Source organism: Bradyrhizobium sp. 190 (assembly GCF_023073415.1).
In the GTDB taxonomy this organism is placed as follows: domain Bacteria; phylum Pseudomonadota; class Alphaproteobacteria; order Rhizobiales; family Xanthobacteraceae; genus Bradyrhizobium.
In genome coordinates this window covers 1-48,645 of record NZ_JADPJL010000044.1, presented here as the reverse complement: position 1 = coordinate 48,645, position 48,645 = coordinate 1, and the positions used below count along the sequence as shown (strand labels likewise).

Genomic DNA, 48,645 nt, shown 5'->3' with positions numbered 1-48,645 from the left:
GTGCCAGACACAGAATCACAGCAATTCGTCACCATGGAAGACCAAATCAACATAGCGAGTCATTCCGTCGCAGCCACGATGTGTGCATCTGCTAGTGCGTTCGCAGGGACGACGATAGATCTTTTTTCCGTCACGGCTCGTTGACACTCCCGGCTCAGTCGAGGAGAAAGCGCCGTGACGATCGCCAAGCCCGATAAAAGCCATGCCAGTTCCGCCGCGCCGTGGTTTGACGTGCCATGGCTTGCCGTTGCGCTGCTGATCGCCGCAATGACGGCGATGCGGCTGGTCTATGCCGGCGTGCTCGATCTGCGCACTGACGAGGCCTATTACTGGACCTGGTCGAAGGAGAGCACGCTTTCCTTTCTCGATCATCCGCCCGGTATCGCATGGCTGATCCGGTTCGGCACCGCGATCTTCGGCGACACCAGTCTCGGCGTACGGTTCGGTGGCATCGTCGCGATGCTGGTCACGCAGCTTCTGCTCGCCGACATCGTCCGGCGCGTGACGCATGATGTTCGCGCCGTCATTCTCGCGGTGCTGTTGCCGGAAGCCGCGTTGTACTACGGGCTGCTGATGGCGAAGGTCGCGCCCGACACGGCGATGATCCCCTGCGCGGTTGCGATGCTGTGGTCGCTGGTACGGCTGCACGAGAGCGGCAATCCGCGCTGGTGGCTGGCGGCGGGCCTGTTCGCGGGGCTGGCGCTGCTGTCGAAGTTCACCGCGATCATGCTGCTGCCGGCGGTGCTCGCGTTCGCGCTGGTGCCGGACTGGCGGCGGCGCTGGCTGTTCAGCCCCTGGCCATGGCTGGCGGCGCTGCTTGCGGCGGTGGTGTTTTCGCCAGTGCTGATCTGGAATGCGCAGCACGACTGGGCGTCGTTCCGCTTCCAGTTCGTGCGCGCGGTCGCGACCCATCCGTTTTCGTTCCGCACCATCGGCGAATTCATCGGGCTTCAATTCGGTCTCGTCGGCTTCGTGCTGCTGCCGGTGGTGTTGTCCGGCGTGACGCTGACCGCCTGGCGCGGCTATCGCAGCCGCGAGCCGGTCGGGATCCTGTTGTCGACCGCCGTGCTGGTGCCCTTCCTCTATTTTCTCTGGAAGTCGCTGACGCTCCGCGTCGGCGACACTTGGCCGATGTTCCTGTGGCCCGCCGGCTTTGCCGCGACCGCCATCAATCTCGTGATGCTGCCGCGCGAAGGTTTTTCGGACCGGCTCGTGAAATCGACATTCTGGTGGGCGAGAGTGGCTGTCATCTCCGGCATCGCCTTTGTGGTCGGCGTGTTCTTCTATTACGTCGCGGCGCCATGGAATTTGATCGGCAGGACCGATCCCGTCGGCGGCGAAGCCGGCTTTGAACAGGTCGCGGCGCGCGCGCGCGAGCAGTTGCGAGCGACCGGCGCGACCTGGATCGCGACGTCGGATTATCGCACCTACGCGATGCTGCGCTGGCATTTCAACGGCCAGGTGCCAGTCATCCAGATCAACGAACGCGGCAGGTTCCAGGGGTTTGGCGATCCCGGCATGAACCATATCAAGGATCATCCCGGCCTCTATGTCGCGCGCGAGCCGGACCATCGCCTGCCGCTGTGGGATCTCACGACCGCCAAGCGGCAGCCGCTGGCGCGGGTCGAGCGCGTCTGGCGCGGGATGGTGATGGATACCTACGCGCTGGAAAAATTGACGGGCTGGACGCCCGAGCTGTCGCCACCGCCGGATTCGCCGTTGTTCCGCTGGCGCGTGCTGGCGGGGGTGATGCGATTTGATGCCGCTTCGGTCGCAATGACGTGGCTCCTGTAGGATGGGTGGAGCGAAGCGATACCCATCAACGCCGGTGCGTGCGGCGATGGGTATCGCTTCGCGCCACCCATCCTACGATAGACACACATTCGCCTTCTCGCGACGCATTGCGTCCGAGGTTTGCTATCAACTTCCCGCCCTCCAATCAGAGGGCGCAGGGAAGACCGGGTGCTTGCTGCACCCGCGGTCTCGCGTGCGATTTGCGCTAAAGAAAATGCACACGAGCATACAGGGCAGCGGGAGCATTCCGGCCTTCCCTGCGCAATGGCTTTACGGCTTACTTCGTGCTCTTCCCGGAGAACGGCTCTTTTGCCTCCGTCACCCCCGAGAAGCTTCGCTTCTCTAGGACTTAGCGCCAGCACCGCGGCGCCCGAACCACACGACTTCGCCGTACGCTTCCGGCGCGTACGTCTATCGCGCCATCTGCGTCCATCGCATCTCACCGCGCGTTCGTGACGATGGCCAACGCCCCTCATCCGCCGTGAGACGGGCGGAGTTATGGAGCTGATTTGGCCTGCAAGTTAAGCGAAATATTTTTGCGCGAATGGCTGGACAGCTTTTGACTGATTTGCCCGTCGTGTTGATTTGTCGCAGGAGCACTTCGAGATTGCACTTGCGCGCAAAGCAAATCAGTTCGCAGTCCGTAGGGTGAGCAAAGCCACCGGGTCGCGCGAATGCGCGCCCGATGACAGGCTCAGCGTGCCCACCATCAGGGGCGTAACGTGAATGGCGGGCACGTCGCTAACGCTCCTTTGCCCACCCTACGAGATCTTCCGTTCCGTTTCATCCAGGTCGCGGTGCTCACCGAGGAAGTTACATCGAAGACAACGACCTAAACCTTCGTATAGGCGCTGCATCCGTTCGTATCTGCGCCGCTTACCTACGGACAATTGAGCGCTCATGTCGCGCGCCTTAGCGTCACGGCATCGGGTTCGGCCGTCGCAGAGAAAATTTCACGGCGAAAACGATCGGGTACAGCAACAGTATTTGAGCTGTCCATGGCGACGAGTCCTGCTCTCTTCTACGAGTTGACGGTGAGTGCGGCCTGAGATGCCCGCAGGCGAATCTGTTGTGCCGCGCATTCAGTAACCTGAAGTGACGTCCTTGTTTCCCTGCTATCCAATTTTGGGGTCATTGCCAGAATGTCATCCTCCCTCGGCAAGATCGCGGTCCTGATCGATGGCGCCAATCTCTATGCGACCAGCAAGACGCTTGGTTTCGATATCGATTACAAGAAGCTGCTGAAGGAATTCCAGAGCAGAGGCACGTTGCTTCGTGCGGTGTACTACACCGCGATCATCGAGGATCAGGAATATTCGTCGATCCGGCCCTTGATCGACTGGCTCGATTACAATGGCTACACCGTGGTCACCAAGGCGACCAAGGAGTACATCGACGCCAGCGGCCGTCGCAAGGTGAGGGGCAACATGGATATCGAACTCGCGGTCGATGCCCTGGAACTCGCGGAGCACGTCGACCAGATCGTGCTGTTCTCCGGTGACGGCGATTTCCGCCCCCTGGTCGAGGCATTGCAGCGTCGCGGGGTCCGGGTGACCGTCGTTTCGACGATTTCGACTCAACCGCCGTTGATTGCCGACGATTTGCGGCGCCAGGCCGACGTCTTCACTGATCTGATGGAACTGAAATCGAAGGTTGGCCGCGATCCGTCCGAGCGGCCGCTCCCGCGCGAGCTGCGCCAGCACATGCCGGAGTTCTTGCACCGCGATACTAATTTGTAATTCAACGCTTGCCCAGATTGTCGCTTTGTCCATCGCCCGTAGGGTGGGCAAAGCGATAGCGTGCCCACCATCTGCAGCATGAATCCGGACAGCAGATGGTGGGCACGGCGCAAGGGCGCCTTTGCCCACCCTACACATTCCTACAGGAAGGGCTTGCCGCCGGTGACGGCGATGGTCGCGCCGGATACGTAGCTCGAAAGCGGATCGGCCAGCATGACGTAAGCCGTGGCCAGCTCGACCGGCTGACCGGGACGCTTCATCGGGACCTGTTTGCCGAAATTCTTTACGGAATCCTCGGGCAAGGTCGAGGGAATGAGCGGTGTCCAGATCGGTCCCGGGGCGACCGCGTTGGCGCGAATGCCCTTTTCGGCCAGCATCTGCGCCAGACCCGCCGTGAAATTATGAATCGCGCCCTTGGTCGTTGCATAGGCCAGCAGCGTCGGGTTGGGCACATCCGAATTGATCGAGGCCGTGTTGATGATGCAGCTGCCCGGCTTCATGTGTCCGACCGCAGCCTTGGTGAGATAGAACATCGCATGGATGTTCACCTTGAACGTCAGTTCCCATTCCTCGTCGCTGATCTCGTCGATTGATTTGAAGCTGGCCTGATGGGCCGCGTTGTTGACGAGGATATCGATTCCGCCCAGCTCCGATACGGCCTTGGCGATGACCGCGCGGCATTGGCCCGGCTCCTGGATATCGCCGGGCAACAGAACGGCCTTTCTGCCGGCTTCTTTCACCAGCCGCTCGGTCTCCCGGGCATCCTCGTGCTCGTCAAGATAGGATATCAAAACGTCAGCGCCCTCCCTGGCATAGGCGATGGCAACCGCGCGGCCGATTCCGCTATCGCCACCGGTGATGACGGCCTTCTTGCCGTTGAGGCGACCGCTGCCCTTGTACGATGTTTCGCCGTGATCGGGCGCCGGCTTCATCGCGGCAGTCTTACCGGGCATCGGCTGGTGCTGGCTCGGGAAGGGAGGACGGGGATAATGCAGCATGGCGGTTCTCCAAGAGAGCACGGAGTTGGTCGAACGTCGCGGGTGGTGTGTGCCGTAATCTGGTTTGAGGCGATTCAGGTTTCCGAATGGAGTGAAGTCTGCCGTTTGCCGTCTTGATCTTCGCCTGCGTAATCCCCGGAGCGCGTCTCGATATCAGCCTCGGCCAGAGGTCCGATGGCGGGAGCATTGAGCGGTGTCCCATCGATTGCAAAGTGAGATCCGTGACAGGGGCAATCCCAGCACGTCTCAAAGGAATTCCAGTGCAGGTGGCAGCCGATATGCGTGCAGGCGGCAGAGCGCGCATATAGCTCGCCGGAAGGATCACGATAGGCCGCGATCTTGCGCATGCCTTGCCGGATGATGGCGCCGTGTCCGGCTTTCAGCTCGCCGACATCGGCCAGTTCGCCGGGCGCGAGATACTCGGCAAAGTTCTTCACCGCGGTGACATTCTCTCTCAGGAAGTTGCCTATTGCGGCGGGCGTCTTGCGCGAGGGCTCATAGACTTCGGCCCATTTGGTGTCTCGCCCCAGGATCAGCGCCGAATTGATCATCGCGCCCACAACGCCGTGGGTCATGCCCTGGCCGGAATCGCCGGTATGCACGTAGATATTCTTGCTTCCAGGATTCCTGCCGATGAAGCCGGCGTAATCGATGGTGTCGAGCACCTGTCCCGACCAACGATGGGTGACCTCTTTCGCGGCTGGAATGAGATTGCGCGTCCAGGCTTCGAGGGCCTGAAAGCGAACTTCTGCGTCGTCGGCTTCGCCACTCTTGTGGTCGCCGCCGCCGACGATGAGAGAGTCGGTTCGACCATCGCCCGGCTGCAGCCGCACATAGTGGTAGGGGTCGAGCGTGTCCCAGTACAGGGCGTCCGGAATGGCTCCCTTCGGAATCGAAAAGGCCATCGCGTAGGTGCGATAGGGAGCCATCTTGGTGTGCAAGGCAAATCGATCGACGATCGGAGCATTGGTGGCCACGACCGCGGCCCGGGCCGTTATCGTTCCGCAGCCGGCCGTGACGGCGACCTTGCCGTCGTCGCGCTCTTCGAAGCGCTCGACGACCGTGTCGCAGTGGAAGCTGCCGTCCCTTGCCTCGATGGCGGCGACGAGACCCTTGAGATATTTGAGAGGATGAAACGTCGCCTGGCGCGGATAGCGCAGCACGTGCTGCTGCTCGCAATGGGCGAGGGGAACGCCGACCAGCCGATGGACGGGGGCGCCGACCTTCCGGACGGCATCCAGCTCGTCCTCGATGATTTGCGAGTCGGTGTTGAGCGCCTGAAACAGGTAACCGTCGAGGCGACGAAAATCGCAGTCGATGGATTCCCGCTTCTGGATTTCCTCGATGCGATCCACCGCTGCGGCCTGGCTCTCGTAGAACAGGCGGGATATCTCCTCGCCGCGCAGGCCTATCATCTCAGACGTCAGGTCATCGCATAGCGGCGCCAGATGCGCGCTGGTGCGCGCCGTTATGCCGCCCGCGATCTTCCCGCGATCAACGACGATGACGCGCGAACCCGCCGCGGCAAGTTCGTAGGCGGTGGATATCCCTGCAATACCCGCGCCGATGATCGCGACATCGCATTCCCTGTTGCCCTGAAGCGGAGTGGCGCGCGGGGCAACCGCTACGTCCATCCAAAGCGATTTGCTGCGCCGGTCGACGAAACGATCCATCTGGAAATCCAGCCGGTCGAGAACGAGGTTGAGAGTCCAACGGCCGATCGGGTGACTCGTTCCTGGCGATCTTTGGGGTTGTCAGGCCTGACCCGCCCCGCGCCCGGTACTGGCGAACGGGGGCTCGCGCGAGGGCGAGCGCTGCTTTGGAACAATGGCGCGGGCGAGACGTTCAGCGGCATTCAATCAGGAGGATGCGTAGGGTGGGCAAAGCGAAGCGTGCCCACCATGCAAGGCAGTTATTGCGGATAGATGGTGGGCTACGTTAGAGCCTCATCATCGCGCTTGCGCAGCAAATCCTTGGCGAGATCGCCGAGCGCAGGTCGCGGCAGCGCCGTAAACGGCAGCGGGCGCGTCACGTCGATCGCGGCCAGCCCGAGCCGCGCGGTGAGCAGGCCGTTGAGCACGCCTTCGCCGAGCCGCTGCGAGAGTTTGGCGGCGATGCCGTGGCCGAGCATTTGTTGCACGAGACTGTCACCGACGGCCATGCCGCCGGTGATGGCGAGATGGCCGATCACGTGGCGCAGCAGGCTGATCATGCCGAGCGTGCCCGGCCGGCCGCCATAGAGCCGGGCCAATTGCCGGATCAACCGCATCGCGGCGACGAACACGAACAGCACGTCGATCAGCGCGCGCGGGCTCACCGCGGTGACGACCGAGACGCGCTGCGCGGCTATCGAGACCAGCCTGCGCGCCTCTTCATCTAGCGGCGCCATCAGTTCGCGCTCGGCGAGCTTGATCATGTCGGCGCCGTCGATGATGTCGTCGGCGTGGCTCACCAGGGCTGCGCGGGCGCGGGCCAGTTGCGGGTTCTGATGTGCGAGCTTCAGCAAATCGTTGACGACGGCGCGGCTCTCGGCGCGGTCGTCGCTGCGCAGCACCTCAGTGGCGCGTTGATGCAGCTTCTCGATCGCCGCCAGCCGCGCCAGGCCGAAAGCTTCGCGCCCGATGACGACCGCCAGCGCCAGCGCGGCGGCGGCGGCGAAGGCCAGCGCGACGTAGCCCAGGGTTTCGCTGCGCGCGAACAGGTCCTCGATCAGGTTGACGACGCCAAGCCCGAGGCCGAGCAGCACCAGCCCGCCGGCCGCGGACCAGAACAGGGTGCCCCAGCGAAAGCCGCGGCGCGCCGCCACGAGTGGCGCATCGATCGGTACGGGCAGGGTGGCAGGATCGGCTTCGGGCGTGATGTGTACGGTGCCGCGGGCAGGGCGTCCGGTTTCATCCGGACCCATCACGATCACGCCGGGATCGCCGAGCTTGAACGTCGCCGGCCGCCGATGCGGCGTCTTCTCGCTCATTGCAGTCGGTCTCCGATCAGGAACTGGAGGGCGCGGTCGAGGCGGATGTGAGGCAGCGCGGGCTCGTCGTTGGCCGTGCGCTCCAGCAGCGGCGGCCGGAACCGCAGGAAACGGAAATCGGCCTGTTCGGAAGCCGTGCTGGAAAGGCCGCGAAAGCCGCCGTTGAACAGTTCCTCAGGGTCCGCGGGCAGGTCGCCCGGAAAGGTCGCGACTTCGGTCTCGCCATCGAAGGCTTCGCCATTGGCGGTCTCGCCGGGCGCGGGCGTGCCGATGATGGACGGCAGCTTCTCCCGGCCGCGCGCGACCTGCGCCTCGCGCGTGGCGCGCACCGCCGATAGCGCGACCACATCGATTGTCGCGCCGGCATATTCGGCACGGTTGGCCGCCTTGGCGACCGCGCGCCGCAGCACCGCTTCCAGCCGGTCGTGGCTCTGATGGTGCAAATGATCGGCCTTGGTGGCGGCAAACAGAATGCGATCGATCCGGGGACGAAAGAGCGTACTCAGTATCGTGCTGCGGCCGATGCGGAAGCAATCGAGAATGCCCGATAGCGCGGCTTCGAGATCGTGCAGCGCTTCCGGCCCGGCATTGAACGCCGCGAGTGCATCGACCAGCACGATCTGCCGGTCGAGCCGCGCAAAATGATCGCGGAAGAACGGGCGCACCACGACATCCTTGTAGGCCTCGTAACGTCGCCGCATCATCGCCCACAGCGAACCATCGGGCGCGCTGCCGTCGGCCGCGACATCGAGCGGCGCAAAGGTCAGCGCCGGTGTATCAGCGAGATTGCCCGGCATCAGGAAGCGTCCGGGCGGCAGCAGGCTCATCGCAAAACGTTCGTCACGGCAGGCGCGCAGATAATCCGTGAACAGCTTTGCCGCCATGCGCGTCGCCTGTTCGTCCTCACGGCCCTCGGGGTGAAGCGTTTTCAGATGTTCGTGCCATGGCGCGGCGAGTTTTGCGCGGGGGCCCTCGCGCGACAATGCCAGGCTCTCCGTCGACCATTGCTCGTAGCTTTTGTCGAGCAGCGGAAGATCCAGCAGCCACTCGCCGGGGTAATCGACGATGTCGATGGTGAGCGTGCGATCGGCGCCGTTCTGCCGCTGGTAGTCGATGACGAGGCGCAGTTCGCTGATGTCGACGGTGGAGCTTGGCCAGCGCCGCTCCTCGATCAGGGTGCGGACGTGGTTCTCATAGTCGAAGCGCGGCACCGCATCGTCCGGCTGCGGCTCGAGCCGGGCGCGGGCGATCCGGCCCGTGGCATACGGTTCGAACACCGGAAACCTTCCGCCGCGGGTGAGGCCGTGGATCAGCGCCGTGATGAACACGGTCTTGCCGGCGCGCGACAGGCCTGTGACGCCGAGCCGCACCGTGGGATTGAAGAAGCTGTCGCCGTAATCCAAAAGCGCCCGCGCCGACAAGCGCGCTTCCTCGACGATATCTGAAAAACTGGGGGCCATGCGGGCGTGGGAGGCTCGAAAGAAGCGTTGGTGGGCGATGTCAGGAAAGTGGCGATTGGCGGACCAAAATCAAGCGTCCGTGATAGGCTGGCCACGGGCTTCTACGGATATCGCCTTGTGACCGGCGGCACGAAAATGCCACTGCTGTGGAGTACTCCTAATCGCCCTCTCACCAGCTGCTGTGGACCTGCATGACCATCTTCAGACTGAAACAATTCGCCTCGACATCGTTCCACGCGGCGGCCGACGCCATGCACTGGAACTACGACCGCGCCGAACTGATCGCCGACGGCGTCGTGCATATCGTCGGCGTCTGTCTGGGGCTTGTCGCCGCCACGGCGTTGATCGTGTTGACCGCGGTCTATGCCAGCGCGTTCGAGGTCGCGGTGGTGTCGGTTTACGTCGCGGGCCTGCTGGCGATGCTGACATTTTCGGCGGTCTATAATCTCTGGCCGGTGTCGCGCGCCAAATGGGTGCTGCGCCGCTTCGATCATTCCGCGATCTATCTCTTGATCGCGGCCACCTATACGCCGTTCATCGTGGCGCTGCGGGAAAGCTATCTCGCGGTCGCGCTGCTGATCGGGGTGTGGTGCGTCGCGATCGCCGGTGTGGTGCTGAAGCTGGCGCGCCCGGGGCGATACGATCGTCTGGCCGTGGGACTCTATCTCGCGCTGGGCTGGAGCGGCGTCATGATTTACGACTCGGTGGTGAAGGCGGTGCCGCCGCTGGCGCTGGGCTTGGTGGTGGCGGGCGGCGTGCTCTATAGCCTGGGCGTGATCTTCCATGCCTGGCAGCGGCTGCGCTTCCAGAACGCGATCTGGCACGGCTTCGTCTTGCTCGGCGCCGCCTGCCATTATACGGCTATTCTCGATATGATGATCCTGACGTAAACGATATCAGAGGGGAGAGCGGCCATGCAGGTGACCGGCAAAGTCGTGGTTGTCACCGGTGGTGGCAACGGCATCGGCCGGGCGATGTGCGAGGCTTTCCATCGCGCAGGCGCAGCCAAGGTCGTGGTCGCCGATATCGATCCCGATGGCGCGCGAACCGTCGCCACTCCGATCGGCGGGGCGGCCTTCAAATGCGATGTCGGAAAGGAGAAGGATATCCTTCACGTCATCGAGGAGACCGAACATCAATTCGGCCCGATCGCGCTGTTCTGCTCCAATGCCGGCATCGGCGGCGGTTTCGATCCACTGTCGGTGAATGCCGGCGGAAACTCCGACGAACCGTGGCAGCGAAGCTGGGCCGTTCATGTCATGGCCCATGTCTATGCGGCGCGGCACCTGATCCCGCGCATGAAGGCGCGCGGCGGCGGCTATTTCCTCAACACGATTTCGGCGGCGGGGTTGCTGTCACAGGTCGGCAGCCCGGCCTATTCGACCACCAAGCATGCTGCGGTGGGGTTTGCCGAAAACCTCGCGATCTCGCACAAGGCCGACAACATCAAGGTTTCGATCCTGTGCCCGCAGGGCGTCGATACCAACATGCTGCGCTCGATACCGAAGGGTCCGCAATCCGGCGACGGCGACCTGTCGCCTGAGCAGGTGGCGCAGGACGTGCTGAAGGGACTGGAAGAGGAAACCTTTGTGATCCTGCCGCACCCGCAGGTGCTGGGCTACATGCGCAAGAAAACCGAGAATTACGACCGCTGGATATCAGGCATGGCGAAGATCCAGGCGAAGATGCGCGAGAGTTACGGGAAGTGAGAACGTAGCCCGGATGCAGCGAAGCGAAATCCGGGATAATTCCATCCGTGGATAGACCTATCCCGGATTGCGCTCCATCCGGGCTACGAATTTTCTCGATAGGGTTGCGAGCGAGAAGGGCGGTCCTTCGGCCGCCGTTCCCGACAATCTCGCTTACTGGCAGCGGTGCATCAGGCCGTCGTCGAGGCGGACCAATGTGCCGGGCTGGCAGATGATGCCATTGCGCGCCGCGTAGTCCTGGCTCCATACGCCGGGGCCGCCGTAATAGGCGGGGCCGCCGTATACGCCCGGGCCGCCGTAATAGGCATAGGGGCCGCCGCCGTAGTAGGGGGCGGTCGCTCCGGCTGCGACAGCTCCGGCTACGACAGCACCGGCTGCAACAGCACCGGCGCCCACCGCGGCCGCACCGGCCGCGGTCCGCCGCGCCTGCCGCCGGGCAACGCCCGGGGTATATGGGTCAACCATCTGTGCCTGCGCACGCTCGATAGACAGCGAAGCGCCCTTTTGTTCGCTCCAGTCAAACGACAGCATGGTCGCGCATGTGAAGACGGAGACCGCGAGGGCAGCTTTTCCGAGACTTGTCTTACTCATGACATTCACTCCACGGTTGCCCCATGCCGAATTTTCGTGCGAGCGTAGAGGGCCGTCAAGTAAACGCCGCGTGCGCAACTGGCAGGCGAACTGGTAAGCCTTTGAATCAAATGGGGTCCCATGAGTTGGCGTGCCTGGCCATTTGGAAAAGTTCCGGCGACGCCGCCGGATGCCCCGCATGCGCTGCTGGCGGATATCGAGAAGCGGGGCAGGCAATATCTCGACGAGGCCGACATTGGGAAATGGGTCTATCCCGCCTGCAAGCGGACCGCCTCGGATGCAGGAGCCGACAAGGAGCAGGTCTGCAACCATACGCGGCTGGAAGCCATGCGCTATCTGCTGACGGTGCCGAGGGGTGAATTCAGGCTGCTCGCCGAGCCGAATTCACAAGCAGCGATACTGGACGCGTATCTTCGCCAGTTGCCGCACGATGAAACGGTGATCGAATTCACCGGCAACACGATGAGCGATCTGGCGATTGCCGTCATTGCCGGATTCAACTGGCTCACGCATTGCGCTGGCCTTGCCGGGGCCGATCGCAAGACATTTTCGGGAACGCTCAACCGCTTCCGAAGAGTTGCGATGTCGGCGCAGAAATGGTGGGAGATGGAGGGAGCGAAAGAGCGTTACGCGCAGATGCTGCAGGCGCAGCAGGAGCCACCGCTGTTTCTGAATTTGGTCTGGGCGGATTATGGCCGGCTTGCGAACGAAATCGCTGCTGCCCGCAGAGCAACGTAGCCCGGATGGAGCCAACGGGTCGCGCGAATGCGCGCCCGATGACAGGCTCCGCAAAATCCGGGACAATTCCATCCGCGGATAGACCTATCCCGGATTGCGCTGCGCTCCATCCGGGCTACAGAGTCACTTACCCCTTCTGCGCGTAAAGCAGCGGCACGGCCGAATCCACCATCACTTCGATCAGGCTGGTGCCGTCATGCGACAGCCCGTAGCTGAGCGCGCCCGCGAGTTCGGATGATTTCGTCACCCGCACGGCGTGGCAGCCCATGCCTTCGGCGAGCTTGACGAAATCGATGCCGGGCAGTTCGAGGCCCGGGACATTGCGCACCTGCATCACCTGGCTGAACGAGCGCATCGCGCCATAGCCGGCGTTGTTGATGACGACGACCGTGAGCGGCAGGTTGCGCCGGGCCGCGGTCCACAGCGCTTGGATCGAATACATCGCCGAGCCGTCGCCGATCAGGCAGACGGTGCGGACGCCGGGACGTCCGAGCGCCATGCCGACGGCGGCGGGCAGGCCGTAGCCGAGGCCGCCGCTCGCCATGGTGTAAAAACTGTCCTGGCCGCGCATCGGCATGAACTTTTGCATCGCCGGGCGATGCGAGGGCGCTTCCTCCACCAGCACCGCATTGGCGGGCATGGCTTCAGACAGCGAGTGGAGCAAGAATTCGACCGGAAGCGGATCGGCGGCCGACGGCGCCGGCGGCAACGTGCGGCCCGAAGGCATGGCCCGCTTTGCTTCCGGAAGCAGGTCAAGCAGCATTGCCAGCGCCGGCTTCATGGTCGCGATGATGCTGGCGCCCGAGGGCGTGACAGCGGCGGCGTCCGGGTCGTCGGTAATCTGGAAGATCGTGGTGGCGCCGTCGAAGATCGCGGCATGGCCTTCGACATGGAAGGTGAACACGGGCGCGCCGATCACGACCACCAGGTCATGATCGCGCAGCGCATCCGATAGCTGGCCCGGCGAAGCGTGCAGGAAGCCTGAAAACTGCGGATGACGTTCGGGGAACGAGCAGCGCGCCGAGAACGGGCTGACCCAAACGGCTGCCTTCGTCTTCTCCGCGACCCGGACCATCAGGTCGACGGCCCCGGCGCGGTCGACGGCGGGGCCGACGACGAGGGCAGGGCGCTTGCTCGCCGACAGCGCGGCGATCAGCGCCTTCATCGCCTCGGCGTCGGGGCCGAGTTCGCGGCTGACGTGGCGGGCTTCGACCGGCTGTGTGGGGCGCGTCCAGTCGTCGATCGGGATCGAGACGAAGGTCGGCCCGCAGGGCGGCTGCATCGCGACGTAATAGGCCCGCGCGATTGCCGCCGGCACGTCTTCGGCGCGTGCCGGCTCGACGCTGTATTTGACATAGGGCCGCGGAAATTCCGAGGCGCGCTCGGCGTAGAGAAAGGCCTGCAGCGGCAGGATCGAGCGCGCCTGCTGGCCGGCGGTGATGACCAGCGGCGTCTGGTTGCGGTGGGCGGTGTAGATATTGCCGAGCGCATTGCCGACGCCGGCGCCGGAATGCAAATTGACGAAGCCGGCGTTGCGGGTCGCCTGCGCATAACCGTCGGCCATGCCGACGACGGAGGCTTCCTGCAGGCCGAGCACGTAATCGATGTCGTCGGGCCAGTCGCTGAGGAAGGGCAGCTCGGTCGAGCCGGGATTGCCGAACACGCGCTTGATTCCGAACGCGCGCAGCAGGCCGAAGGTGGCGTCCTTGACCGTGAGCGAGGCGCTCGCGGTTTTGGCTGGTTTGCGGGACGACATCGGGCGGCTCCCATCTGGATTTCTTGGGGTTCGCGATTTTCTTAAGCTTCGCCATGGCTGCTGGGCGAAGGCGGAAGCGATCCACCTCTCGATGGATTACCTTACGAAGTCAAGCCATTGGCGCGCGATGACGGCCTGGGATCGGACAGAACTCCGGGACGCCACGGCCAAGGGCTCGCTCAGGCCATCTTCTCCCACAGCTGGGGTACCAACGTTCCCGCCCGCTTCTCGATTGCCGCCGCCGCGTCCAGTGCGAGGTCCTCGCGATAGCGTCCTGCAATCAACTGCACGCCGATCGGTTGGCCTTCATGCAGCGTAACCGGCACGACGGCGCCAGGCAGACCAAGCACATTGATCGCGGAAATGAAACGCAGGTCGTTCCAGAAGAGTTCACGCGTGCGCTCCGGGCTGATTGCATCCTCGCGCGGGCCAGGCGTCGGCTTCACCGTCGTCGGGGCGAGTACGACAGGGAAATCCTCAAGGAACAACTGCCAGGCCCGGATATGGGTGTTGCGCGCAGCCGTGGCGCGCATCCAGCCCAACAAGTCGAGCGTGTTTGCCTTCGCCTTGATGCCGTTGTAGGCGGCATGGAAATCGGGCGAAGTCACTTTCAGCATCGCGGCTTCCTGCAGCATCGCGGTTTCGTTGGCGATGATGTCGCACCAGGTCTGCCAGACACCGTTGATGTCGGGAACTTCGATTTCGCTGACGCGATAGCCCGAACGCTCGAGATGGTCCGCGGCCTGCCTGAGCGCAGCACGCACCGAGGGAGCAACGTCCATGTCGTCAGGCAGCTTCGCGAGCGCGACCTTGATCGGGCCTTTCGGTTTTGGCCCGACCAGAGGTGCTGCGACCCACCAGGGATCCCGCGGATCGCGCTGGCTCATGACTTCGAGCGCCATCCTGACGTCACCGACGCTGCGCGCCAGCGGTCCTTGCGCGGACATCAGATGAGCGAGCATCGGCCGCTCGGCCGCGGCGCTCTCGTTATAGGCCGGGACGCGGCCTTGCGTCGGCTTGATCGTGACGACACCATTGCAGTGCGCTGGCCAGCGTAACGAACCGCCGATGTCGTTGCCGTGCGCGACCGTGCCGATGCCGGCCGCCACCGCGGCACCGGCGCCGCCCGACGAACCGCCGCAGGTGATATCGGGATCCCACGGGTTCAGCGTAAGCCCGTGCAGCGGGTTTTCCGTAAAGCCGCGGAGCGAGAATTCGGGCGTATTGGTCAGGCCGACCACAATTGCGCCGGCCTTCTTGAGATTGCGCACGACCGGCGCGTCGGAGGGGGCGATAATATTCATCTGCGCGGCCACACCGTTGGGGTTGGGCCGCCCCTCATAGTCGACGTTTTCCTTGATCGTGATCGGTACGCCGTGTAGCGGGCCAAGCTCTGTCTTTCTTGTCCGGGCGTTGTCCGCAGCTTTTGCCGCCTTCAGCGCTTCGTCCGACAGATCGACAACGACCGCGTTGAGCTTTGGATTAACTTCGCGCATTCGCGCGATATGCGCTTCGACAACCTCAATCGAGGAAATCGCACCTGAGCGGATGGCGGCTGCCGTCTGCAGCGCCGACCATTGCCAAACCGGACCCTTGGGCGGGCGCGCCTTGGCGGGTTTTTGTGAGACCGCTTTCTTCTGTGTTTTTGCGGCTGCGCGGCCGGCGGACTTTTTCGTTGATTTCTTCGGCGCTGTCTTTGCCGCGCCGTTCTTCCGCTTGATCACGGTTTTCTTTGCCATTTCTTGCCCCGTTGCTGTGGCAGGATACGTTAAAGACGCCGGGGCCGCGAGTCGAGACGGCGGGGACTTTTGTGGGGATGCTACCCCGACGATGGTTGGTTTGATGACGATGAACCGGGGGAGGCAGGCTATGGGCCAAGGGGTCAGGTCGAATGCAGTGCGCCTGATCTTTGGTCAACGTCCTCAATCACGCCTGAATTGTCGGGTTGCTTCGCAAACTTCATCGAGGCGCAATTCCTTGCGGCTTGGCCTTTGGAGAGACGAGCGTGGCCAAGAAAAAGGCAACCTTACCGAAATCAGCCACGGACGTGGCACCCCGGATAAAGAAAGCAACAGGGACGAGCAGGACTTCGGATCGATTTCAGCTCCGTCTGCCAGAGGGGATACGAGACAAACTCGTCGAAGCGGCGAATGGGCGCTCGCTCAACGACGAGATCATTCAGCGGCTCACGCAGTCACTTGAGCGCGACGAGATGCAGAAGCTATCCGACCGCCTCAAGGCACAGGGCGACCGCCTTGCGAAGTTCGAGGGAGAAATAGCGTCCATGGTCGAGCAACTCAGGCTACGCGACGACTAGCGCCCATGCGGCGGCCGCGTAACCGAGCCTCCGAACTACACGCTGACCAGCATGCGGCCGTTGTTAGCCGAAATGACATTGGAATCCCTCCTGTTGTGATGGTTGCAATTATCTTTCAGCCCTGATTATGCCGCGTTGCGCCCCAGCGCGGTTCGGGCGTCGAGCAGCCCTGCCTCGATCAGCGCGTCCCGGATCCGTGCAATTTCCGCGTCTGATATCTTGACCAACGGCGGACGCACCACTGCGCGCGGCAGTTTGCCGAGCAGCACCAGCGCTTCCTTCATGCGGTTGTGCATATCGACGAAGGGATCGGCGTAGAACACGCGCGCTATCGGATAAATCAGGTCGTTCAGCCGGCGGGCTTCCGCGAGATCGTTGGCCTTCACGGCGCGATAGAGCCTGGCTTGAAGGTCAGCGATGACGCTGCCGCTGCCTGACAGCAGGCCATTGCAGCCGAGCACCAGCGAGCTCAAGAGCCATGCGCTGTTGGTGGACAGCACGTTGATGGGACGTGCGCGCCCCTGCAAGGCGCGAATCTGGCTCTCGTGCTGCGGCACTGTCTGCGTCCAGTCCTTGATGGCGCGGATGGTCGGCACTTCGTCGAACAGCCGCTCCAGCGTCGCCGCGGGATAGCCCTGGCCTGTGGCCAGGGGATATTGAAATACGATCAGTGGCAGATCGGTCGCATCGCTGATGGTCTTGAAATGGGCCAGCGCCATCTCGGCCGACTGGCCAAGGGTAAAGGGAGCCGGCGGGAACACCAGCAGCGCCGAAGCTCCGCCGGCTTGTGCCTGGCGAGCGATCCGCGCCGCCTCCAGGCTGCCGTCCGCCCAGACGCCGTGAATGATCGGCAATGTGCCGCCGACTTCCTCGTCCGCGATCTCCATGACGCGACGTTGTTCATCGCGCGTGCACGAGGCGACTTCGGTCGAGTGAGCGTTGACCGTGACGGCAGACAGTTCCTGCACCGCGGCGACATCGCGCAAGTGAGCCCGGAAGCTCTGCTCGTCGATCGAGAAATCGTCGTGGAACGGCAGCAGAACCGCCGGGATCACGCCTTGGGGTACGAAATCACGATGGCGGCTCATGTCTCGTCTCCTTCAGCGTTGTTCTCGTTGCTGCGTTGATCGCGCCGACGGTCGCGCCTCTCTTGACGCGGTGACGAGAGTAGGGCCACTGCACTGAGATCGGCAAGCGGCACCCGGGCCGTGAATGGCACCTATGCTGCGCGAGCGTCTGACGACCGCTTCTCAATGGTCAGGGAATATTGCGCTGCGAAAAAATCGCCGAGCCCGCGAAAAAACTGCGCGACGTCCTGATGGAGCGCTACCACGTCGCTGTGCCCTTCATGGTCGGCTGGCCCTCGGCATTCGCGATCCACAATTCCATGCCGGCGCTGGTTTCGCTGGCGTTGATCGAGAACTCGCTGCCTTCGAACAGCGGCTGCACGCCGCGATAGCTGAACTTTTCCGGCGCGCTGTCGCCGTGAAGTTTTGCGGCGAATTCGACGATCAGCGCCGCCTGCAAGGGACCGTGGAAGATCAGGCCCGGATAGCCCTCGACCTTGGTGACGTAATCGCGGTCGTAGTGGATGCGGTGGCCGTTGAAAGTCAGCGCCGAGTAGCGAAACAGCAGCACGGGATCGCTGACATGGCTTTCGCGATGCTTTGCGACGGGCGGCGGCGGGGGCGCCTTCGGCGGCGAAGAGGGCGCCGCGCCGCCCATGTCGCGATAGACGATGTCCTGCCGTTCGCGGATGGCTGTGCCGCGCGGTGTCGTAATCGTGTGTTCGACGGAGACGAAGCAGAGCACGCCGGTCGAGCCGGTCTTCATCGTCACGTCTGATATCCGCGAGGTTCGTGTGGCTTCATCGCCGACGCGCAAGGGCCCGACAAATTCGATTTCGCCGCCGGCCCACATCCGGCGCGGCAGCGGCACCGGCGGCAGGAAGCCGCCGCGGGTGGGGTGACCGTCGGGGCCGAGCTGCGACATAGGAAACACCGGCTGTGCCAGGCACCAATGGGTGGTCCATGGCGCGGCGTCGCCTGTCGTGGGTTCGCCGATGTTCTGAAACAGAGTTGCGCGCAGGCCCTTCACCAGTTGGGCGGTGACGATATCGGTCGCTTCGGTCGTGTTGCCGATCCATTGGCGCAGATGGTCGAGGTTGATAGCTTCCGTCATGACTGGCGGCTCCTGATACGAGGAGCTTTGGGAAGTTCGACATGGTCGCCGATGGCGGGCACGGCGCCATAGTGCCTGTCCTCACCGACGAAGATCGCAGCGGGCGCGGCGTAGCTCACCTTGCCGTTTGGCGTATCGACCTCGATTCTACGAAGATGCGGGTGCACCGCGAGGTCGGCCATGGTGTTCACCTCGGCGAACGCGATATCGGCGTCGGCGAGGCGTTTCAACAGATCGACGCGCATCATGGTCGCAAAACTGTCGGCCACCGTCTTGTCGGTGAGCAGGCGGTTGCGCACGCGCTCGGCCATGTTGGCGAATCTGGGATCGTTCGGCAGATCAGGCTGATCCAGCACCTCGGCGCAAAGCTTCTTCCATTCGCGCTCGCTCTGGATCGAGATCAAAATGCCCTTGCCGTCCATTGAATTGAACACGCCATAGGGCGCGATCGAGGGATGGGCCAGCGCCATCCGCTTCGGCGGATTGCCGGCTTCCGAATTGATCAGCGGCACCGCCATCCAGTCGGCCATCACGTCGAACATCGAAATCCTGATGTCGGCGCCCTTGCCGGTGCGTCCGCGCGCGATCAGCGCCTCGAGGATCGACGCATGTGCGGTGGCGCCAGTCGCGATATCGACGACGGAGATGCCGACGCGCGAGGGCCCCTCGGGCCCGCCGGTGATCGAGGCAAGACCGCTCTCGGCCTGGATCAAGAGATCGTAGGCCTTGCGGTCGGCATAGGGGCCGTCATCGCCATAGCCCGAAATGGTGCAGCAGATCAGCGCCGGATAATCGTTTCGCAGGCGCTCCAGCGAGAAGCCGAGCTTGTCCATCGAGCCCGGCTTGAGGTTCTGCAACAGCACATCGGCGCTCGCGATCAGCTCTTCGAGCGCGGCGCGGCCCTCCTTGGTGGCGAGATCGATCACCACGGAATTCTTGCCGCGGTTCAGCCAGACGAAATAGCTGCTCTGGCCTTTTGCGGCGGCATCATAACCGCGGGCGAAATCGCCCTCGGGGCGTTCGACCTTGACGACATGCGCGCCGGCGTCCGCCAGCCGCGAGCTGCAGAACGGTGCGGCGACCGCCTGTTCGACGGAGACGACGATCAATCCCTCTAACGGCAACATCTGATGTTCTCAGTAGGAGCGGGGCAGGCCGAGCACATGTTCGGCGACGTACGACAAGATCAGATTGGTCGAGATCGGCGCGACTTGATAGAGCCGCGTTTCGCGGAACTTGCGCTCGACGTCGTATTCTTCCGCAAAGCCAAAGCCGCCATGGGTCTGCACGCAGGCATTGGCCGCTTCCCAGGAGGCGTCCGCCGCCAGCATCTTGGCCATGTTGGCCTCGGCGCCGCAATCGAGTCCCGCCTCATATTTGCGCGTGGCTTCCTTCACCATCAGCTCGGCCGCGCGCATCGCGGCGTAGGCCTTTGCGATCGGGAACTGAATGCCCTGGTTCTGGCCGATCGGGCGGCCGAACACGGCGCGCTCCTTGGCGTAGTTGGTGGCCTTTGCGATGAACCATTTGGCGTCGCCGATGCATTCGGCCGCAATCAAGATACGCTCGGCATTCATGCCGGAGAGGATGTAGCGAAAGCCCTTGCCTTCGTCGCCGATCAGGTTTTCGGCCGGAACCCGCATGTCCGTGAAGAACACTTCGGTGGTGGCGTGGTTCATCATGGTGCGGATCGGGCGGATTTCGAGGCCGTTGCCCTTGGCCTCACGCATGTCGACGATGAACACCGAAAGGCCATCGGTGCGCTTCTTCGCCTGCTCCTTCGGCGTGGTGCGCGCCAGCAGGATCATCAGGTCGGAATGCTCGGCGCGGCTGGTCCAGATCTTCTGGCCGTTGACGATGTAGTGGTCGCCGTCGCGCTTGGCGACGGTCTTCAGCGAGGAGGTGTCGGTGCCGCTGGTCGGCTCGGTGACGCCGAACGCCTGCAGCCGCAGTTTGCCGCTGGCGATCCCGGGCAGGTATTTCGCCTTCTGGGCGTCGTTGCCGTGCCGCAGCACGGTGCCCATCGTGTACATCTGGGCGTGGCAGCCGCCGCCGTTGCACCCCGCCCGCTGGATCTCTTCCAGGATCGCGGCCGCGGCCGAGAGCCTCAGCCCGGAGCCGCCAAATTCCTCGGGGATCAGCACCGAGAGGTAACCGGCCTCCGTCAGCGCGTCGACGAACTCCTTCGGGTACGCCATCTGGCGGTCGAGCTTGCGCCAGTATTCGCCGGGGAACTGGGCGCAGAGCTTTGCGACGGCGTCGCGGATGTCGTGGAATTCGTCTTGTTGTTCTTGTGCGGTCATTGGTTTTTCTGGCGATGGATGGTGGGGGATGTCAATTGCCGGATGGCCGGCGGTTGTGAAACCACAGCCGGTCTCCTATGCTGAATTGTTATAGCGTATGAACCTGCCTTCGAAGATTGGCAAGCAATGGATATCAGGCAGCTCAGGACCTTCAGTTGTGTGGCGGAGCTCGGCAGCCTCAGCAAAGCCTCCGACACGCTGCGGGTGGCGCAGCCGGCGCTGAGCCGCCAGATCAAGCTGCTCGAGCATGAATTGCGCGCCGAGCTGTTTACGCGGAACGGCCGCGGCATGGTGCTGACCGACGCCGGCCGGCTTCTGCTCGCAAGGACGGCGGGCATCGTCCGACAGATCGACCAGGTGCGCGACGAAATCCAGTCCGCCGGCGGCCCGCCGTCGGGCCGCGTGGTGCTCGGGCTGGTGCCGACCGTGAGCTGCGTGATTTCGGCGCGGCTCGCCCGACGCACTGTCGACAGATATCCGGGCATTTCGCTCTGCATCGTCGAAAGCTACAGCGGCCATCTGATGGAATGGCTGCACCGCGGCGAAATGGACCTTGCGCTGATCTACGGGCCGTCGAGCGACCTGCATCTGACCGTGCAGAGCCTCGGCCGCGATCCGATCGTCGCGGTAGGACCGCGCGGCAGCGGACTGGCGCAGAGGAAACAAGTCGATATCGGCTGGCTGCTGAAACAGACACTCGTGCTGCCCAGTCATTCGCACGGCCTCCGGGCGCTGATCGAGCAGGCGGCGGCGAAGAAGAAGCTGAAGCTCGACGTCAAGCTGGAGGCGGATTCGTTTCGGGTGCTGACCAGCCTCGTCGAGGAAGGGTTGGGATACACGCTGTTGCCGCCTTCCTCGGTGCGCCACGAAGTAGCCTCCGGCCGGCTGGAAACGGCCGTGATCGCAAAACCGTCGCCGATGCGCGAACTGACCCTTGCTTCTCCCATCGACCATCCCGGCTCGACTGCCATCACGCTCGTGACCGAGCTGCTTCGCGACGAGCTCACGGCTTGCCGCGAAGAGGGCCTCTGGGACATCAGGCTCGCCTGAGCCGATGTGAGGGCCTTGCGGATTGGCATAGAACAAAACGGTTTAGCCGGGCATTCTCATCTGGCTACAGCAGTCATGCCGCAATTGTATAGGGCGGCACAGACTTGCCGGAACGATGGCTGTTCGCCCGAAACTGCCGATACGCGATGTCTGCTATCCGGTCCCTAGCAGGGGTAAGCCGGACATCGGGCGCAAAGTTAAGTTACGAATGACCCGTCGTGAACATTGAGGTCTGGTGTGTGCGACCTATCAGCCGCCGCACACCGACCCCAAGGCTGGTCGACCAGTTCTTCAATGACTGAACTGGCACGATTGAGAATCTCAGATGCGCTGCCTGGCGCTATAGGCCACGTCGCGCGTCGTCCCAGTACGTAGGCGTCCCGTAATACTGATGGGTGCGCGCTTCCCAGTCTCTATCCTGCCAGGAGTCATCACTGAACTCAGGCGCATCCTTCAGCTGTTGCTCGGTGATACTGGTTCGAAAACCACCAAGCGACGTATCATATGTCAGAGCGCCCCAGGGGATCGGGTAATGGCTGTGGCCTAACCCAACAAACCCGCCAAAGCTCATGACGGCATAGGCCACGCGACCCGACACCTTGTCGATAATGAGGTGATCAATCTCACCGATATTCTTTCCACCTGCTTCATAAACCTCGGTTCCATGAATGTCTTCGCTTGAGATGCATTGATGATCCGGATGGGCTGTTGCGCGTGCCATGTTTCGTCTCCCTCACTGGTGAGTTTTGTCGACTTAACTCGGCCACTACGGGGTCGTTCCTGGACAACATTTCAAAAAGTAATTCGAGAGCCTCCGGTTTCTACGCCGGGGCTCTCATGGATTCTAATTTCGATCTCTCTAATTTCAGACCTATCCAATCAACAATACAGCCATAGAATTCGTTCTCCGGCTCAATCACCCCGTCTGGCAGAAGCCAGCACAACCTCTATGTCCCTCGGCTCAATGCCGAGAGCGTCAAAACCGGGATGCCTACCAGAGGCGACGTTGTCCTTGGTCATAAGCTCGACCTGGTTCGATGTGACAGGAGAAGCAGGTAAGAATTCAGCGGCAAAAGCGAGCATCTTCCACACGCTAATGGGCATTGGCGCGAGGACGCGCCGGATATGCAAGTAATTGCACATCGTCTGAAGCAATTCCTTGTAAGTATAGGTGTTGGGACCGGCTAACTCGTACGTCATTCCCGGCTCTGGGGCGTCCAAACAGCGCACAATCGCCTCCCCAGCGTCTTCCACATACGAGGGCTGAAGTGCAGTCTGACCGCGTCCGAACATCGGAAAGACTGGAAACATCCGCAGCATCTTCATGAGCGGGATTAGAAATGCGTCATCCGGCCCAAACATTACTGCAGGACGGATAATCGTCGCCTCGGAGAACGCAGTCCGTATTGCGGACTCGCCCTCGCCTCGGCTTCGAATGTAGGACGAGTGCGACTGCGCATCGGCGCCAATTCCGGAAACATGGACCAAGCGCTGCACATCTGATCCACGTGAACATTTTGCCACTCTCGCGGCAGCTTCGACATGCACGGAACGAAACGTGTCGCTACCGCGCTCGACATAGAGACTTACGGCGTTGACGACAGCGAAAGCGCCAGCCACAGCGCTAATCACCGATCTATCGTCGCTGACATCGGCTCTAACAATCTCCAGTTTCGATGACCTATCGCGAAAGACCTGAGCTCTCCGCTCTGGATGCCGTGACGCAGCCCTGACCTCGAAACCGTGGTCCAAAAGGTGCTGGACGATGCGCCGGCCCAAAAAACCGGTAGCACCGAAGACAGTCACTGTTCGGCTAGTCATCCTGGTTCAACCCGACCGCAACTCGACTGGATGGTCCGCACCGCCTCGGCCTCACGCCCGCGCGAAAGGTTTCCTCCTTGGCTTCATGAGCGATCGCGAAGATCGGTCACACCTTCTTTTTGAGCGCAGTGGTCGCAGCAATAATAGGTGCCAGCCTTTTCCAAGCCGTGTCCGACGATGCGCGTTCCACAATGCTGGCATGTCGGCGCCAAGGCATGAATTGCGCACTCGAAACTATCGAACGTGTGCGCTTTGCCGTTCATCACAACCTGAAACGCCTTGTCGTAGTCATTGCCGCAGGTTTCGCATGTCGCCATTTTTTCCTCCTTCACGCCGCGCGGGGGTGCGAGCTCGAACAGCCCTTGCCCAACCTGGAGCGTTGAACTGCCGGCGGCGAGATTTCCTCCTGCAATCGTCGGGGGACTTACGAATGTTGGCAGCGCTTTCTTTGTTACTCATGACTGTCTCCTCGCGCTGAAAACGGCCGAGTTCACTAATTGTTCCTGGGCGAGCGTTACAGCAGTCATGTCGCAATTGTATAGGACGGCGCAGGCTTGCTCGAATGAGTTCGCGCCCTTGGGGGCGGCCCGGCACCCAGCGACAGCATCGGCATTCAGCCGTGATACGCGAACAGCTCGATTGGGTCGTTGAAGCCGCGCACCGGATATTCGCCGACGTGTTCGAGATCGAAATCGGTTTCGACGAAGTCGGCGAACGCGCGGGACAGCAGCACGGTTCTTCCCAATTGTTTGGTGAGGGTTTCGAGGCGCGAAGCCATGTTGACCGCAGGACCGATGACGGTGAAGTCGAGCCGGCTGCGCGAGCCGATATTGCCGTACATGACGTCTCCGACGTGGACGCCGATGCCGTAATTCAGTGGCGCACGGCCGGTTTCGCTGTTCTTTTCGTTCAGGGCAACCATGGCCTGACGGGCCTCCGTCACGGCACGCAGCAGATTGGCGCAGGCTTGAGGATGGCTGAGCGGAAAAATGGCGAGAAGGCCGTCGCCGATGAACTTCAGTATTTCCCCGCCATGCCGCGCAATCGGCTCCGACATCGCGTCGAAATAGCCGTTGAGAAGATCGATGACGTCATCGCGCGGCCAGTTGTCGGAAATCCCAGTGAAATCACGCAGATCGCAGATCATGATGGCGGCGCGTACCGTCGTCCCGCTTCCGCGCCTGGTGGCGCCGGCCAGAATCAGCTCGCCGGCATGCGACCCGACATAGGTTTCCAGCAGCGTTCGCGCCAGCCGGTTCTTCATGCGGATTTCGCTGACCAGCGCCAGAACCGGCAACAGCTTCGACAGGCGGGCGATATGCGCGTCGTCGAAACCACCTGGCCGGTCGGTTGCGAAGGTCACGATATGGCGCTTGCCGAGCGTATGGTACAGCGGCCACGCCACATAGTCGGTCAGGCCTTTCGCCCGCATTTCGTCATAGATGGCGTGCTTGCGGCCCAGCGACGGATCGCGTTCGAGATTCTCGCGCACCTCGGTGGCACCATCAAGGATTTCGTTCGCGGGACTGCCGATGTATTCGGATCGCTCCCTGACATCGTAGTCGACCCTGGCAAGCTCGGCCTCGCGCATCCCGTCGGCCCACATGATCCGGGCGCCGAGCCACTGCGGATGGTAGATCAGGAGATGAAGCGACGCCCGCTTGACGGGAATGCCCGCTCGCTGGAGCCGGAGACACAGCTCCGCGAAAATATTGTCAATGAAGCGCTCGTCGCGCGTGTCGTTTGTCAGCCAGTGCACAACGTCATTGTCAGAATGCGCGGCGGCGGGATTGATGCTTGGCGGCGCGTTCATATCTTGCTCCCGGGCAGTGACCTGGATCGACGGTACTGGATATGTCGTGTCTCCGCTCGACGGCGTCAATGGAGTCCGCTGCAATCTGCTTGTGCGCACCGGTTCTGAAAAGGGAGGCGGGCCTATCTTGAACCAACCAAGGTCAAAACGTTTCCGGCAGGGTCTTCGAAATGCGCGAGCGTGCCACCCCATTCCTGCTTTTCAGGTCGAGCAGTAAAATGCACGCCCTTCGCCACAAGTTCGGAATACGTGGCTTGAATATCCTCAACTTCTATCGAACATCCGACGTAGCGGCCTGCAAGGTCTCGCTCCTCAATGTCTTCCTCTGAAGACACGTCTTCGACAATCAACACGGCACCAAGATCAAATCCGATCGCCTTGTTCTCGTATTCCCACAGTATATTCAATCCCAGAATTTGAGCGTAGAACTTCCTGGCGGCTGCCAGATCGGTCACGAGCACCCTGACATAACGTATGCGCATCGACGCCTCCAATCACGGTTCGCTTGAAGCGGACACTCTTCGGCCGCCAAAAGTAACGCGCGGCCGCAAACACTAAATCGCGAATATAAATTGCTAGCTATGGCCATTGGCAACCGTAATTTGCCAGATATCGCTTTCTCAACCATTACGGACACGTTATACGTGGCACCTGAAGTACAATCAAAGGTAGTTTCAGTGTCCCTTACGCTAACTCACCTCCGCTCTATCGTTCCGGCTGTCGGCGCAATGTGGTTTATGTGCTTCTTGATCGCCTATACGTTAACAGGCAGACAAGCCTCACTTTGGCTTGTAATCGGCACTGGTATATTGGCTATTGCCTTGGTGTGGCTTGTGAAGACGCGCGGCTCCAATGCCTGAAGTGCCACCGCGCGCGCAAACAACGGCTTGATTCGATCGCAGACAAATTGCGCGCGGAAGGGAGTAAACCAGTATTGAAGCTTCTACCGTCCCTCGACCATTTCGACGAGCTGGATGAGATTGCCGCATGTATCGTCAAAGACGGCCATTCTGACCGTGCCTGCATCCATCGGCTCTACTGTGAATTCGACACCAAGCTGGCGCAGTCGCTCGAACTCCTTGTTGAGATCATCCACCTTGAAGGACACGGCAGGAATCCCGTCGTTCACGAGCGCAGATTTAAATGGCCCGGCGGCAGGGTGCTCACTCGGCTCAAGCAGGAGTTCGGTTCCTTCCGGTGCCTCCTTCGACACGACGGTCAACCAGCGGTGCGCGCCCATCGGGATATCGTGCTTGACGATGAAGCCCAGCTTCTCCGTGTAGAAATCCAGGGCTTTGGCCTGATCGTCGACCAAAACGCTCATGACGTAGATCCTCATGTCGCACTCCCTTTTTTCAGATGCTTGTTGAACCAGGCCGCGGCTGCCTTCCGCAGGGGCGCATTGTCGAACGTATGCATTTTGGTGCGGCCGCTCCAATGCGTCTGAACAAGCCCAGCCCTCTCCAGCATGTCGAGGTGCTGCGAGATCGTTTGTCGCGACAGGCTCCTGCCATCCTCCGCAAACGACGAAGCGCAGATCTCAAACAACGACTGCCCGGGACGCTTTGCCAGGCGATCAAGGATGCGCCGGCGCAAGGGATCACCGAGCGCCTTGAAGACATTGTCGAGCTGGTCGTCATCCACGCCAAATAACATGCAGTAATTTTACTGCATGTCAAGCTGCGCGGGAAAACCTGTGCGACTACGCCGCGGCAGGCTGTCCGAACCAGATGGTGAGCGCGTCAGCGAGTCCCAACTGGGCTGAATTACCCACCCAAGCCACATATCCATCGGGCCGGATCAACACGGCGTCGGGAGCAGGGACTGCGCCAAGCTCCGGAAGCTCCCACTGACCAACGTATTTGGCGTCGACAACCTGAACCCGATCCGCCCATGGCGTGATGTCGAGGCCGCCGGGCTCACCGAGATTGAGCAGCACCGGCCGGGCATCGTGCAGCAGTGTGAAGACTCGCAGCGGGCCGTTGGCAGTGACGAGGTCGAGATCGGGCATGCGGCGTCCGAGCAGCGGATGTCCGTCGCCGATCTCGTAATGAATGCCGAGACCAGACATGTCAGCGGCCAATCGTTTGCGAGGCTCGTCCATGACGAGAAGCCCGGAGATGGTCTCGCGCAGGGCGTTGGTACGGTCGTCCGTGCGGAGCAGCGCGACTTGCGCCATCGTGTTGCGCAACACGATGGCAGCGATCGGGTGCCGCTCGGCATGGTACGTATCAAGGAGGCTTTCCGGCGACGTCTTGTTGACGACCTGGGCCAGCTTCCACCCCAGGTTCACCGCGTCCTGCACACCGAGGTTGAGGCCCTGTCCGCCCGCCGGGTAATGCACGTGTGCGGCGTCGCCGGCCAGCACCACGCGTCCCTTGCGGTAGGAAGCTGCCTGCCGAGCCATATCGGTGAATCTCGAAATCCACGTCGGACTGTGGATCCCGTAATCGGTCCCGTAGACGACGATGAGCGCCTCGCTGAGATCGCGCAGGGTCGGTTCGCCGGCGGGCCCGACGTGCCGTTCGGTCACCATGACCCGTATCGGGCCTCGATCCATGTAGACCACTTCGCCGTCGCGGATCTCGTACTCCACCCGGCCGAAGCCATGGACGCCAAAGGCATTGCGGTGCATGCCCCATTTCGGCTCCTCGGCCACCTCGACTTCGGCGATCAGGTTGCTGACGGTCGGATCCCATCCCGGAAACTCGATGCTGGCTGCCTTGCGGATCAGGCTGCGTCCTCCGTCGCAACCGACGACATAATCCGCCCGCAGCTTCTCTCCGTCGGACAGCTCGACATCCACGCCGGTGTCGTCCTGCGCGATACCGGTCACCTCACGTTCGCGATGGATCGTGACCGCCAGCTCCCCGACCCAGCCGGCCAGGATACGTTCGATGTGGTTCTGCCACAGCCCGAGCCCGTAATTGTGCCTGGTGGGAAAGTCGCTGATGTCCAAAGCGACCCCGGCAAACGCCGCCACCTGCGCCACCTGTCCCTTCGAGAGGAACCGCTCGGCGATGCCACGCTGATCGAGCACCTCGATCGTGCGCGCGTGCAGGCCGCCGGCGCGCGAGCCGGCGAGTTCCTGGCTGGCGCGCCGCTCGACAATGGCGGCGTCGACGCCCGCCAACGCGAGTTCGCCGGCCAGCATCATTCCCGTCGGACCTCCGCCGACGATAACCACCGCGTGTTTGATCTTTGCCGCACCCATTTCGTCCCTCCGTAGCAATTGGCTTCGGCCGGCGTTTTACGGGATGCCCGGGGTCTTGAAGCAAGCCCCTTGCGCGCTACATATCAGTGTGGGGAGATTGGTATTCTGCTTTCTTTCCGCGGAGCGTTGCAAGAGCACTGGCGCGCGCATCTATCACACACCGGGACAAGAGTATTACGCCGAAACCCGGATCGATTGGCTTTCAGGCGAGCGATGGTTTTGCTCTGAGGCGGATGCCCATGCGGCAGGATGGCGGAAGTCCCGAAGCTAGGGCGTGCATAGGCCTGGATTAGAGAGCCGCTCTCGGAGCGGCTTTTCTTTTTGGGTTCGCACAGTCCATTCGGGATTTGCGGGTTCACGCCCGGAGCTGCAGCAACTCGCCCGGTAAATCCATTGCGCGCATCGTGGAGGTGCCGAACGCGCACAGCGTCTCGGAGGTCTCGCTTCTGGAAAAGACCTCGACGGTGGCAACGCCGATCGACCCCGACATCTTCAGGGTTTTGGCGCGGGCGATGAGTTCGATGCCGTCGGCGGGGCTGAGGAAGTTGACCTTGAGCTCGATGGTGACGCCGATCTTGCCCCTGGGCAGGCTCGAAGTGATGGCTATCCCGGCGGCGTGATCGGCCAAGGCTGTGATCATGCCGCCGTGAAAATGGCCAAAGAACTGCAAGAGGTCGTCCCGGCGCGCCAAGGCGATTTCGGCATGCCCGGGCTTGATGGCCACGATGCGGAAACCCGCCGCGGCCATGAAGCCCTTGGCGTTGATGGCTTCCGCAAGCTCGGGCGGATTAAGTTCGCCGCCACTCATGCCGGAATGCGCACCGGCAGCTGCTCGATGCCGCGCACGAAGCTCGAATAGACCCGCTTCGGCTCGCCCACCACTTCGATGCGGTCGAAGCGCTTCAGCATTTCCTGCCACACGATCTTGAGCTGCAACTCGGCGAGCCGCATGCCGACGCAGCGGTGGATGCCGAAGCCGAAAGAAAGATGGGTGCGGGGCCGGGCGCGGTCGATGATGAATTCGTCGGGACGCTCGATGCCTTCCTCGTCGCGGTTGCCCGAGACGTACCACATCACGACGCGGTCGCCCTTTTTGATCTTCTTGCCGCCGATCTCGGTATCGACCAGTGCGGTTCGGCGCATATGGGCGAGCGGCGTCTGCCAGCGGATCACTTCCGGCACCATGGTGTCGATCAGCGCAGGATTTTCACGCAGCTTCTGATATTGATCCGGGTGCTCATTCAGCGCCAGCACCGAGCCGCTCATGGTGTTGCGGGTGGTGTCGTTGCCGCCGACGATCAACAGGATGATGTTGCCCATCAGGTTGTCGGGATCCATGTGCCGTGTCGCGTCGCTATGCGCCATCATCGACAGCAAATCGTTGCGCGGCGGCGCATTGACGCGCTCGTTCCAGAGTTTGGAGAAATAGGCGTAGCATTCGTCCATCTCCTGGCGCCGCTGTTCGGGCGATTCCACGACGCCGCTCTTGGGCAGCGCGGTCGAGACGTCGGACCAGCGCGTCAGCTTGCGGCGCTCCTCCCAGGGGAAATCGAACAACGTCGCCAGCATCTGCGTGGTCAATTCGATCGAGACGCGCTCGACGAAGTTGAAGGTCTCGTTGCGCGGCAGGTCATCCAGCACCTTTTGCGAACGCTCGCGGATCAGTTTCGCCAGCTCATCCAGATGTGTCGGCGTGAACATCGGCGACACCGTCTTACGCTGCGCCGAGTGCCGCGGCTGATCCATGGCGATGAAGCTCGGATAGTCATAGCCGGGCGGCACGTCACGGATCGAGATGCCGCCGAGCGTCGAGTCGGAAGAGAACATGCCGTGGTTGGTATCGACATGCATGATGTCGTTGTACTTGGTGACCGACCAATAGGGCTCGATCGGCGAGTTGGTGCAGTAATGCACCGGCTCTTCCTTGCGCAGCCGCTCGAACCACGGCCACAGCGTGTCGTTCTGGAACAGCCTTGGCGCACCGGGATGAAAGTCCCTGAGCGGCGTCGAATAGGCCTCCTCGCGCGCGGCGCGCAGAAGCTCTTTCTTGTCGGCTCTGACGGCGGTCTGGACGTTCATTTTCGATCATCCCAGGTGATAGGGCTGGCTGCCAAGGCTTAGCCGGCGATCCGGACCGGCAGGGTCTCGTAGCCTTTGACAAAACTCGAATACACCCGCTTGGGTTCGCCGACCACCTCAATATTCTCGAATCGCTTGAGGATTTCTTCCCATATAATCTTTAGTTGTAGCTCGGCCAGCCGGATTCCGACGCAACGGTGGATGCCAAAACCGAAGGAAACGTGGGTGCGCGGCCGAGCGCGGTCAATGATGAAGTCGTAGGGACGTTCGATCACGTCCTCGTCGCGGTTGCCCGAAACGTACCACATCACGACCTTGTCACCCTTCTTGATCTGTTTGCCGCGGAACTCGATGTCTTCGAGCGCGGTGCGGCGCATATGCGCCAGCGGCGTCTGCCAGCGGATTACTTCCGGCACGAAACTGTCGATCAGCTCGTGATTGTCGCGCAACTTGCGATATTGATCCGGATTCTTGTTCAGCGCGTAGATGCTGCCCGACAGCGTGTTGCGGGTGGTGTCGTTGCCGCCCACGATCAGCAGGATCAGATTGCCGAGAAAATTCTTCGGGTCCATGTCGCGGGTGGCGTCGCTATGCGCCATCATCGACAGCAGGTCGCTCTTCGGCGGCTGGCTGATGCGCTCTTTCCAGAGCCTGGCAAAGTAGGTCGCGCATTCCATCAGTTCGGCCTGGCGTTCTTCCTCCGTGGCGACGAGGCCGCCGGAGCCGGGAAGGGTGGTCGCGACATCGGACCAGCGCGTCAGCTTGCGGCGGTCTTCCCAGGGGAAGTCGAACAGCACCGCGAGCATCTGCGTGGTGAGCTCGATCGAGACCTGGTCGACCCAGTCGAACACGTCGTTCTTCGGAAGGTTGTCGAGGCATTCGGCCGAACGCTTGCGGATGTTGATCGCGAGCTGATCCAGATGCGTCGGCGTGAACATCGGCGCCACGGTCTTGCGCTGCGCGGAGTGGCGCGGCTGGTCCATGGCGATGAAACTCTCGCGGCGCAGGTCCGGCGCGACGTCGCGGATGGTGATGCCGCCGAGCGACGCCGCCGACGAGAACACCGCGTGGTTGGTCTCGATGTCCATGATGTCGTTGTACTTGGTCACCGACCAATACGGCCCGAACATGCTGTCCTTGCAGTAGTGGACCGGTTCTTCCCGGCGCAGCCGGTCGAAATACGGCCAGAACGAATCGGTCTTGAACAGTTCGGGATGGCTGACGTCGAAATCACCGAGCGGAATCGACTGAGCCCTTTCGCGCGCGAGGCGCAGATGAGAATCTCCGGCGAGATCGACGGTTCCGTGCATGGGCACCTCCCTGACTGTTCCCCACCGAAGCATGCCGGAGGGGCGATGTTTTACCCTATTACATCCCGAGCCGTGCGCCGGCGCAAGGACGAGTTGGGTTCATTTGGCCGCATCGACACCGGCCGCCAGACTTGGACAAACAGGTGCATTTCGCCGCGTGACAAGCCCATTTCCGGAGACTAAGTCTGTTTGAAACAACGTTTAATTCGCCGGGAGGCGACCATGATCCCCAACGCCCATCGGATGTTCAACTTCGATCTCGGCGAGACCGCGGATGCGATCCGCGAGACGGTGTATTCGTTTTCGCAGAACGAAATCGCGCCGCGCGCCGCCGAAATCGACCGCAGCAATCAGTTTCCGCGCGACCTCTGGCCGAAGATCGGCGCGCTCGGCCTGCACGGCATCACCGTCGAGGAGGAGTATGGCGGAACGGGCCTGGGCTATCTCGAGCACTGCATTGCGGTGGAAGAGATGTCGCGGGCATCGGCCGCGGTCGGCCTCTCGTATGGGGCGCATTCCAACCTCTGCGTCAACCAGATCCGCCGCAACGGCAATGAAACGCAGAAGCGCAAATACCTGCCGAAATTGATCTCGGGCGAGCATGTCGGTTCGCTCGCGATGTCGGAGCCAGGCGCCGGAAGCGACGTGGTCTCTATGAAGACCCGCGCCGACAAGATGGGCGACCGCTTCGTGCTCAACGGCAACAAGATGTGGATCACCAACGGCCCCGTGGCCGATACGCTGGTGGTCTACGCCAAGACCGATCTCAACGCCGGTCCGCGCGGCATGACCGCCTTCATCATCGAAAAGGGCATGAAGGGATTTTCCACCGCGCAGAAACTGGACAAGCTCGGCATGCGCGGCTCCGACACCTGCGAACTGGTGTTCGAAGACTGCGAAGTGCCGGAGGAGAACGTGCTCAGCGAGGTCGGCCGCGGCGTCAACGTGTTGATGTCGGGCCTCGATTACGAGCGCGCGGTGCTGGCGGCGGGGCCGATCGGCATCATGCAGGCCTGCATGGACGTGGTGCTGCCTTATGTCCACGAGCGCAAGCAGTTCGGCGAGCCGATCGGCACCTTCCAGTTGGTGCAGGGCAAGATCGCCGACATGTACACCACGATGAACGCCTCGCGCGCCTATGTGTACGCGGTGGCAAAAGCCTGCGACCGCGGCGAGACCACGCGCGAGGATGCGGCCGGCGCGATTCTTTATGCGGCCGAGAAAGCGACCCAATGCGCGCTCGACGCCATCCAGTTGCTCGGCGGCAACGGCTACATCAACGACTATCCGACCGGGCGGCTGCTGCGCGACGCAAAACTCTATGAGATCGGCGCCGGCACCAGCGAAATCCGCCGCATGCTGATCGGCCGGGAGCTGTTCGAAAAATCGGCGTAGAGCGTCCGTTCTGATTGAATCAGAACCGAGGCTCCGGATTCTTGCTATCCACTTCGATCGAATACGCTTCACGTGTGGGACCTGGGTCACACAATGGCCGACAAATTTGTGGTTTGATCGGCCGCCCTCGCGCTGGAGTTGAACCGTGAATCAGATGAGTTGGACCCCGCTGGGGCCGCCCGTGCCGCCGCCTACGCCTGTCCCGCCGCCGATGCCGGTGGCATTTTCCGGCAGCCGCGGCGAATTCTTTGATCTGGCCAAGCGCGGCGCCGCGCTGGAGCTCGTCACCCTCGGCTTCTATCGATTCTGGCTCCTCACCGACATCCGCCGCCATCTCTGGTCCAACACATTGGTCGATGGCGATGCGGCCGAATATACCGGCCGTGGCAAGGAGTTGCTGATCGGATTCCTGGTCGCGCTCGCGATCCTGGTGCCGATCTATCTCGGCTATTTTCTCATCGGTCTCGAGGCCGAGCATTATCAGGCGTTCGCCAGCATTCCGCTGATCGCCTTCTTCTATCTGTTCGGGCAGTTCGCCATCTACCGCGCGCGGCGCTACCGCCTGACGCGTACGGTATGGCGCGGCGTGCGCTTCTGGATGACCGGCTCGGGCTGGATCTATGCCTTGCAGGCCTCGCTGTGGGGCCTTTTGATGATACTCACGCTCGGGCTGATCCTGCCATGGCGGGCCGCGGCGCTCGAACGCTACAAGATGCGCCATTCCCATTTTGGCGACCTGCAGGGCAGCTTCGACGGACTCGGCTGGGAGTTCTTCAAGCGCGGCTGGTGGCTGTGGCTGCTCACGCCGATCGCGCTCTATATAATGCCAATCGCCCCTTTCATTTACGCAGGCTACAAGGCCATCGAATGGCGCTGGTGGCTGTCCGGCATCCGGTTCGGTGGCGTGCGTCTGGAATCGTCGCTGCCGAAGAGCGCATTGATCGGGCTGTACTGGAAAGTGATCGGCTGGATGGCCCTGCTTGGGCTTGTCTTCGCGGTCTATCTGGCCCTGTGCGCGGTGCTGGTCGCCAGCATGAGCGGCGCGGGATTGACGGAGTTCTTCAAGACGCCGGAATTGATGAGGAGCATTCCGCTGCTGGTGCTGACTGGTCTGGGCTATCTGGTATTGGCGCTGGCGCTCAACGTCGTGATCCGGGTCTATCTGACGCGCGATCTCTGGGTGATCGTGCTAGGCTCGGTCAACATCAGCGGCCTCGAGGCTGCCGCCAACGTCGCGGCGCGGGGCGATCTGGCCAACGCGCTCGGCGAAGGGTTTGCGGACGGTCTCGATGTCGGCGGATTCTAGCGGCAAGACGTGATGGCCATGGATAGCGACGCGCCAGAGATTCCGAAAACACCGCCGGCCAATGCGGCGACCTATTTCGACGGGGCGTCGAGCCGGCGCCGCGCGGTTACGCTCCATTTTTCCGACCGCCTCGAAATCGTCGAACACGAACAGACGCTCGCGGCATGGGACTATGCCGACATCCGCCGCGCCGACAGCCCTTCGGGCATGCTGCGCCTCGGCTGTCTGAGCGCGTTTGCGCTGGCGCGGCTGGAGGTTCGCGACGACGCGCTTGCGGCCGAACTGGTCGCACGCTGCACCAAACTGGATGAAAACACGCCCGGCCGCCGCGGCGTTGCCGTCATTGTCGGCTGGTCGCTCGCGGCCGCGGTTTCGATCGTTGCCGTGGTGCTGTTCGGACTTCCGCTGATCGCCGATCGCCTCACGCCGCTGGTGCCCGAAGCGTTCGAACGGCGGCTCGGCGAGGTCGCCGACAGCCAGATCAAGACGATGTTCAATGCCAAGGTTTGCGACAATGCTGCCGGGCAGAAGGCCTTCGTCAAGCTCGTCACTTCAATTCGCGAATCCGCCGGCCTCGACACCTCGGTGCAGTCGGGCGTGCTGTCGAGTCCGATTCCCAATGCCTTCGCGCTGCCGGGCGGCAAGGTCTATCTGTTCGACGGATTGCTGGCGAAGGCCGAGAACGCCGACGAAATCGCGGGCGTGCTGGCCCACGAACTCGGCCATCTCAAGCATCGCGACAGCATGCGCGGACTGATCCGCGACGGCAGCACGTCGTTCCTGATCGGCCTCTTGTTCGGCGACATCACCGGCTCCAGCGCGCTGATCTTCGGCTCGCGCACGCTGGTGACGTCGTCCCATTCGCGCGAGGCCGAGACCAATGCCGACGGTTTTGCCATCGACGTCATGCACCGGCTGGGCCGCCCGGCGAAGCCGACCGGAGAATTGCTGCTTCGGGTCACCGGAAAGGAGGCCAAGGGCCTCTCCATCATCTCCACCCATCCCCTGAGCGAGGACCGGCTGGCGCGGATGAGCCGGGAAGACCGGCAGCCCGGCGGGCCGCCGCTGCTGACATCAGAGGAATGGCGATCGCTGAAATCGATCTGCGATGGCAAGTCTGAGCCGGGCAAGTCTGTGCCGGGCAAATCTGAGCCGGGCAAGTCTAATCCGGGCAAGTCTGACCCGACCAAAATCTGAGCCGATCAGGCTACCTGCGGGCGCTTTTCCGCGATCTCGCCGCTTCGATCGGCGCGGGCGCTGCGTCGCCCGGCTTCAGTTCCCATACCGCCTGCATGGCCGAGAAGGCCTGCGAGATGATCGGCTCGCGGCGCCGCGACGTCAGGCAGGCGAAACTGAGGTCGCAGGTCAGCGCCACCTTGTCGGCAATCACGAAATTCCGTTTGCGCGTGATGCGGTCGAGCACGCAGTCGCGGGCGAGGCTGAGGCCGTTGCCGGCTTCGACGAACTCGATCATGGCGTCTTCCTGCTCGGCGAAGGCGATGCGTTTCGGCAATGACCCCATTGGCCGGAAGACGTCGTCGATCAGCCTCCGATGCGCCGAGGCATGCGGCGTCGCAATCCAGGGCAGGTCGGTGAGGTCGGCCCAATCCTTTCCCAGCACCCTGTCGCTCCATTCGCGCGGGGCGATCACGCGGTAGTCGTAGCGCATCAGTGCCGTGAGCTGGAACTTTCCATCGTCGATGGTGCGTTCGGGCAGCATCCCCGACGCAAGGCATTCGGGGGGCGTGGCATCGATATAGTATCCGACGTCGAGTTCGCCCTTGCCGATCTGCGCCAGCACGTCGTCGCTGAAGCCGTAGCGGAGGAAGACTTCGGTCTTCTTCGAGGAAGTGGCGAGGCTTCGCACGAACGGGCCCAGCCGGATCGATTCGGGGTCCAGGATCGTGCCGACACGCAGCGTTGCCCGCAGCGACTCTCGCAAGGAATCTGCCGCCGTCCTGAAATCCGCCGAGGCCGATACCGTCCGGTGCGCCAGCGGCAGCAGGGCGGCGCCCGCTTCGGTCAGGGTAAAGCCGCCCGGCGTCCGGTTGAAAAGCTGCAGGCCGGTGCTTTCCTCGAGGCCCTTCAATTGCAGGCTGACGGCAGGCTGGGTCAGATGCAGCAAGGTGGCCGCGCGCGACACCGTGCCTTCACGAGCCACGGTGATGAAGCAGCGCAAGGCCTGGATGCGTGGCAGGTCGTTCATTTGGAAAACTTATAGGAAGCGCCCATAGACCTCATTAGACAGGATTTGCTCTTGGAAGTCACAATCTTTCGTCAATAAAACTTTGCGTTGTCACTGGAAAAAGGTGGATTGCGGGGGTCGCCAGGAACTTCAGCGACCGCGTGAGGGAGGCATTCGCAGAGCGTGACGAAGGGTTTCAGCCGGGACTGCCGCCAGTGGGGAATTGCCCGAATTCTCCACCGTCATTGCGAGCGAAGCGAAACAATCCATCTCCCCGCGTGCGCTGAACCATGGATTGCTTCGCTTCGCTCGCAATGACGGGTGAGGGTGGCGCGTCGTCACTTACGGCAGGTTGTTGACCTTGCGCACCCAGGTGCGCACGTCGGCCAGCACGTCCGGCAGCAACGCCTTGACCTCCTGCACGGTCATGCCGGGCTTGATCCGGGGATCATAGAGAAGGTTCAGGAGATACTGGTCGTAGACGTCGAAATAGCCCATCGAGACGTTGTCATTGAACATGGTCCAGGGCACGCTCGCGGTATCGTTGATCGGTCCCAGCGATTGCAGCAATTCCTCATAGGCGCAGTCGAAGAATACGAAGTCGCCATTGTCGACGGTGAGGATCACGTCGGAATGCTCGATTTCGAACTTCTCGTTCTTGCGAAAGCCCGACAAGCATTGCGGGTCGAGCGAAGTGCGAATCTCTTTGGCCCGTTCGCTGCCGTAGAAGGTCGCGATGGTGCGGCCGAGGTCGCGGTCGCGCACCAGCTTGACCTGCACATTGGCGTCTTCGAGGCTGCCGGCCATGGCGATGTCGAGGTGCTGAACGCGCGACGCGATGTCGGCCACGATTTTCGCAAGCTGCGTCTTGCGGTCGGCCCGGGTGCCGTCGGCAAACACCCGCACCGGCCCGTCATATTTGCGGATGCGGTCGACGCGGCCGGCGAGATGATATTCGGCGCCGAACGCGGTCTTCAGAAAGCCTTCGATGATCTCGTTGTCGGTGAATATCTTTTTCTCGGTGCGCTGGCGCTGCGCGATGGCGGGAATGTCGGCGAAAGCCGTGCACGGCAGGAAGATTTCGCCGAGCGGGACGGCGCAAAGGGCCGCCGCGAGCGTCCGCAGGTACAGCAATCGGCGAGGCGTGCGCATTGAAACGACGCTGCAGCAATCGGCACGTGCGTGCAAGGGTTGAAAGCCTCGATCACGCGCCTGCGTGCATGGTCACGCCGGTTCCGGCCTAATTCCTGACGATGACCGGCGTGCCGACGCGGACGCGGCTGTAGAGATCGGTCACGTCCTCATTGGTCATGCGGAAACATCCGGACGACACCGCCTGTCCGATCGTCTCGGGCTCGTTGGAGCCGTGGATGCGATAGAGCGTCGATCCCAGATACATTGCGCGCGCGCCGAGCGGATTGTCGATGCCGCCCGACATGTGGCGCGGCAGGTCCGGCCGCCGCCGCAGCATCTGGGCAGGCGGTGTCCAGCTCGGCCATTCCTTCTTCGCGGAAATGCGGTGGGTTCCACCCCAGCGGAAGCCGTCCCGGCCGACACCGATGCCATAGCGAATTGCCTGGCCGTTACCGAGCACGAGATAGAGCCTGCGCTCGGCGGTGCTGATGTAAATCGTACCGGGCGCGTAATTGCCGTTAAACATCACGGTGGTGCGCGGAATAGGGCTCGATCCGCCGGGCATGCCGGGTCGGAAGAAACCGGGGCCGCCGCCCATGATGTCGCGGGAGTCGTCAAAGAAGAAGAATTGCTGGGCCTGTGCGTGGCCGGCTCCCGCCAGCACCACCACCGCCGCAAACAGAAAAGCAAAAGCCCGGGTCATTTTCTTCCTCGTGAAAAAATCTCAATATGCTGGAGACAGGCCATAATTGCGGCGATCGTGCAAGCAACGAGGCCGTGACTACAGCCATTTTCAAGCACCGCGGTTAAAAAAGACAACACCCCCCAAGCGATGGCTGCATTGTTCCCTAAACCTTTGACGAAACGTGCGAACAATGATTGATCGTCAGCGGCTCTTAAGAACAAGCGCGACGGGGAACGGGACCATGAATGGTGCGGAAAGTCTGGTGCGGACATTGGTCGCAGGCGGCGTGGATGTCTGCTTTACCAATCCCGGCACCTCGGAGATGCATTTCGTCGCCGCACTGGACCGGGTCGAGGGGATGCGCTGCGTGCTCGGCCTGTTCGAAGGCGTGGTAACGGGGGCCGCCGACGGCTATTACCGCATGAAGGGCACGCCGGCGTCGACCTTGCTTCATCTCGGCCCCGGCCTCGCCAATGGCTTGGCCAATCTGCACAACGCCAAGAAGGCCAATTCCGGCATCGTCAACATCGTCGGCCAGCATGCGACCTATCACATCGGCTACAACGCCCCGCTGACCTCCGACATCGAGGGGCTGGCGCGGCCGATGTCATCCTGGGTTCGGACCTCGCCGGATGCAAAATCCGTTTCCGCCGATGGCGCTGCCGCGATTGCCGCGGCGAAAAGCGCGCCGGCGCAGATCGCAACCCTGATCCTGCCCGCCGATACCGCCTGGAACGAGGCCGACGGCATCGCGCAGGTTCCGGCGGAAACTCAGCGCGCCAATTATTCCGCGCAGGCCGTGGACCATGCCGCCAAGCTGTTGCGCAACGGCGGCGCGTCGACGCTGCTGCTGATGACCGGCAGCGCGCTCACCGAGCACGGGCTGGCGCTGGCCGCCCAGATCGCGGGCAAGACCGGCTGCAAGGTGATGGGCCAGACCTACAATCCGCGCATGGCGCGCGGCAAGGGCCGCTTCGCGATCGACCGCATCCCTTACGTGATCGAGCAGGCGCTGCCGATCCTGAAAGATTTTAAGAACATCGTGCTGGTCGAGGCCAACGATCCCGTCGCGTTCTTCGCCTATCCGAACAAGCCGAGCATGCTCAAGCCCCAGGGCTGCGAGGTGCATCGCATGACCTCCGGCGCCGAAAATTCCGTAGCTGCGCTGGAAGCGTTGGCCGGCGCGCTTCACGCGCAGCCGTCCGACCGGCAGCCGCAGAAGCTGGTCGAACTCGCAAAACCGACCGGCGCGCTGACGCATGCCTCGATCGCGCAGGCGATTGCGATGGCGATCCCGGAAAACGCCATCATGGTCGATGAATCCGTCACCACCGGCCGCGGCTTCTTTCCGCCGACGGCGGCCGCCGCCCCGCACGACTGGCTGCAGAACATGGGCGGCTCGATTGGCTTCTCGACACCGGTCGCGACGGGCGCCGCGGTGGCGTGCCCCGACCGCAAGGTGATCTGCATGGTCGGCGATGGCAGCGCGATGTACACGCTGCAATCGCTGTGGACGCAGGCGCGCGAAGGCCTCAACGTCGTCACGATTGTATTTGCAAACAAGATCTACCAGATATTGCGTGGAGAGTTCGACGGCGTCGGCGCCGGCGAGCCGGGACAGCGCGCGCTCGACATGCTCAAGATCGACCGCCCCGACCTCGACTTCGTAGCCCTTGCCAAGGGCATGGGCGTGCCGGGCCGCGCGGTTGCCAATGCCGACGATTTCGTCAAGGCGCTGGCGGAAGCGATCGCCGAACCGGGCCCGCGGCTGATCGAAGTGCAGATGTAAGGCGACGGCTACCCGCTCGCCTTCGTGGGAGGCGTCATGCAGACCGAACTGAACAAGGTCATCACCGCACTTCACGAGTTCTATGCGTGCGAAGCCTTTCTGCTCGAAAGGGAGGCCGGCGAGCGCGCGTTGACGCACCGGCTGGCTGTTCAGTTCGAAAAGCAGTTCCCGGGCTGGGAGATCGATTGCGAATACGACCGGCTGGGCGATCGCACGCTGCGGCTGCCGCACGGAACGATCGTCTCGACCGACGATCACCTCGCCAAATCCATCTATCCCGATATCGTGGTGCACCAGCGCGCCATTCCCAATAACCTGCTCGCGGTCGAGGTGCGGAAATCGGCCAATCATCAGCCGCTCGACCATGACCAGCACAAGCTGCGGGCGCTGACCGATCCGCATTTATGGTTCGCCTACTGGATCGGCGTGCTCCTGACGCTCGGCAAGACGCAGGTCACGACGTCGGAAGTCTATACCAGCGGCGTTCACGACCAGGCTTTGTCCGGCTGGTTCGCGGCGCGGCTGAAGGATGCGGGCTTAAGCGCAGGATAGCGAACGGAGATCTACTGATGACACTCACTCGATCGATCCTGGCCATCGCCCTTGTCGCCTTCGCGCAGCACACGCTGGTGCACGAGGTTCGCGCGCAGGCGGCTTCCGCGCCCGACTTCGAGGCCATCCTCGCCCATCCCAAGATCGTCAAGGCGCTCGACGACATCAAGGCCGACGACGAGCGGACCTTTGCCGAGCAGAAGCGCATTACCGAAATCCCCGCGCCGCCGTTCAAGGAAAAAATCCGCGCCGAATATTATCAGAAGCGGATGCAGGAACTCGGCTTCAAGGATGCTTCGATCGATGCCGAAGGCAATGTGATCGCGTTGCGCAAAGGGACCGGCGGCGGCAGGCCGAAGCTCGTGGTGTCGGCGCATCTGGACACGGTGTTTCCCGAAGGCACCGACGTCACCGTGAAGGAGAAGGACGGCGCCATCGTAGCTCCAGGCATCGGCGACGATTCACGCGGGCTTGCGGCGATGCTGTCGCTGATCAAGGTGATGAATGAAAACCAGATCGCGACCGTCGGCGACATCATGTTCGTCGGCACGGTTGGCGAGGAGGAACTGGGCAATCTCCGCGGCGTGAAGGCGCTGTTCCGCGATCACGCCGATATCGACGGTTTCATTTCGATCGACGGGCTCGGCATTACCCGCGTTGTCAACCAGGCGACCGGCAGCCATCGCTACGAGTTCACCTTCAAGGGCCCCGGCGGGCACTCGTTCCAGGAGTTCGGCTTGCCGAGCGCGATCCATGCTATGGGCCGGGCGATTGCGAAAATCGGGGAGTTGCAACCGCCATCCGATCCCAAGACCACGTTCACCGTCGGCACCGTGAACGGCGGCACCTCGGTCAACGCCATCGCCGCGGAAGCGCGGATGACCGTCGACATGCGCTCGAACGCGACCGACGAACTGCTCAAGCTCGAGGCGCGGCTGCTCGACCTCGTCAAGGAGGCGGTGGCGGATGAAAACGCGCGCTGGAAATCGGACAAGATGACGGTGGAAGCCAGGCTGATCGGCGACCGGCCGGCGGGCATCGTCGCGATGGATTCACCGATCGTGCAGGCCACCCAGCGCGCGGTTTCGGCCGTCACCCGCGGTCCGCGGCCGACCTTTGCCGGCTCCTCGACCGATTCCAACATCGCGATGTCGCTCGGCATCCCGGCCGTCACCATCGGCGGCGGCGGGGAGGGCGGCAACTGGCACTCGCGCAACGAATGGTACAAGCCGGTCAACGCCTGGTACGGCCCGCAGAACGCGCTTTTGACGGTCTTGATCCTGACCGGGCTGGATGGGGTGACAAAACCGGCGCTTCTGGTGCGAAAAGCCGCCAAATAGGGCCTGAAGGCCGTTAACCATGCCCCCGATTGGACAAATTGTCGGCCCATTGCGGCCAAAGCGGTAGCGGAACATCGTTCCCCAGTAGTTCTACGTGCGTAGGGGGTGTGGCATGGCGTACAGGATCGTGGCGGAACGCAAGGACGAGACCGTCAGGATGGACCGAAGCAGCATGCTGGTGGCGGTTGCCAAGGCGCGGGTCTGGGCCAGCGAGGGGTGGAAAGTCACCATCATCGTCGGCGACGAAAACGAAATCGCACCGGCCGACGCGCGGCGGCTTTCCTTCGTGTGACGACCGGCGTGTGAAGACCGATCTGGCGGCCTCTGCTGACTGGCTGCCAAATTAGAACGGAACCGGGAACCCGGACCGACGTTATCCCTGCAGGCAGGCTTTCTGGAGCAATGCCATGCAGTGGCGGTCAGCAAGCACCGGCCCCGACGCGATGCGCGGCACCGGCGACGACGAAATCTCCTACGCAACCGGATGGACGATCAGCGGCCTTGCGACGCTAGGCACCATCGTCGCGATCTGGGTGCTGGGGATCTGACCTGAACTTTATCTCTGCGCGACCCGCTTGCCGCCGGTCACGACAGGTCACCTTTGCGAACAAGGCTCACCATCTATTGGCGGTCCACTCACAAAGAAGCCGCGCTCGTTTCACAAGTTTGCGCTGAAATCGTCTTTTTACGCTCATATCGATCTGCGATCAGGCCCGATGGCGATTGCGCGCCTTCGAGATTTTCCCGTGAACGATATTGATCCAGAAATTTCAGAGCTGCTTGAGCTGCTCAATGCCCGCGAACAGTTTGACGAGATAGCCCAGCTGTTTGAGCACTCGTTACGACCATGGGATCAATATTCGGAGGAAGAGCGAAAGTGGCTCATTGCCAAAGCGGCCTCCATGATGTCCCAGCGACCGTCCTGATTGGGCGCTTCTAGCGCTTCGCATGGCGTTATCGATGATCGCGGCAACTTGGCGGTTTATCGTGCGGCGGGATCGCAGCGCGCTGAACGCCTTGCCTAAGGGCGAAGGGGTCCGGGTAACTCTGGTGGTCCTTTGGCGTAGGAACTCGGTCAACGTTGGCGCGTTCAAGCGTTCATGACAAACGACGACATTCCCATTCCCACTCCCGTGCCGACCGCCGACGCCGAGCAAAGGATAGACAACGCCGTGGATGCCATTCGCAGCATGTCTCAGGACCTCGCGGATGAAGTCACGCCTCGTCCGAGGTGGCTCGACAGTTTGATCTCGGCTACGCGCGAGGCGCCCATCCACTCATTGGCAATTGCATTCCTGATCGGTGTCATCCTGGCGCGCCGATAATGCGGTCGGCGCTCACCCCGCCAGGCGAACGGGGCGGTTGGGGGTCGCCGAATGCGCACCTACCGCGATCAGACATTCGACGAGATGCCGTTCACAGATTTTCGCTGATTGCTATCGCGATCTGGTCAAGCCCTTCTGCCAAAATGCAAAAGCCCCGCATTGCGGGGCTTTGAATGGTGGACGCACAAGGGATCGAACCTTGGACCTCTCCCGTGTGAAGGGAACGCTCTCCCGCTGAGCTATGCGTCCGGGATTTTGGGCGAACAATAAGCCCGTCAGAGCCCGCGATTTACGAAGTACGGGCCCCTGGTGTCAAGCGATCAGTCGGGCCGCAACGTCGCGATTTCGCGCGAGGCTGGGAGAACTACGCCCCTTGCTGGCGGGCCCGCGAAGCGTGCGACTGGAGCGCGCGGATGCGTTCGGCGAGCGTCCCGCCGCCTTCCGAGACGGCTGCGGCGCCCGTGACGTCGTTGGCGGGCTTGGCCGGGGTTTTCGGCACGTCCGGTTCCGCCGCCAGCATCGCCTCGATCGCCGAATTCGGGCCCTCGAGCTGCATGGCCAGCTTGGCGACCTCGGCGGCGATGTCGTTGATGCGCTCGCGCAGCAGCGCGTTTTCCATCCGCTCGGTCGCCCAGGAGCTTTCGGCCTGCTGCTGGATGGCGTTGATGTCACGCTGCAGCTTGGCGCGCTCGCCGCGGGCGATACGAAGCTGCTCCTCGACAGCGGCTTTCTCGGTGCGCAATTTCTCGATCGCCGCCGAACTGCCGCCGCCCGACAGCGTCGCGACTTCGTTGCGCAAATCCGTCATGATGCGCTCGGCGGCCGTAGTGGTCTGCCTGAGCTGATTGTTTTCGTATTCGCGTTCGGCGAGCAGCTTGCCTTGCGTCGCCAGCCGCGCTTCGAGGTCGTTGACGCGGCTGCCGAGCATCTCGGCTTCCTTGACCTGGACGATCAATTGTCGGTCGAGATCGGTGACGCGCTGGCTCAAATTTTCGACGCGGCTGCGCGCTTCGCTCAGTTCGTGCGTCGCGCGCTCGGAGTCGGCGCGCTCCTGGGCGAGGCGAGCCTGCGTCGTCGAAAATTCCTTCTCGGCGTCGCCGACCCGGCCCTTCAGTTGCTCGATTTGCGTGCGCACCGCGACCAGCTCGACCTGGCGGTTGTCCGCTGTCATCGAGCGATCATTCAATTCGTGATTGATCCTGGCGAGTTCGCCCTGCTTGTCGGTCAGCGCCTTTTCTGCGTTGCGCAGCAGTTCGGTCTTGGCCGCGAATTCCTCTTCGGTGGCGCGCAACTGCTCCTTCACCGCCTTCTCGCGCGCTTCGAGCGAAAAGATCGTGGCGTTCTTTTCGCCGAGCTCGATCTTCATGCGGTTGATCGCGTCGCTCTTCTTGCCGAGTTCGGCGAGCTGGCTCGTGGTCTTGTTCTTGAGCTGCTCGACGTTCATTTCGAGCCGCCGCGCCGACATCGCGAATTCCGCGCGCAACTGGTCCTTGTCGGCCTGGATCTCGGCCATCGACAGCGGCGTCGCCGCCTCGAGCCGCCGCGTCGTCAGCCGTACCGCACGGTTATGCACCAGCGGCACGATCATCAGACCGAATAGCATGGAGACCAGAAAACCGATCGCCAGATACATGATCGGCTCGATCATGGATGGTCACTCCACACAGACAAGGATTCGTTAATCACATTGCCACGCCAGCCCGGCCAAAGGCCAGCCCGTTGCCGCGTTAACCTGAATCGGCGGGACGAGATGCGTGTGGATATCTGGAAATGCGCTCAGAACGGGTTCCAGGTCGCGCGTGGGGTAAATTTGAGATAGCCGACATTGGCGCCGAGCCTTAAGCCGATGCCGGAGCGGATCGGCACCAGCACGATGTTGTTGGCAGTCAGCGCGGTCATGCCGAAGCCGCCGACGATATAGGCGGAGCCGTCGATGCCGACGAAGCGCTGATAGATCGCGTTGGTGGCGGGCAGGTTGTAGACCAGCGTCATGGTGCGCGCGCCGTCGCCGCCCCAGTCGAAACCGACCGACGGTCCCTGCCAGTAGACCCGCAAGTCGCCGGCGTTCTTGGTGTAGAGCGTGCCTTCGCCATACCGCAGGCCAGCCACAAAAGCGCCCGAGCCTTCCTCGCCGAGCACATAGCCGTTGGGAAGGCCCCATTGGCTGACCGCGCGCTCGATGACGGACGCCAGTCCGCGCGAGACGTTGCCGAAGAACTTGTGCCCGGCCGAAACCAGTTCGTCGGGTCCAAACGTCTCGGGCCCCGCCTGGCGTTGCGGCGGCGGATAGGGTGCCGGCTGCTGCTGCGGATACGGTGCCTGCTGCGGCTGCTGTGCGGAAGCCGGCACGGTCCAGCACATCAGCGCGGCAAACGTCACCGCGGCAAGGCGTGAAGCAAACGTCATGAAAGAACCCCTGGCATCGAAATTCTGGCCGCCGCCTTAACCTGACGCCAACAAGCATGGCTCTAGGTTGCGCCCAGTGTCCCCTCGACTCGCATGTTATCGGCACCAACTATGACGGCACAACGGCATTTTCGCTTCGATATGACGGCACAAATCCACCGTTTCAGGCTTCCTGCCATCGGCCAAGGAAAATCAACGGTTCAATTGGTATCAATTCAGACAATGACGGCACAACGGCAGGAAAGATACGGTTCGCGCCCCGGAATAGCCCTTTTTGCCTTATTGGCGGGCTTTTTTGCTGCGCTCAGCCTTGATTTCACCGCGCAGGCCTCGACCACCGAGCGCGTGGTGGTGAACCGCTATTCCGGGCTCGCCATCGAGGGCTTCGATCCCGTCGCCTATTTCACGGAATCCATGGCAGCCCAAGGGTTGCCCGACTTCGAGGCCCGCGAAGCCGGCGCCGTCTGGCGTTTTCGCAACCAGGGCAACCGCGCCTCTTTCGTGGCGCATCCGGAAATCTACGGGCCCCAGTTCGGCGGCTATGACCCGGTCGATCTGGGACGAGGCGTAACCTATGCGGGCAACCCGCGCTTTTGGGTGGTCGCGGGTCAGCGGCTCTATCTGTTCGGCCGCGAGGAAAACCGCGATGCGTTCGCCGCGGAGCCCGCGCGTTTCCTGCAAGACGCGCGCGCGCGCTGGTCGGTGCTGGTGCAGGGGTTGGCGCAGTAGTTGCGAAAACTCAAACTGCCGCTTTCGGATCGCCCCAGGCGATGAATTCCGGAACGATAAAATCCTTCCGCCCGGTGCCAAAAACCAGCGCCGCGCCGCTTGAATCCGTGATCCGGCCGCCGGCGGCCGCGACGACCGCGTGGCCGGCCGCCACGTCCCATTCCGAGGTCGGCGACAGCCGCGGATAGATATCGACCGCCCCTTCGGCGACCCGGCCGAACTTGACCGCCGAGCCGAGCTCGCACCGTACTGCGCCGGGCCTTGCCGCAATGAAGGCTTCGGTCCTGGCATCGCCATGCGAGCGGCTGACCGCGACCGTCCATGGTTGGCCGGGCGGCCGGCAAGGGCGGGTGCGAACCGGCTCGATCAGCGGTTTGCCGTTGCCAAGCGTCAGCCGTTCCGCACCGCGACCGACAATGCCGCGCCAGATCAGCCCGAGCGCGGGCGCGCAGATGATGCCGAGCAGCGGCGTTCCGTTGGTCACCAGCGCCAGATTGACGGTGAATTCGTTGCGGCCGGCGACGAATTCCTTGGTGCCGTCGAGCGGGTCGACCAGGAAAAAGCTCTCTTTGAGGGGCTGTGCATCCGGCTGGACGCGCTCTTCCGACAGCGACGGAATGTCGGGTGCCACCTGGGCAAGGCCCTCGGCAATGATTCGGTCGGCCGCCAGATCGGCCTCCGTTACCGGCGATCCGTCAGTCTTGCCGTCGACCTTCATGGCGGAACGGTTGACGGCAAGGATGGCAGCGCCGGCCCGGATCACGATGTCGGTCAGCGGTTCGATCAGCGCCGCGGCGGTATCGCAGTCGAGCGCGGGCGGAGGTGCCTCATTCATGAGCTGGGCCTATTTGCTGTTCGTCGTGCCTTACCATTGCCGCCCCATGCTGGCAGCAGGGGGCTGCGCAGTGTATCAAACCGACAAGCACGCGTGATTCGTAACTGCCCGCCAGCAATTTGCGACCAGGCGGCTTTCCAGGAACCCATGATGTCTGGCACTTCGTCTCCCGGTCCGGCTCCCGATGCCCTCGAACTCGCGGCGCTGTTGTGTTCGCGAGTATGTCACGATCTCATCAGCCCGGTTGGCGCCATCGTCAATGGGCTTGAGGTGCTTGACGACAACCCGAAGCCCGAAGACCGCGATTTCGCGCTCGATCTGATCCGCAAGAGCGCCAAGACCGCTTCCGCACGATTGCAGTTCTGCCGCCTGGCGTTTGGCGCTGCGGGATCGGCGGGCGCGCAGATCGATCTCGGCGATGCCCAGACCATGGCGCGCGGGCACATCGAGGACGGCAAGATCACCATCACCTGGAATCTGCCGCGGCTGTTGCTGCCGAAGAACCGCGTCAAGCTGCTGTTGAACATGCTGATCATTGCGCAGCAGACGATCCCGCGCGGCGGTACGCTGACGATCGATCCGATCGGCGACGGCGAGACGATGAGTTTTCGCGTGACGTCGGCCGGCCTGAACGCCCGCCTGCCGCAGAACATCGCCGATCTCCTGAGCGCGAGTTCGACGGCATCAGTCGATGCGCACGCGGTGCAGCCTTACTATACGCGGCTGTTGGCGCAGGCCTGCGGGCTGAGCGTGACGCTGGCGCCCGATGGGGAAAAGGTGGTCGTTACCGCGGCCTGAAGCGCGCCAACGTGCAAACATGGTTAACCAAGCGTTGAAAACAGTCGGCAGAATTCATTTCTGCCGTCTTATCTCTTTGTTGATCCCGTTCTTTTCCATTTGAGCAACCAATATTAAACGCTTTGCATAGAAGCTGGCCTCGTTCCGTAAGGCACGTCGATGTCGCGTGCCGGTGCGTACGAAGGCCAGTTTCATGGATGATTTGTTGCGGGAGTTTTTGACCGAAACCAGCGAGAGCCTGGATACGGTCGACAATCAGTTGGTGCGGTTCGAGCAGGACCCGAGCGACGCGAAGATCCTGGATAACATCTTCCGCCTGGTC

General features: G+C 62.5%; 46 protein-coding genes, 1 tRNA gene and 1 pseudogene. 19 read left to right on the top strand and 29 right to left on the bottom strand.

Translation table 11 applies throughout. The features are described 5' to 3' along the window. The first annotated feature begins 267 nt into the window (after nt 1-267). Both IVB22_RS24310 and IVB22_RS24305 read left to right on the top strand, forming a co-directional pair. Nucleotides 268-1,794: a glycosyltransferase family 39 protein gene (locus IVB22_RS24310; protein WP_247519787.1), complete on the top strand. Its 1,527-nt coding sequence runs from the start codon at nt 268-270 to the stop codon at nt 1,792-1,794. Nucleotides 1,795-2,936: 1,142 nt separating this feature from the next. Then, entirely contained in the window at nt 2,937-3,533 is a 597-nt protein-coding gene (locus IVB22_RS24305; RefSeq protein ID WP_247519785.1) for an NYN domain-containing protein, read from the top strand. 140 nt (nt 3,534-3,673) lie between these two features. Here the strand turns inward: IVB22_RS24305 and IVB22_RS24300 are convergent, their stop codons facing one another. From IVB22_RS24300 to IVB22_RS24285, 4 genes are all read right to left on the bottom strand, one after another. Then, nucleotides 3,674-4,531, bottom strand: coding sequence for an SDR family oxidoreductase (locus IVB22_RS24300; protein WP_247519784.1), 858 nt, complete (start codon nt 4,529-4,531; stop codon nt 3,674-3,676). A 74-nt stretch (nt 4,532-4,605) separates the two neighbouring features. Continuing rightward, entirely contained in the window at nt 4,606-6,204 is a 1,599-nt protein-coding gene (locus IVB22_RS24295) for an FAD-dependent oxidoreductase (RefSeq protein WP_247519783.1), read from the bottom strand. 260 nt (nt 6,205-6,464) lie between these two features. Beyond that, the gene (locus tag IVB22_RS24290; protein ID WP_247519782.1) at nt 6,465-7,502 is read right to left on the bottom strand and encodes a YcjF family protein; all 1,038 of its coding nucleotides are present in this window, start codon (nt 7,500-7,502) and stop codon (nt 6,465-6,467) included. After that, complete coding sequence (locus IVB22_RS24285) at nt 7,499-8,962, bottom strand: YcjX family protein (protein ID WP_247519781.1); 1,464 nt, start codon at nt 8,960-8,962, stop codon at nt 7,499-7,501. The genes IVB22_RS24290 and IVB22_RS24285 overlap by 4 nt, the downstream gene beginning before the upstream one ends. A gap of 191 nt (nt 8,963-9,153) precedes the next feature. Here IVB22_RS24285 and IVB22_RS24280 point away from each other — a divergent pair, with 191 nt between their 5' ends. Continuing rightward, a complete protein-coding gene (locus tag IVB22_RS24280) occupies nt 9,154-9,852 on the top strand; it encodes a hemolysin III family protein (RefSeq protein WP_247519780.1) in 699 nt (232 codons plus the stop codon). Nucleotides 9,853-9,876: 24 nt separating this feature from the next. Continuing rightward, a complete protein-coding gene (locus IVB22_RS24275; RefSeq protein ID WP_247519779.1) occupies nt 9,877-10,671 on the top strand; it encodes an SDR family oxidoreductase in 795 nt (264 codons plus the stop codon). Between the two features lie 153 nt (nt 10,672-10,824). On the opposite strand, the gene IVB22_RS24270 is transcribed toward IVB22_RS24275, so the two are convergent. Further along, nucleotides 10,825-11,262 (bottom strand): hypothetical protein, encoded by a 438-nt coding sequence (locus IVB22_RS24270; protein WP_247519778.1) that lies wholly within the window; start codon nt 11,260-11,262, stop codon nt 10,825-10,827. 120 nt (nt 11,263-11,382) lie between these two features. Here IVB22_RS24270 and IVB22_RS24265 point away from each other — a divergent pair, with 120 nt between their 5' ends. Next, nucleotides 11,383-12,000 carry a hypothetical protein gene (locus IVB22_RS24265; protein ID WP_247519777.1) on the top strand — a complete coding sequence of 206 codons (618 nt, stop codon included), beginning with the start codon at nt 11,383-11,385 and terminating at the stop codon, nt 11,998-12,000. A 127-nt stretch (nt 12,001-12,127) separates the two neighbouring features. Here IVB22_RS24265 and mdlC read toward each other — a convergent pair whose 3' ends face one another. Continuing rightward, on the bottom strand, nt 12,128-13,756 hold the full coding sequence (gene mdlC / locus IVB22_RS24260) for a benzoylformate decarboxylase (protein ID WP_247519776.1): 1,629 nt from the start codon (nt 13,754-13,756) through the stop codon (nt 12,128-12,130). Nucleotides 13,757-13,935: 179 nt separating this feature from the next. Beyond that, nucleotides 13,936-15,495: an amidase family protein gene (locus tag IVB22_RS24255; protein ID WP_247519775.1), complete on the bottom strand. Its 1,560-nt coding sequence runs from the start codon at nt 15,493-15,495 to the stop codon at nt 13,936-13,938. Nucleotides 15,496-15,761: 266 nt separating this feature from the next. Between IVB22_RS24255 and IVB22_RS24250 the strand changes: the two genes are divergently transcribed. After that, on the top strand, nt 15,762-16,073 hold the full coding sequence (locus tag IVB22_RS24250; protein ID WP_247519774.1) for an Arc family DNA-binding protein: 312 nt from the start codon (nt 15,762-15,764) through the stop codon (nt 16,071-16,073). Between the two features lie 125 nt (nt 16,074-16,198). On the opposite strand, the gene IVB22_RS24245 is transcribed toward IVB22_RS24250, so the two are convergent. From IVB22_RS24245 to IVB22_RS24230, 4 genes are all read right to left on the bottom strand, one after another. Next, nucleotides 16,199-17,161, bottom strand: a complete 963-nt coding sequence (locus IVB22_RS24245) for a dihydrodipicolinate synthase family protein (protein ID WP_247519773.1) — start codon at nt 17,159-17,161, stop codon at nt 16,199-16,201. A 238-nt stretch (nt 17,162-17,399) separates the two neighbouring features. Then, nucleotides 17,400-18,254 (bottom strand): MaoC family dehydratase N-terminal domain-containing protein, encoded by an 855-nt coding sequence (locus IVB22_RS24240; protein WP_247519772.1) that lies wholly within the window; start codon nt 18,252-18,254, stop codon nt 17,400-17,402. Continuing rightward, a complete protein-coding gene (locus IVB22_RS24235) occupies nt 18,251-19,381 on the bottom strand; it encodes a CaiB/BaiF CoA-transferase family protein (protein ID WP_247519771.1) in 1,131 nt (376 codons plus the stop codon). The genes IVB22_RS24240 and IVB22_RS24235 overlap by 4 nt, the downstream gene beginning before the upstream one ends. Before the next feature lie 9 nt (nt 19,382-19,390). Further along, entirely contained in the window at nt 19,391-20,557 is a 1,167-nt protein-coding gene (locus tag IVB22_RS24230; RefSeq protein WP_247519770.1) for an acyl-CoA dehydrogenase family protein, read from the bottom strand. Nucleotides 20,558-20,683: 126 nt separating this feature from the next. Between IVB22_RS24230 and IVB22_RS24225 the strand changes: the two genes are divergently transcribed. After that, nucleotides 20,684-21,607: a LysR substrate-binding domain-containing protein gene (locus IVB22_RS24225; protein ID WP_247519769.1), complete on the top strand. Its 924-nt coding sequence runs from the start codon at nt 20,684-20,686 to the stop codon at nt 21,605-21,607. A gap of 340 nt (nt 21,608-21,947) precedes the next feature. On the opposite strand, the gene IVB22_RS24220 is transcribed toward IVB22_RS24225, so the two are convergent. From IVB22_RS24220 to IVB22_RS24170, 11 genes are all read right to left on the bottom strand, one after another. Then, nucleotides 21,948-22,328 (bottom strand): PRC-barrel domain-containing protein, encoded by a 381-nt coding sequence (locus IVB22_RS24220; protein ID WP_247519768.1) that lies wholly within the window; start codon nt 22,326-22,328, stop codon nt 21,948-21,950. Between the two features lie 191 nt (nt 22,329-22,519). Further along, a complete protein-coding gene (locus IVB22_RS24215; protein ID WP_247519767.1) occupies nt 22,520-23,428 on the bottom strand; it encodes a complex I NDUFA9 subunit family protein in 909 nt (302 codons plus the stop codon). 83 nt (nt 23,429-23,511) lie between these two features. Next, nucleotides 23,512-23,745: a hypothetical protein gene (locus tag IVB22_RS24210; RefSeq protein WP_247519766.1), complete on the bottom strand. Its 234-nt coding sequence runs from the start codon at nt 23,743-23,745 to the stop codon at nt 23,512-23,514. Nucleotides 23,746-24,041: 296 nt separating this feature from the next. Further along, nucleotides 24,042-25,241, bottom strand: a complete 1,200-nt coding sequence (locus tag IVB22_RS24205; protein WP_247519765.1) for an adenylate/guanylate cyclase domain-containing protein — start codon at nt 25,239-25,241, stop codon at nt 24,042-24,044. Between the two features lie 122 nt (nt 25,242-25,363). After that, nucleotides 25,364-25,723 carry a VOC family protein gene (locus IVB22_RS24200; RefSeq protein ID WP_247519764.1) on the bottom strand — a complete coding sequence of 120 codons (360 nt, stop codon included), beginning with the start codon at nt 25,721-25,723 and terminating at the stop codon, nt 25,364-25,366. Between the two features lie 461 nt (nt 25,724-26,184). After that, the gene (locus IVB22_RS24195; protein WP_247519763.1) at nt 26,185-26,580 is read right to left on the bottom strand and encodes a VOC family protein; all 396 of its coding nucleotides are present in this window, start codon (nt 26,578-26,580) and stop codon (nt 26,185-26,187) included. Beyond that, nucleotides 26,577-26,897 (bottom strand): helix-turn-helix transcriptional regulator, encoded by a 321-nt coding sequence (locus IVB22_RS24190; protein ID WP_247519762.1) that lies wholly within the window; start codon nt 26,895-26,897, stop codon nt 26,577-26,579. The genes IVB22_RS24195 and IVB22_RS24190 overlap by 4 nt, the downstream gene beginning before the upstream one ends. 46 nt (nt 26,898-26,943) lie before the next feature. Continuing rightward, complete coding sequence (locus IVB22_RS24185) at nt 26,944-28,398, bottom strand: FAD-dependent monooxygenase (protein WP_374207640.1); 1,455 nt, start codon at nt 28,396-28,398, stop codon at nt 26,944-26,946. Nucleotides 28,399-28,810: 412 nt separating this feature from the next. Then, nucleotides 28,811-29,263, bottom strand: a complete 453-nt coding sequence (locus tag IVB22_RS24180) for a PaaI family thioesterase (protein ID WP_247519760.1) — start codon at nt 29,261-29,263, stop codon at nt 28,811-28,813. Further along, a complete protein-coding gene (locus IVB22_RS24175; RefSeq protein ID WP_247519759.1) occupies nt 29,260-30,534 on the bottom strand; it encodes a cytochrome P450 in 1,275 nt (424 codons plus the stop codon). The genes IVB22_RS24180 and IVB22_RS24175 overlap by 4 nt, the downstream gene beginning before the upstream one ends. A gap of 38 nt (nt 30,535-30,572) precedes the next feature. Then, nucleotides 30,573-31,844 carry a cytochrome P450 gene (locus tag IVB22_RS24170; protein ID WP_247519758.1) on the bottom strand — a complete coding sequence of 424 codons (1,272 nt, stop codon included), beginning with the start codon at nt 31,842-31,844 and terminating at the stop codon, nt 30,573-30,575. A gap of 222 nt (nt 31,845-32,066) precedes the next feature. Between IVB22_RS24170 and IVB22_RS24165 the strand changes: the two genes are divergently transcribed. The 3 genes and pseudogenes from IVB22_RS24165 to IVB22_RS24155 form a co-directional block, all read left to right on the top strand. Continuing rightward, complete coding sequence (locus IVB22_RS24165; RefSeq protein ID WP_247519757.1) at nt 32,067-33,239, top strand: isovaleryl-CoA dehydrogenase; 1,173 nt, start codon at nt 32,067-32,069, stop codon at nt 33,237-33,239. A 154-nt stretch (nt 33,240-33,393) separates the two neighbouring features. After that, a complete protein-coding gene (locus tag IVB22_RS24160) occupies nt 33,394-34,545 on the top strand; it encodes a DUF898 family protein (protein WP_249805336.1) in 1,152 nt (383 codons plus the stop codon). 18 nt (nt 34,546-34,563) lie between these two features. After that, nucleotides 34,564-35,652, top strand: a pseudogene (locus tag IVB22_RS24155) (M48 family metallopeptidase); the annotation flags it as partial. Between the two features lie 100 nt (nt 35,653-35,752). Here the strand turns inward: IVB22_RS24155 and IVB22_RS24150 are convergent. The 3 genes from IVB22_RS24150 to IVB22_RS24140 form a co-directional block, all read right to left on the bottom strand. Further along, nucleotides 35,753-36,751, bottom strand: a complete 999-nt coding sequence (locus IVB22_RS24150; RefSeq protein WP_247519754.1) for a LysR family transcriptional regulator — start codon at nt 36,749-36,751, stop codon at nt 35,753-35,755. 321 nt (nt 36,752-37,072) lie between these two features. Further along, nucleotides 37,073-37,882 carry a DUF2927 domain-containing protein gene (locus IVB22_RS24145; RefSeq protein WP_247519753.1) on the bottom strand — a complete coding sequence of 270 codons (810 nt, stop codon included), beginning with the start codon at nt 37,880-37,882 and terminating at the stop codon, nt 37,073-37,075. A gap of 88 nt (nt 37,883-37,970) precedes the next feature. Then, nucleotides 37,971-38,567 carry a L,D-transpeptidase gene (locus IVB22_RS24140; RefSeq protein ID WP_247519752.1) on the bottom strand — a complete coding sequence of 199 codons (597 nt, stop codon included), beginning with the start codon at nt 38,565-38,567 and terminating at the stop codon, nt 37,971-37,973. Between the two features lie 223 nt (nt 38,568-38,790). On the opposite strand from IVB22_RS24140, the gene IVB22_RS24135 reads away from it, so the two are divergent. The 7 genes from IVB22_RS24135 (at nt 38,791) to IVB22_RS24105 (ending at nt 43,555) form a co-directional block, all read left to right on the top strand. Next, the gene (locus tag IVB22_RS24135; RefSeq protein ID WP_247519751.1) at nt 38,791-40,338 is read left to right on the top strand and encodes an acetolactate synthase large subunit; all 1,548 of its coding nucleotides are present in this window, start codon (nt 38,791-38,793) and stop codon (nt 40,336-40,338) included. Nucleotides 40,339-40,374: 36 nt separating this feature from the next. Continuing rightward, nucleotides 40,375-40,890 (top strand): hypothetical protein, encoded by a 516-nt coding sequence (locus tag IVB22_RS24130; RefSeq protein ID WP_247519750.1) that lies wholly within the window; start codon nt 40,375-40,377, stop codon nt 40,888-40,890. A gap of 17 nt (nt 40,891-40,907) precedes the next feature. Beyond that, complete coding sequence (locus IVB22_RS24125) at nt 40,908-42,230, top strand: M20/M25/M40 family metallo-hydrolase (RefSeq protein WP_247519749.1); 1,323 nt, start codon at nt 40,908-40,910, stop codon at nt 42,228-42,230. Nucleotides 42,231-42,342: 112 nt separating this feature from the next. Beyond that, nucleotides 42,343-42,522 (top strand): hypothetical protein, encoded by a 180-nt coding sequence (locus IVB22_RS24120; protein ID WP_141686714.1) that lies wholly within the window; start codon nt 42,343-42,345, stop codon nt 42,520-42,522. 115 nt (nt 42,523-42,637) lie between these two features. Beyond that, nucleotides 42,638-42,778 carry a hypothetical protein gene (locus IVB22_RS24115; protein ID WP_247519748.1) on the top strand — a complete coding sequence of 47 codons (141 nt, stop codon included), beginning with the start codon at nt 42,638-42,640 and terminating at the stop codon, nt 42,776-42,778. A 198-nt stretch (nt 42,779-42,976) separates the two neighbouring features. Next, a complete protein-coding gene (locus tag IVB22_RS24110; RefSeq protein WP_247519747.1) occupies nt 42,977-43,156 on the top strand; it encodes a hypothetical protein in 180 nt (59 codons plus the stop codon). Between the two features lie 174 nt (nt 43,157-43,330). Next, entirely contained in the window at nt 43,331-43,555 is a 225-nt protein-coding gene (locus tag IVB22_RS24105; protein WP_247519746.1) for a hypothetical protein, read from the top strand. A 174-nt stretch (nt 43,556-43,729) separates the two neighbouring features. Here the strand turns inward: IVB22_RS24105 and IVB22_RS24100 are convergent. The 3 genes from IVB22_RS24100 to IVB22_RS24090 all read right to left on the bottom strand — a co-directional run bounded on the left by IVB22_RS24100 (nt 43,730) and on the right by IVB22_RS24090 (nt 45,961). Continuing rightward, nucleotides 43,730-43,804: transfer RNA gene (locus IVB22_RS24100), tRNA-Val, on the bottom strand. A gap of 115 nt (nt 43,805-43,919) precedes the next feature. Beyond that, complete coding sequence (locus IVB22_RS24095; protein WP_247519745.1) at nt 43,920-45,203, bottom strand: hypothetical protein; 1,284 nt, start codon at nt 45,201-45,203, stop codon at nt 43,920-43,922. Nucleotides 45,204-45,331: 128 nt separating this feature from the next. Continuing rightward, nucleotides 45,332-45,961, bottom strand: coding sequence for a DUF1134 domain-containing protein (locus IVB22_RS24090; RefSeq protein ID WP_247519744.1), 630 nt, complete (start codon nt 45,959-45,961; stop codon nt 45,332-45,334). A gap of 222 nt (nt 45,962-46,183) precedes the next feature. Between IVB22_RS24090 and IVB22_RS24085 the strand changes: the two genes are divergently transcribed. Further along, entirely contained in the window at nt 46,184-46,690 is a 507-nt protein-coding gene (locus tag IVB22_RS24085) for a YHS domain-containing (seleno)protein (RefSeq protein ID WP_247519786.1), read from the top strand. 10 nt (nt 46,691-46,700) lie between these two features. On the opposite strand, the gene cysQ is transcribed toward IVB22_RS24085, so the two are convergent. Next, nucleotides 46,701-47,525: a 3'(2'),5'-bisphosphate nucleotidase CysQ gene (cysQ, locus tag IVB22_RS24080; protein WP_247519743.1), complete on the bottom strand. Its 825-nt coding sequence runs from the start codon at nt 47,523-47,525 to the stop codon at nt 46,701-46,703. A gap of 150 nt (nt 47,526-47,675) precedes the next feature. Here cysQ and chpT point away from each other — a divergent pair, with 150 nt between their 5' ends. Further along, nucleotides 47,676-48,323, top strand: a complete 648-nt coding sequence (gene chpT / locus IVB22_RS24075; RefSeq protein ID WP_247519742.1) for a histidine phosphotransferase ChpT — start codon at nt 47,676-47,678, stop codon at nt 48,321-48,323. Nucleotides 48,324-48,645 lie beyond the last annotated feature (322 nt).

Excerpts from the sequence above, each read along its gene's own strand:
- IVB22_RS24310 (WP_247519787.1), top strand. The coding sequence starts at position 268 with ATGACGGCGATGCGGCTGGTCTATGCCGGCGTGCTCGATCTGCGCACT.
- IVB22_RS24305 (WP_247519785.1), top strand. The coding sequence starts at position 2,937 with ATGTCATCCTCCCTCGGCAAGATCGCGGTCCTGATCGATGGCGCCAAT.
- IVB22_RS24300 (WP_247519784.1), bottom strand. The coding sequence starts at position 4,531 with ATGCTGCATTATCCCCGTCCTCCCTTCCCGAGCCAGCACCAGCCGATG.
- IVB22_RS24295 (WP_247519783.1), bottom strand. The coding sequence starts at position 6,204 with ATGGATCGTTTCGTCGACCGGCGCAGCAAATCGCTTTGGATGGACGTA.
- IVB22_RS24290 (WP_247519782.1), bottom strand. The coding sequence starts at position 7,502 with ATGAGCGAGAAGACGCCGCATCGGCGGCCGGCGACGTTCAAGCTCGGC.
- IVB22_RS24285 (WP_247519781.1), bottom strand. The coding sequence starts at position 8,962 with ATGGCCCCCAGTTTTTCAGATATCGTCGAGGAAGCGCGCTTGTCGGCG.
- IVB22_RS24280 (WP_247519780.1), top strand. The coding sequence starts at position 9,154 with ATGACCATCTTCAGACTGAAACAATTCGCCTCGACATCGTTCCACGCG.
- IVB22_RS24275 (WP_247519779.1), top strand. The coding sequence starts at position 9,877 with ATGCAGGTGACCGGCAAAGTCGTGGTTGTCACCGGTGGTGGCAACGGC.
- IVB22_RS24270 (WP_247519778.1), bottom strand. The coding sequence starts at position 11,262 with ATGAGTAAGACAAGTCTCGGAAAAGCTGCCCTCGCGGTCTCCGTCTTC.
- IVB22_RS24265 (WP_247519777.1), top strand. The coding sequence starts at position 11,383 with ATGAGTTGGCGTGCCTGGCCATTTGGAAAAGTTCCGGCGACGCCGCCG.
- mdlC (WP_247519776.1), bottom strand. The coding sequence starts at position 13,756 with ATGTCGTCCCGCAAACCAGCCAAAACCGCGAGCGCCTCGCTCACGGTC.
- IVB22_RS24255 (WP_247519775.1), bottom strand. The coding sequence starts at position 15,495 with ATGGCAAAGAAAACCGTGATCAAGCGGAAGAACGGCGCGGCAAAGACA.
- IVB22_RS24245 (WP_247519773.1), bottom strand. The coding sequence starts at position 17,161 with ATGAGCCGCCATCGTGATTTCGTACCCCAAGGCGTGATCCCGGCGGTT.
- IVB22_RS24240 (WP_247519772.1), bottom strand. The coding sequence starts at position 18,254 with ATGACGGAAGCTATCAACCTCGACCATCTGCGCCAATGGATCGGCAAC.
- IVB22_RS24235 (WP_247519771.1), bottom strand. The coding sequence starts at position 19,381 with ATGTTGCCGTTAGAGGGATTGATCGTCGTCTCCGTCGAACAGGCGGTC.
- IVB22_RS24230 (WP_247519770.1), bottom strand. The coding sequence starts at position 20,557 with ATGACCGCACAAGAACAACAAGACGAATTCCACGACATCCGCGACGCC.
- IVB22_RS24225 (WP_247519769.1), top strand. The coding sequence starts at position 20,684 with ATGGATATCAGGCAGCTCAGGACCTTCAGTTGTGTGGCGGAGCTCGGC.
- IVB22_RS24220 (WP_247519768.1), bottom strand. The coding sequence starts at position 22,328 with ATGGCACGCGCAACAGCCCATCCGGATCATCAATGCATCTCAAGCGAA.
- IVB22_RS24215 (WP_247519767.1), bottom strand. The coding sequence starts at position 23,428 with ATGACTAGCCGAACAGTGACTGTCTTCGGTGCTACCGGTTTTTTGGGC.
- IVB22_RS24210 (WP_247519766.1), bottom strand. The coding sequence starts at position 23,745 with ATGGCGACATGCGAAACCTGCGGCAATGACTACGACAAGGCGTTTCAG.
- IVB22_RS24205 (WP_247519765.1), bottom strand. The coding sequence starts at position 25,241 with ATGAACGCGCCGCCAAGCATCAATCCCGCCGCCGCGCATTCTGACAAT.
- IVB22_RS24200 (WP_247519764.1), bottom strand. The coding sequence starts at position 25,723 with ATGCGCATACGTTATGTCAGGGTGCTCGTGACCGATCTGGCAGCCGCC.
- IVB22_RS24195 (WP_247519763.1), bottom strand. The coding sequence starts at position 26,580 with ATGAGGATCTACGTCATGAGCGTTTTGGTCGACGATCAGGCCAAAGCC.
- IVB22_RS24190 (WP_247519762.1), bottom strand. The coding sequence starts at position 26,897 with ATGTTATTTGGCGTGGATGACGACCAGCTCGACAATGTCTTCAAGGCG.
- IVB22_RS24185 (WP_374207640.1), bottom strand. The coding sequence starts at position 28,398 with ATGATGCTGGCCGGCGAACTCGCGTTGGCGGGCGTCGACGCCGCCATT.
- IVB22_RS24180 (WP_247519760.1), bottom strand. The coding sequence starts at position 29,263 with ATGAGTGGCGGCGAACTTAATCCGCCCGAGCTTGCGGAAGCCATCAAC.
- IVB22_RS24175 (WP_247519759.1), bottom strand. The coding sequence starts at position 30,534 with ATGAACGTCCAGACCGCCGTCAGAGCCGACAAGAAAGAGCTTCTGCGC.
- IVB22_RS24170 (WP_247519758.1), bottom strand. The coding sequence starts at position 31,844 with ATGCACGGAACCGTCGATCTCGCCGGAGATTCTCATCTGCGCCTCGCG.
- IVB22_RS24165 (WP_247519757.1), top strand. The coding sequence starts at position 32,067 with ATGATCCCCAACGCCCATCGGATGTTCAACTTCGATCTCGGCGAGACC.
- IVB22_RS24160 (WP_249805336.1), top strand. The coding sequence starts at position 33,394 with ATGAGTTGGACCCCGCTGGGGCCGCCCGTGCCGCCGCCTACGCCTGTC.
- IVB22_RS24150 (WP_247519754.1), bottom strand. The coding sequence starts at position 36,751 with ATGAACGACCTGCCACGCATCCAGGCCTTGCGCTGCTTCATCACCGTG.
- IVB22_RS24145 (WP_247519753.1), bottom strand. The coding sequence starts at position 37,882 with ATGCGCACGCCTCGCCGATTGCTGTACCTGCGGACGCTCGCGGCGGCC.
- IVB22_RS24140 (WP_247519752.1), bottom strand. The coding sequence starts at position 38,567 with ATGACCCGGGCTTTTGCTTTTCTGTTTGCGGCGGTGGTGGTGCTGGCG.
- IVB22_RS24135 (WP_247519751.1), top strand. The coding sequence starts at position 38,791 with ATGAATGGTGCGGAAAGTCTGGTGCGGACATTGGTCGCAGGCGGCGTG.
- IVB22_RS24130 (WP_247519750.1), top strand. The coding sequence starts at position 40,375 with ATGCAGACCGAACTGAACAAGGTCATCACCGCACTTCACGAGTTCTAT.
- IVB22_RS24125 (WP_247519749.1), top strand. The coding sequence starts at position 40,908 with ATGACACTCACTCGATCGATCCTGGCCATCGCCCTTGTCGCCTTCGCG.
- IVB22_RS24120 (WP_141686714.1), top strand. The coding sequence starts at position 42,343 with ATGGCGTACAGGATCGTGGCGGAACGCAAGGACGAGACCGTCAGGATG.
- IVB22_RS24115 (WP_247519748.1), top strand. The coding sequence starts at position 42,638 with ATGCAGTGGCGGTCAGCAAGCACCGGCCCCGACGCGATGCGCGGCACC.
- IVB22_RS24105 (WP_247519746.1), top strand. The coding sequence starts at position 43,331 with ATGACAAACGACGACATTCCCATTCCCACTCCCGTGCCGACCGCCGAC.
- IVB22_RS24095 (WP_247519745.1), bottom strand. The coding sequence starts at position 45,203 with ATGATCGAGCCGATCATGTATCTGGCGATCGGTTTTCTGGTCTCCATG.
- IVB22_RS24090 (WP_247519744.1), bottom strand. The coding sequence starts at position 45,961 with ATGACGTTTGCTTCACGCCTTGCCGCGGTGACGTTTGCCGCGCTGATG.
- IVB22_RS24085 (WP_247519786.1), top strand. The coding sequence starts at position 46,184 with ATGACGGCACAACGGCAGGAAAGATACGGTTCGCGCCCCGGAATAGCC.
- cysQ (WP_247519743.1), bottom strand. The coding sequence starts at position 47,525 with ATGAATGAGGCACCTCCGCCCGCGCTCGACTGCGATACCGCCGCGGCG.
- chpT (WP_247519742.1), top strand. The coding sequence starts at position 47,676 with ATGTCTGGCACTTCGTCTCCCGGTCCGGCTCCCGATGCCCTCGAACTC.